The sequence below is a fragment of the Methyloversatilis universalis EHg5 genome (assembly GCF_000378945.1).
Classification (GTDB): Bacteria; Pseudomonadota; Gammaproteobacteria; order Burkholderiales; family Rhodocyclaceae; genus Methyloversatilis; species Methyloversatilis universalis_A.
This window is the reverse complement of record NZ_KB900539.1, coordinates 3,908,406-3,963,085: the sequence shown is the minus strand read 5'-3', so window position 1 is coordinate 3,963,085 and position 54,680 is coordinate 3,908,406. Positions and strand designations below refer to the sequence as shown.

At 67.9% G+C, this 54,680-nt stretch carries 51 protein-coding genes and 2 tRNA genes (2 of these 53 cut by a window edge); 38 read left to right on the top strand and 15 right to left on the bottom strand.

Features of this window, described 5'->3' with window-relative positions; all coding sequences use genetic code 11:
* Positions 1-1,151, top strand: partial view of a phosphate regulon sensor histidine kinase PhoR gene (phoR, locus tag METUNV2_RS0118065; protein ID WP_018230882.1) — the 3' portion only. The gene continues 151 nt to the left of window position 1, outside the view; the window shows 1,151 of its 1,302 coding nt (coding positions 152-1,302); its start codon lies off the left edge, out of view; it ends in the stop codon at positions 1,149-1,151.
* 45 nt (positions 1,152-1,196) lie between these two features.
* Here the strand turns inward: phoR and METUNV2_RS0118060 are convergent, their stop codons facing one another.
* Together METUNV2_RS0118060 and METUNV2_RS0118055 are read right to left on the bottom strand one after the other, a co-directional pair.
* Positions 1,197-2,801, bottom strand: coding sequence for a hypothetical protein (locus METUNV2_RS0118060; protein ID WP_018230881.1), 1,605 nt, complete (start codon positions 2,799-2,801; stop codon positions 1,197-1,199).
* Positions 2,798-4,336 carry a hypothetical protein gene (locus METUNV2_RS0118055; protein WP_026188272.1) on the bottom strand — a complete coding sequence of 513 codons (1,539 nt, stop codon included), beginning with the start codon at positions 4,334-4,336 and terminating at the stop codon, positions 2,798-2,800. The genes METUNV2_RS0118060 and METUNV2_RS0118055 overlap by 4 nt, the downstream gene beginning before the upstream one ends.
* Before the next feature lie 197 nt (positions 4,337-4,533).
* Here METUNV2_RS0118055 and METUNV2_RS0118050 point away from each other — a divergent pair, with 197 nt between their 5' ends.
* The 3 genes from METUNV2_RS0118050 to METUNV2_RS0118040 are packed head-to-tail and all read left to right on the top strand — an operon-like array spanning position 4,534 to position 6,266.
* The gene (locus tag METUNV2_RS0118050) at positions 4,534-4,944 is read left to right on the top strand and encodes a COG4315 family predicted lipoprotein (RefSeq protein WP_026188271.1); all 411 of its coding nucleotides are present in this window, start codon (positions 4,534-4,536) and stop codon (positions 4,942-4,944) included.
* A 36-nt stretch (positions 4,945-4,980) separates the two neighbouring features.
* On the top strand, positions 4,981-5,538 hold the full coding sequence (locus tag METUNV2_RS0118045; RefSeq protein ID WP_018230878.1) for a sigma-70 family RNA polymerase sigma factor: 558 nt from the start codon (positions 4,981-4,983) through the stop codon (positions 5,536-5,538).
* A complete protein-coding gene (locus METUNV2_RS0118040; RefSeq protein WP_018230877.1) occupies positions 5,535-6,266 on the top strand; it encodes an anti-sigma factor in 732 nt (243 codons plus the stop codon). Before METUNV2_RS0118045 ends, METUNV2_RS0118040 begins: the two co-directional genes overlap by 4 nt.
* An 18-nt stretch (positions 6,267-6,284) precedes the next feature.
* On the opposite strand, the gene METUNV2_RS0118035 is transcribed toward METUNV2_RS0118040, so the two are convergent.
* Both METUNV2_RS0118035 and METUNV2_RS0118030 read right to left on the bottom strand, forming a co-directional pair.
* The gene (locus METUNV2_RS0118035) at positions 6,285-7,136 is read right to left on the bottom strand and encodes a DUF3293 domain-containing protein (RefSeq protein WP_018230876.1); all 852 of its coding nucleotides are present in this window, start codon (positions 7,134-7,136) and stop codon (positions 6,285-6,287) included.
* Between the two features lie 310 nt (positions 7,137-7,446).
* A complete protein-coding gene (locus METUNV2_RS0118030; RefSeq protein WP_018230875.1) occupies positions 7,447-9,069 on the bottom strand; it encodes an ABC-F family ATPase in 1,623 nt (540 codons plus the stop codon).
* Positions 9,070-9,201: 132 nt separating this feature from the next.
* Here METUNV2_RS0118030 and gshA point away from each other — a divergent pair, with 132 nt between their 5' ends.
* From gshA to METUNV2_RS0117950, 16 genes are all read left to right on the top strand, one after another.
* A complete protein-coding gene (gshA, locus tag METUNV2_RS0118025) occupies positions 9,202-10,524 on the top strand; it encodes a glutamate--cysteine ligase (RefSeq protein WP_018230874.1) in 1,323 nt (440 codons plus the stop codon).
* Positions 10,521-11,471, top strand: a complete 951-nt coding sequence (gene gshB, locus METUNV2_RS0118020; protein ID WP_018230873.1) for a glutathione synthase — start codon at positions 10,521-10,523, stop codon at positions 11,469-11,471. The genes gshA and gshB overlap by 4 nt, the downstream gene beginning before the upstream one ends.
* Positions 11,443-12,495, top strand: a complete 1,053-nt coding sequence (locus METUNV2_RS0118015; protein ID WP_018230872.1) for an FAD:protein FMN transferase — start codon at positions 11,443-11,445, stop codon at positions 12,493-12,495. The genes gshB and METUNV2_RS0118015 overlap by 29 nt, the downstream gene beginning before the upstream one ends.
* A 73-nt stretch (positions 12,496-12,568) precedes the next feature.
* A complete protein-coding gene (locus tag METUNV2_RS19720) occupies positions 12,569-12,742 on the top strand; it encodes a DUF2256 domain-containing protein (RefSeq protein WP_081618559.1) in 174 nt (57 codons plus the stop codon).
* Positions 12,735-14,288 carry a cryptochrome/photolyase family protein gene (locus tag METUNV2_RS0118005; RefSeq protein WP_026188270.1) on the top strand — a complete coding sequence of 518 codons (1,554 nt, stop codon included), beginning with the start codon at positions 12,735-12,737 and terminating at the stop codon, positions 14,286-14,288. Before METUNV2_RS19720 ends, METUNV2_RS0118005 begins: the two co-directional genes overlap by 8 nt.
* Before the next feature lie 89 nt (positions 14,289-14,377).
* Positions 14,378-14,824 carry a tol-pal system-associated acyl-CoA thioesterase gene (gene ybgC, locus METUNV2_RS0118000; RefSeq protein ID WP_018230869.1) on the top strand — a complete coding sequence of 149 codons (447 nt, stop codon included), beginning with the start codon at positions 14,378-14,380 and terminating at the stop codon, positions 14,822-14,824.
* Entirely contained in the window at positions 14,821-15,498 is a 678-nt protein-coding gene (tolQ, locus tag METUNV2_RS0117995) for a protein TolQ (protein WP_018230868.1), read from the top strand. Before ybgC ends, tolQ begins: the two co-directional genes overlap by 4 nt.
* A gap of 24 nt (positions 15,499-15,522) precedes the next feature.
* Positions 15,523-15,939 carry an ExbD/TolR family protein gene (locus tag METUNV2_RS0117990; RefSeq protein WP_018230867.1) on the top strand — a complete coding sequence of 139 codons (417 nt, stop codon included), beginning with the start codon at positions 15,523-15,525 and terminating at the stop codon, positions 15,937-15,939.
* Positions 15,939-16,793 carry an energy transducer TonB gene (locus METUNV2_RS0117985; protein ID WP_018230866.1) on the top strand — a complete coding sequence of 285 codons (855 nt, stop codon included), beginning with the start codon at positions 15,939-15,941 and terminating at the stop codon, positions 16,791-16,793. The genes METUNV2_RS0117990 and METUNV2_RS0117985 overlap by 1 nt, the downstream gene beginning before the upstream one ends.
* 35 nt (positions 16,794-16,828) lie before the next feature.
* Positions 16,829-18,103 carry a Tol-Pal system beta propeller repeat protein TolB gene (gene tolB, locus METUNV2_RS0117980; protein ID WP_018230865.1) on the top strand — a complete coding sequence of 425 codons (1,275 nt, stop codon included), beginning with the start codon at positions 16,829-16,831 and terminating at the stop codon, positions 18,101-18,103.
* Positions 18,104-18,158: 55 nt separating this feature from the next.
* A complete protein-coding gene (gene pal / locus METUNV2_RS0117975; RefSeq protein ID WP_018230864.1) occupies positions 18,159-18,725 on the top strand; it encodes a peptidoglycan-associated lipoprotein Pal in 567 nt (188 codons plus the stop codon).
* A complete protein-coding gene (gene ybgF, locus METUNV2_RS0117970) occupies positions 18,725-19,486 on the top strand; it encodes a tol-pal system protein YbgF (RefSeq protein ID WP_018230863.1) in 762 nt (253 codons plus the stop codon). The genes pal and ybgF overlap by 1 nt, the downstream gene beginning before the upstream one ends.
* Positions 19,483-20,175 (top strand): 7-cyano-7-deazaguanine synthase QueC, encoded by a 693-nt coding sequence (gene queC, locus METUNV2_RS0117965; protein ID WP_026188269.1) that lies wholly within the window; start codon positions 19,483-19,485, stop codon positions 20,173-20,175. The genes ybgF and queC overlap by 4 nt, the downstream gene beginning before the upstream one ends.
* A 45-nt stretch (positions 20,176-20,220) precedes the next feature.
* Positions 20,221-21,336 (top strand): YeeE/YedE family protein, encoded by a 1,116-nt coding sequence (locus tag METUNV2_RS0117960; RefSeq protein ID WP_018230861.1) that lies wholly within the window; start codon positions 20,221-20,223, stop codon positions 21,334-21,336.
* 64 nt (positions 21,337-21,400) lie between these two features.
* Positions 21,401-21,476: transfer RNA gene (locus tag METUNV2_RS0117955), tRNA-Lys, on the top strand.
* Positions 21,477-21,512: 36 nt separating this feature from the next.
* Positions 21,513-21,588: transfer RNA gene (locus METUNV2_RS0117950), tRNA-Lys, on the top strand.
* Positions 21,589-21,656: 68 nt separating this feature from the next.
* Here the strand turns inward: METUNV2_RS0117950 and METUNV2_RS0117945 are convergent.
* Entirely contained in the window at positions 21,657-21,938 is a 282-nt protein-coding gene (locus METUNV2_RS0117945) for a hypothetical protein (protein ID WP_018230860.1), read from the bottom strand.
* A 312-nt stretch (positions 21,939-22,250) separates the two neighbouring features.
* Between METUNV2_RS0117945 and METUNV2_RS0117940 the strand changes: the two genes are divergently transcribed.
* The 3 genes from METUNV2_RS0117940 to METUNV2_RS0117930 all read left to right on the top strand — a co-directional run bounded on the left by METUNV2_RS0117940 (position 22,251) and on the right by METUNV2_RS0117930 (position 26,020).
* Entirely contained in the window at positions 22,251-23,897 is a 1,647-nt protein-coding gene (locus METUNV2_RS0117940) for a flavin-containing monooxygenase (RefSeq protein WP_018230859.1), read from the top strand.
* An 82-nt stretch (positions 23,898-23,979) separates the two neighbouring features.
* Entirely contained in the window at positions 23,980-25,035 is a 1,056-nt protein-coding gene (locus METUNV2_RS0117935; protein WP_018230858.1) for an alpha/beta fold hydrolase, read from the top strand.
* 91 nt (positions 25,036-25,126) lie between these two features.
* The gene (locus METUNV2_RS0117930) at positions 25,127-26,020 is read left to right on the top strand and encodes a helix-turn-helix domain-containing protein (RefSeq protein ID WP_018230857.1); all 894 of its coding nucleotides are present in this window, start codon (positions 25,127-25,129) and stop codon (positions 26,018-26,020) included.
* 4 nt (positions 26,021-26,024) lie between these two features.
* On the opposite strand, the gene METUNV2_RS0117925 is transcribed toward METUNV2_RS0117930, so the two are convergent.
* Positions 26,025-26,873: an EamA family transporter gene (locus METUNV2_RS0117925; RefSeq protein WP_018230856.1), complete on the bottom strand. Its 849-nt coding sequence runs from the start codon at positions 26,871-26,873 to the stop codon at positions 26,025-26,027.
* A 49-nt stretch (positions 26,874-26,922) separates the two neighbouring features.
* Positions 26,923-27,141 (bottom strand): hypothetical protein, encoded by a 219-nt coding sequence (locus tag METUNV2_RS0117920; protein WP_018230855.1) that lies wholly within the window; start codon positions 27,139-27,141, stop codon positions 26,923-26,925.
* A 134-nt stretch (positions 27,142-27,275) separates the two neighbouring features.
* On the opposite strand from METUNV2_RS0117920, the gene METUNV2_RS0117915 reads away from it, so the two are divergent.
* Positions 27,276-28,208 (top strand): asparaginase, encoded by a 933-nt coding sequence (locus tag METUNV2_RS0117915; RefSeq protein ID WP_018230854.1) that lies wholly within the window; start codon positions 27,276-27,278, stop codon positions 28,206-28,208.
* 125 nt (positions 28,209-28,333) lie between these two features.
* The gene (locus tag METUNV2_RS0117910; protein WP_018230853.1) at positions 28,334-29,884 is read left to right on the top strand and encodes an EAL domain-containing protein; all 1,551 of its coding nucleotides are present in this window, start codon (positions 28,334-28,336) and stop codon (positions 29,882-29,884) included.
* A 16-nt stretch (positions 29,885-29,900) separates the two neighbouring features.
* Here METUNV2_RS0117910 and METUNV2_RS0117905 read toward each other — a convergent pair whose 3' ends face one another.
* Complete coding sequence (locus METUNV2_RS0117905) at positions 29,901-30,626, bottom strand: SDR family oxidoreductase (protein WP_018230852.1); 726 nt, start codon at positions 30,624-30,626, stop codon at positions 29,901-29,903.
* A gap of 194 nt (positions 30,627-30,820) precedes the next feature.
* On the opposite strand from METUNV2_RS0117905, the gene METUNV2_RS0117900 reads away from it, so the two are divergent.
* The 3 genes from METUNV2_RS0117900 to METUNV2_RS0117890 are packed head-to-tail and all read left to right on the top strand — an operon-like array spanning position 30,821 to position 40,952.
* The gene (locus METUNV2_RS0117900) at positions 30,821-31,972 is read left to right on the top strand and encodes an HD-GYP domain-containing protein (protein WP_036271226.1); all 1,152 of its coding nucleotides are present in this window, start codon (positions 30,821-30,823) and stop codon (positions 31,970-31,972) included.
* 12 nt (positions 31,973-31,984) lie between these two features.
* Complete coding sequence (locus METUNV2_RS19275) at positions 31,985-36,772, top strand: PAS domain S-box protein (RefSeq protein ID WP_232415715.1); 4,788 nt, start codon at positions 31,985-31,987, stop codon at positions 36,770-36,772.
* 1 nt (position 36,773) lies between these two features.
* Positions 36,774-40,952 (top strand): response regulator, encoded by a 4,179-nt coding sequence (locus METUNV2_RS0117890; RefSeq protein ID WP_018230849.1) that lies wholly within the window; start codon positions 36,774-36,776, stop codon positions 40,950-40,952.
* Here the strand turns inward: METUNV2_RS0117890 and lipA are convergent.
* The 4 genes from lipA to METUNV2_RS0117870 are packed head-to-tail and all read right to left on the bottom strand — an operon-like array spanning position 40,949 to position 43,986.
* Entirely contained in the window at positions 40,949-41,908 is a 960-nt protein-coding gene (lipA, locus tag METUNV2_RS0117885; RefSeq protein WP_018230848.1) for a lipoyl synthase, read from the bottom strand. The genes METUNV2_RS0117890 and lipA overlap by 4 nt on opposite strands.
* A 13-nt stretch (positions 41,909-41,921) precedes the next feature.
* Positions 41,922-42,542, bottom strand: a complete 621-nt coding sequence (gene lipB / locus METUNV2_RS0117880) for a lipoyl(octanoyl) transferase LipB (protein ID WP_018230847.1) — start codon at positions 42,540-42,542, stop codon at positions 41,922-41,924.
* A complete protein-coding gene (locus METUNV2_RS0117875) occupies positions 42,539-42,826 on the bottom strand; it encodes a YbeD family protein (RefSeq protein ID WP_018230846.1) in 288 nt (95 codons plus the stop codon). The genes lipB and METUNV2_RS0117875 overlap by 4 nt, the downstream gene beginning before the upstream one ends.
* 23 nt (positions 42,827-42,849) lie before the next feature.
* Positions 42,850-43,986: a D-alanyl-D-alanine carboxypeptidase family protein gene (locus tag METUNV2_RS0117870; protein ID WP_018230845.1), complete on the bottom strand. Its 1,137-nt coding sequence runs from the start codon at positions 43,984-43,986 to the stop codon at positions 42,850-42,852.
* A gap of 217 nt (positions 43,987-44,203) precedes the next feature.
* Here METUNV2_RS0117870 and METUNV2_RS0117865 point away from each other — a divergent pair, with 217 nt between their 5' ends.
* From METUNV2_RS0117865 to METUNV2_RS0117845, 5 genes are all read left to right on the top strand, one after another.
* The gene (locus METUNV2_RS0117865) at positions 44,204-44,527 is read left to right on the top strand and encodes a hypothetical protein (RefSeq protein ID WP_036271225.1); all 324 of its coding nucleotides are present in this window, start codon (positions 44,204-44,206) and stop codon (positions 44,525-44,527) included.
* 118 nt (positions 44,528-44,645) lie between these two features.
* A complete protein-coding gene (locus METUNV2_RS0117860; protein WP_232415713.1) occupies positions 44,646-45,869 on the top strand; it encodes a TolC family protein in 1,224 nt (407 codons plus the stop codon).
* Positions 45,870-45,912: 43 nt separating this feature from the next.
* Positions 45,913-47,070 (top strand): efflux RND transporter periplasmic adaptor subunit, encoded by a 1,158-nt coding sequence (locus METUNV2_RS0117855; RefSeq protein WP_018230842.1) that lies wholly within the window; start codon positions 45,913-45,915, stop codon positions 47,068-47,070.
* 39 nt (positions 47,071-47,109) lie between these two features.
* Complete coding sequence (locus tag METUNV2_RS0117850) at positions 47,110-50,211, top strand: efflux RND transporter permease subunit (protein ID WP_018230841.1); 3,102 nt, start codon at positions 47,110-47,112, stop codon at positions 50,209-50,211.
* Between the two features lie 28 nt (positions 50,212-50,239).
* A complete protein-coding gene (locus tag METUNV2_RS0117845; RefSeq protein WP_018230840.1) occupies positions 50,240-50,578 on the top strand; it encodes a P-II family nitrogen regulator in 339 nt (112 codons plus the stop codon).
* Positions 50,579-50,649: 71 nt separating this feature from the next.
* Here the strand turns inward: METUNV2_RS0117845 and METUNV2_RS0117840 are convergent, their stop codons facing one another.
* The 3 genes from METUNV2_RS0117840 to METUNV2_RS0117830 form a co-directional block, all read right to left on the bottom strand.
* On the bottom strand, positions 50,650-50,832 hold the full coding sequence (locus METUNV2_RS0117840) for an oxidoreductase-like domain-containing protein (RefSeq protein WP_018230839.1): 183 nt from the start codon (positions 50,830-50,832) through the stop codon (positions 50,650-50,652).
* Entirely contained in the window at positions 50,829-51,215 is a 387-nt protein-coding gene (locus METUNV2_RS0117835) for an Hpt domain-containing protein (protein WP_018230838.1), read from the bottom strand. Before METUNV2_RS0117835 ends, METUNV2_RS0117840 begins: the two co-directional genes overlap by 4 nt.
* Positions 51,216-51,310: 95 nt before the next feature.
* Positions 51,311-51,679 (bottom strand): DUF1840 domain-containing protein, encoded by a 369-nt coding sequence (locus tag METUNV2_RS0117830; protein ID WP_232415711.1) that lies wholly within the window; start codon positions 51,677-51,679, stop codon positions 51,311-51,313.
* Between the two features lie 27 nt (positions 51,680-51,706).
* Here METUNV2_RS0117830 and METUNV2_RS0117825 point away from each other — a divergent pair, with 27 nt between their 5' ends.
* The 5 genes from METUNV2_RS0117825 to METUNV2_RS0117805 all read left to right on the top strand — a co-directional run.
* Entirely contained in the window at positions 51,707-52,597 is an 891-nt protein-coding gene (locus tag METUNV2_RS0117825) for an ROK family protein (RefSeq protein WP_018230836.1), read from the top strand.
* Positions 52,598-52,691: 94 nt separating this feature from the next.
* Entirely contained in the window at positions 52,692-52,958 is a 267-nt protein-coding gene (locus tag METUNV2_RS0117820; protein ID WP_018230835.1) for a BufA1 family periplasmic bufferin-type metallophore, read from the top strand.
* Positions 52,959-52,975: 17 nt separating this feature from the next.
* Positions 52,976-53,818 (top strand): MNIO family bufferin maturase, encoded by an 843-nt coding sequence (bufB, locus tag METUNV2_RS0117815; protein ID WP_018230834.1) that lies wholly within the window; start codon positions 52,976-52,978, stop codon positions 53,816-53,818.
* Positions 53,802-54,584 carry an HvfC/BufC N-terminal domain-containing protein gene (locus METUNV2_RS0117810; protein ID WP_026188267.1) on the top strand — a complete coding sequence of 261 codons (783 nt, stop codon included), beginning with the start codon at positions 53,802-53,804 and terminating at the stop codon, positions 54,582-54,584. The genes bufB and METUNV2_RS0117810 overlap by 17 nt, the downstream gene beginning before the upstream one ends.
* Positions 54,584-54,680: the beginning of a DoxX family protein gene (locus tag METUNV2_RS0117805; RefSeq protein ID WP_018230832.1), read on the top strand. It continues 368 nt past the right edge of the window; only the first 97 of its 465 coding nucleotides appear in the window; it begins with the start codon at positions 54,584-54,586; the stop codon falls past the right edge of the window. Before METUNV2_RS0117810 ends, METUNV2_RS0117805 begins: the two co-directional genes overlap by 1 nt.

The following is a 54,680-nucleotide window of genomic DNA, read 5'->3' as shown; positions in this document are numbered from 1 at the left end:
GCCGCTTCGACCGCTGGCTCAATTCGACCGGTGAGGCCGAGCTGCCGGAAGGCGGCGGCCAGTGGGAATTCCTGTTCGCCAAGCTGGCCCGGCGCGAGCGTAACGCCCGTCACCAGCGCGAGGATCTGCGCAGCCGGCTCGAACGCATGCGCGAGGCCAGCCGTGCGATGCCGGACGGCACGCTCATCATGTCGCGCGACGAACTGATCGAGTGGCTGAACCCGATGGCCGAAGAGCACCTCGGTCTGGACGGCCGGCGCGACATCGCGATGCCCATCCTGAATCTGGTCCGTCAGCCCGAATTTGCCGAATACCTGCAGTCCGGCGAGTACGGCGAGCCGCTGTCCATGCCGTCACCGCGTCAGCCCGGCCGCACGCTGCAGCTGCGCGTGGTGCCCTTCGGCGATGACCAGAAGCTGCTGCTCACCCGCGACATCACCCAGCTGGAAAAGCTGGAAACCATGCGCCGCGATTTCGTCGCCAACGTGTCGCATGAAATGAAGACGCCGCTCACCGTCATCCACGGCTTCCTGGAAACGCTGGAGGACGCGCTGCCCGATCTGCCGCAGGAACAGGCGCTGTCCTTCATCCGCATGGCGCAGCAGCAGTCGGTGCGCATGCAGCGGCTGGTGGATGACCTGCTCACGCTGTCGGCGCTGGAAACCGATACGCCGACGCCGGAAGAGCAGGTCGACATGCGCAATCTGCTGGACATCGTGCTGGTCGAAACACGGGCGCTGTCGTCCGGCCGGCACACGGTGTCGCTCACTGTCGACGGCGCGCCGGGCGCGCTGCTCGGCTGTGCGCGAGACCTGCGCAGCGCGCTTGGCAATCTGGCCAGCAATGCGGTGCGCTACACGCCGGACGGCGGCACGCTGAAGCTGGACTGGCGGGTGGTCGATGGCGGCGGCGAGTTTTCGGTCACCGACAACGGCATCGGCATCGACGCCGCCCACATTCCGCGGCTGACCGAACGTTTCTACCGGGTCGATCGCGGCCGTTCGCGCGAAACCGGTGGTACCGGTCTCGGGCTGGCCATCGTGAAGCACGTGCTGGAACGCCACCAGGCCACGCTGCAGATCGACAGCGAACCCGGTCGCGGCAGCCGCTTCACCGTGCGCTTCCCGGCACGGCGCACGCTGACCTGCTGAGCAGGCGGGCGCTACGGCTCTCCGCCGGAATCCGCGCCCGGCAGATCAGCCGGCCGAGCCCAGCTCGATGAAAGCCACCCGCTCGTAATTGACCCCGAAGCTGTTCAGCCGCACCAGCTGCACGCTGCGCAGCAGTTCGGCAACATAGACCTCGATCTTCCGGTCCGGCTGGAACCAGCCGCGTGGCAGCACCAGCGTGGCTTCCTCGCCCATCACCTGTACCGCCGGCAGCAGGAAGGCGCGGATGAAGCGCTCGGCCGGCTGGCCCTCTTCCGCCTGCGGCCGTACCGACAGCGCGCGCGGCGTGCCCGGCAGTACGTGCAGACCGTTCAGCAGGCTGCCATCCGACTCGTACATGAGCCAGGACACCCGGGCCAGCCGCCAGTGTTCGGAATCCGGTCCGAACACCGCGATCAGCTGCGCATATTCCACCGGCGTCGTGTCGCGCGGCGCGCGCAGCCGGTAGCCCATCACGCTGTGGTCCAGCATGGCCCAGTGCTGTGACGGGTACTGCGCACGCGCACTGGCCTGGCGTACCGCCAGCTGCCCGGTGTCGGCGGCCCGTTCGCCGAAGGTGGCGATGTCGACGAAGTCGCTGTGGCTGTAGATGCGGGCCGGCGGTGGCTGCACGAAATCGTGGCCGGCGATGAAGAAGTGCATGGAGTCGGGGCTCAGCGCGACCTCGATGTCGCCTTCGCCCGCCCGGCGCTGGAAGCGGCGCGGGTTGGCGGCGTGGCACCAGGGTTTGTACAGCTGCAGCAGCAACCGGCCGGCCGACACCGGGTGGCAGTCGGCGCCCAGGCCCAGCACCTCCGGTGACTGGCCCTGGCGCAGTCCGGCCACGGCGCGTTCGATTTCGCTGGCCAGTCGCGCCGAACCGAGCCGGCGCAGATGGGGCGAGCGGGCGAACACCTCCAGCGGCCGCGCGCCGCTGTCCTGGTTCAGATCAACCGCATAGGTCTTGGCGTCGGTGCCGCCGAATACCGGCATGATTTCGGTCAGGCCTGCGTACTGTTCGGCCCAGCGGCACACCCAGTCGAATTCGCGTGGGCTGCGGCCATAGGGGTTGGACAGGTCGACCAGCAGCACGCCGCAGTAGGACTCGGCCGCGCTCTGCGGGTGGCCGCCTTCCTTCAGGCCGTCGGGCACCGGCTGGGTGGCAAAGCCCCATTCCTCGGCGGTGCTGTAGTAGCCGTGCAGTTCCAGCCACAGGCCGCGCGGTACGGTGCGCCGGGCGCGGAAATACTCCAGCACCGCCCGTCCGGCGTACAGCACGCAGCGCTGGCACACCTGGGCCAGCCGGCCGTCGCCGAGCGGGTTCACGCCGGCATTCTCGGCGGCCTGCGCGTAGGCCTGGGCCATCGCCAGCCACAGCGCCACCACCTGACGCAGCACGCCGTCGTCCGCACTGCCCGGTGCCACCGGGCGACTGCTGTAGCGCTTGCCCAGGCTTTCCTGCAGGAAGTGCAGCGGCGGGCGCATCGCCTCCAGCACCGCGAGGTAGTCGGCGCTGCGCGGCGGGGTCTGCCGCAGGCCGTACAGCATGCGGGTGAGCGTGTCGCGCACGCGTGGGACATTGGTCAGCGGCAGCTCGGCGATCAGCGTCATGCACTGGGTCGCGTCGCGGTAATTGAGCGTGGGCGCGTTCATGCCACCGGCTCGATGCGGGCCAGGTCGAAGTCGGCGCCGCGTTCCATCGATTCGACCAGGCGCACCCGGCGCGGGCCGTCTTCGTCGCCCAGCGTGATGTCGCGCGCCTTGCGGTACCAGCCGGCGGGCAGGGCGACGCATTCCGGCTGGCCGATGCGGGACACCTCGGGCATCAGCACGCCTCGTGCGGCATGCTCTCCGCTGCCGTCCGGCGCGCGGCTCAGTTCCACCAGGCGCGGTGTGCCGGCCAGCATCCGTATGCCGATCTGCAGTTCGCCGTCGCTCATCATGACCCAGCACACATGAGCCAGCATGAACTGGGTGGCGTTCTCCGGCCGGACCGCCAGCAGCATGCCGTTGGCGACCCGCGCGCCGTCGCCGGTGGCGCGCCGGCCCAGGCGCAGGCCGGCCGGGCTGTCGTCGAGGATGCGCCAGTCTTCCACCAGGTAGCCGGCTTCCATCGTGCGGGTGCCGAAGGTGTCGATCGCGTCGTCACCGCCGCCGAGGAACTGCTGCACCGCGGCCATGCCGATGACCGCCGCGGCGTTCTGCTGCAGCGGTCGGCGCGCTTCGGCGCGGGTGAGGCCGCCGCGGCAGCAGTGGCCGTGCAGATGGCGCAGCAGGCGTTCCGCCTGAGCCGGACTCAGTTCGTCGCCCAGTCGCAGCGCCAGCGGCGTTTCGCCCTGGGCGAGCAGTGCCAGACGCTTGCGCACGCTGTGCGAGAACTCGTCCAGCACCAGCCAGCGCAGCCGGCTGCCGGCCTGCGGCATGCGGGCCACCGGCGCGTCTGCGCTCAGGTCCAGCATCAGCGGCGGCAGCGCGCTGTGGGTGACCGGCGCGTCGAACACCGCCACCTTGCCCGACCACTTGCCCAGCCAGCGGTGCAGCACCCTGAGCTGGCGGTGGGTCAGGCCGAACGGGCTGGCGCCGTGCAGCAGCACGCACAGCACATAGGCGGCGCGCACCGTGGTCGGGCGTTCGTCGTGAATGATGTCGTCGCGGATCTTGCGCTCTGCTGCGCCCAGCCGCTCGGCGGCGTCGAAACAGGCATGCACCCGTCGCCAGTACCCGGGCGCGGGCGTGTGCGCGGTGCGCAGCGCGTCGAGCTGCATCAGCGCCAGCGCACTCAGCGCGCGATGGGCGATCAGGCCGGTCTGGCCGACCACGGCGCCGTCGCCGTCCAGTGCGGCCGCCAGACAGTGCAGATAGGCGGTGGCCAGCGTGTCCCACATGCCCTGGTTGGCATCGAAGGCGGCGCGCTCGCCAGCCGACAGCGGCAGCGGGCGGCCGACGAAGCGATTGGAGGTCGAGGCCTGAATCGCCAGCACGGTGTCGCGCAGCTCTTCGGCCACGCGCAGCCGCTCGCCCGCGGCCAGCGTGCAGCGGTTCAGCAGGTTGAGCTGGCCGAGCAGACGCGCCTGGGTCGCCAGCGGCTGATTGCCGTCGGTGCCGTCCAGCCACTCGCGCGCGGTGCGGGCATCGCGGAACTCCGGCAAGTGGGTGCTGCTGGTGGCTGGGAGAGCAAACAGGTGCATGAAAGACTGTCGTTGTAACCTGATGTAAGCAATTCTATGTGCTGGCGCGGTTTTCCGCGCGGAAGGGCGCCACGCAGGGCACTCTTTTTGACACCGCTTTCGCGTCTTTTGTGCGGTGGCTGCCTCCGATTCCGTGCAGCGGCCGTAGACCCGGACAGGTGCGCAGCCTTGCGTGCCCCGACCTGAGGAGTGCTCCGATGAAGAAAACCCTGTCCCTTATGTCCCTGTTCGCGCTGACCCTGAGTGCCGGGCCCCTGCACGCCCAGCCGGTGACCGGCAAGGCCGGCCTGCTTACCGATGCCGCAGGCCGGGTGCTCTACGTGTTCGACAAGGACAGCGAGGGCAAGAGCGTGTGCTACGACCAGTGCGCCGCGCTGTGGCCACCCTTCGTTGCGGCGGCGGATGCGAAGCCGGTGGGTGACTACGGGCTGGTGACCCGCAGCGACGGCAGCCGCCAGTGGGCCGTGCGCGGGCGGCCGCTGTATTTCTATGCCGGCGACAGCGGGCCGGGGCAGGCCACCGGTGACGGCGTGAAGGGTGTGTGGCACGTGGTGCGTGACACGCCGATGACCGGTGATGCCGGCAGCTACCGCCCGAAAGAGTATTGATGCCGGTGAGCGCGATGTGCATGGCATCATGCGCCGATGCATGATCCTGCCGGTCTCGACGGGCTGCTTGCCCGGGTTGCGCTGCGCGACCGCGCGGCCTTCCGCCAGCTGTACGACGCCTGTGCGCCGCAGCTGCTGGGGGTTGCGTTGCGCCTGCTGCGCCGGCGCGATCTGGCCGAAGACGTGCTGCAGGAAGCCTTTGCCGGCGTGTGGCAGCGCGCCGCAGCTTACCGCGCAGACGCTGGTACGCCGATGGCCTGGCTGACCGCGCTGGTGCGCAACCGCGCGCTCGACCTGCTGCGCGCCGAGCGGGTGCGCGCGACCGAATCGCTCGATCCGGCCGACGCCGAACGCCGTGCCGATGAGCGGCCGGATCCGCTGGGTCTGCTCGAACAGGCGGCGGATGCCCTTCACCTGCGTCGCTGCATCGACGACATCGAAGGCCCGCAGCGCCAGTGTCTGGCGCTGGCCTATTACCACGGGCTTTCGCACAGCGAACTGGCGGCCCATCTCGGCTCGCCGGTCGGCAGCGTGAAAGCCTGGCTCAGACGCGGTGTCGAGCGCCTGCGCCGCTGCCTGGAGCACCTGGAATGAACGGGGCCGAACATCCGGCCGGTCGCTACGGCAACCCGGAACTGCTGGACCGGCTGGCTGCCGCCTATGTGTTGGGCACCCTGGGCCGCCTGCCGCGCCGCCGCTTCGAGCGGCTGGTGCGCAGCCGCGAGTCTGCGGCGCGCGCCCTGAAGAAGTGGGAAAGCCATGGCGCCGCGCTGGCCGCGGTGGTGCCGCCGGTACAGCCGTCGTCCGCCGTGTGGCGCGGCATAGAACGCCGCACCGGGCTCGGTGCCCCCGCGTCGCGCCAGTGGGCGGGCTGGCTGCGGCCTGCGCTGGGCTTTGCCTGCGGCCTGCTGCTGACGGTGGGGGTGGTGCGTCTGCAGCCGGACTGGATCGTGTCGGCCGATCTGCCGCCGCAGGCGGTGCTGCCGGCCAGCTATGTCGGCCTGCTGACCGACGCCGAAGGCCGCCCTGCCGCGCTGGCGTCATCGCGCCGGCGCGGCATGGACCTCAGCGTGAAGCTGCTGCAGCCGCTGGCGGTGCCGGCCGGTCAGGTGGCGGTGCTGTGGGCGCTGCCGAAAGGCCGGGCGCCTTTCCGTCTTGGCGCGCTGCAGGCGGCGCCAAAGCAGATGCTGAAGATGTCAGACAGTTCGGAGGCGCTGCTGTCCGAGGTGGACGAACTGGGCGTGTCCCTCGAACCTTCAGCCGACTCGTCCCGCCCGTCGGCCGCCTTCGTGCTGCGCGGTCACTGCGTCAAGCTGTGGTGAAAGCGCGGCAGACGGGCTTCAGTCGTCCTGCCGGCGCACGCACCAGCGCAGCCGTGCCGGCTGACCTGCATCGCCGGTGAGCACCGCGTTCTGGCCGAAGGCGGCGCCGATGCGCAGCGCCTCTTCGCCGCTCAGGCCGGCGCACAGCAGCGACGTTTCGGTCCAGCCTGCGTCGGCGCTGCGGTTCTGGGCATCGAGCACGGCCAGACCGCGCTGGGTCAGCAGGGCGCGCAGCGCGGCATGGGCTGCGCGGTTGCTGTCTTCGTCGCAGTGCGACGACCACGGATTGACCGCCGAGATCAGCGCCCACTGAGCCTGGCCCTGGGCCGCCAGCCAGCGGTCCAGCGCCGGTGACGGGGCGCCCACGTTCAGCACCGCTTCGCCATCGGGCAGCGCCACCGCGTAGTCACTGCCTTCGTAGGCGCCGGCCAGCGCATCGCTGACCTGAACGGTCGGCAGACCGAGCCGGGCCAGCAGCGTGGCGCGCCACAGCGCCGACGGCAGACGCGGACGGGGTGCGGATTCGCGCTGTTTCGCGCCCCACACCGAACCGGGAAAGTGGGCGTCGTCCGGCCAGCGGCCGATCACGTGCCAGTGCAGGTGCGGCACCATGTTGCCGAGGCTGCCGAGATTCATCTTCTCCGGCTGGGCCACGTCGCGCACGCAGCGTTCGACCTGCCACACCACATTCATCAGGTGGTCGCGGTCGGCATCGACAAGGTCGGTCATTTCCCGCACGTGACCGTTCCAGATCACGCGCAGGAAGGCCGGGTGGTCAGGGTCGCGCGCGTCGATCACGCGCAGCCGGTCGTCGCGCCACAGCCAGTGATGGCCGGGCGTGTCGTCACAGATCGGGCAATTGTCGGACATTTCAGTCGTTCAGATAGGTGCTGCGCAACCGGCCGGCTGTGCAAAGCCAGCCCTGTGCGAATGCAGTGAGCGTGGGGGCCTCCGCGCCGCCCGCAGGGCCGCCCCAAGGGCGAGCGCAGCCCCCTCGGCGGGGGTGAGGCAGGGGTTTCGCGGCGCATGCGCCGTGCCTGCCGAACGGGCCGGCTGTGCAAAGCCGGCCCTGTGCGAACGCAGTGAGCGTGGGGGCCTCCGCGCCGCCCGCAGGGCCGCCCCAAGGGCGAGCGCAGCCCCCTCGGGGGGCAGCGAACGCAGTGAGCGTGGGGGCCTCATTTCAGTCGTCGATGCCCTGGCTGGCGAGGTAGTCCTCGTAGCCACCGCGGTAGTCGATGATCTGGCCGTCGGCGCGGATTTCGAGCACGCGGGTGGCCAGCGTGGATACGAATTCGCGGTCGTGCGACACGAAGAACAGCGTGCCGTCGAAGGCGTCGAGGCCGCCGTTCAGCGACTCGATCGATTCCATGTCCATGTGGTTGGTCGGTTCGTCGAGCAGCAGCACATTGTTCCGCTGCAGCATCAGACGGCCGAACATCATGCGGCCCTGTTCGCCGCCGGACAGCACGCGCACCGCCTTCTTCACGTCGTCGCCGCCGAACAGCAGCCGGCCCAGCGTGCCGCGGATCAGCGTGATCGCGTCGTCGCCTTCGTAGCCGCCTTCGCGCACATAGCCGCTGATCCAGTCGGTCAGGTTCTCGTTGCTGGCGAAATCGGCCGAATGATCCTGCGCGAAATAGCCGAGGCGGGCCTTTTCCGCCCACTTGATCGAACCGTGCTGCGGCGTCAGTTCGCCGACCAGCAGCTTCAGGAAGGTGGTCTTGCCGACGCCGTTCTCGCCGATGATGGCCACGCGGTCGCCGCCGTCGAAGGTGGCGGTGAAGCCCTTCAGGATCTGCGGGCCGCCGTCATAGCCGAACACCACGTTGTCCAGTTCGACCGCCTGCCGGTGCAGCTTTTCCTTCGGGTCGTAGTCGAAGCGTATCCACGGGTACTGGCGCGAGCTGGGCTTGAATTCCTCGATCTTGATCTTGTCGATCATCTTCAGGCGCGAAGTGGCCTGCTTGGACTTGGACTTGTTGGCCGAGAAGCGGCGCACGAAGCTCTGCAGTTCGGCCACCCGCTCCTTGGCCTTGGCGTTGGCCGCCGACGCGCGTTCGCGCGCCTGGGTCGAGGCCTCGATGTAGTCGTCCCAGGTGCCCGGATACAGCCGGATGGTGGCGTAGTCCAGGTCGGCCATGTGGGTGCACACCTGGTTCAGGAAGTGGCGGTCGTGGCTGATGATCACCATCGTGCTGTTGCGCTCGTTCAGCGTGTGTTCGAGCCAGCGGATGGTGTTGATGTCCAGGTTGTTGGTCGGTTCGTCCAGCAGCAGGATGTCCGGATTGGCGAACAGCGCCTGGCACAGCAGCACCCGCAGCTTCCAGCCGGGGGCGACCTGGCTCATCGGGCCGTCGTGCTGTTCCGACGGAATGCCCACGCCCAGCAGCAGTTCGCCGGCACGCGCTTCGGCGGTGTAGCCGTCGTACTCGGCGAACTGGCCTTCCAGTTCGGCGGCACGCATGTAGTCGTCCTCGGTCGCCTCCGGGTTGGCGTAGATCGCGTCCTTTTCCTTCATGCAGGCCCACATTTCGGCGTGGCCCATCATGACCACGTCGAGCACGCGCACGTCTTCGTAGGCGAACTGGTCCTGGCGCAGGAAGGCCATGCGCTCGTGCGCGTCGATCGCCACGTTGCCGGCGGTCGGTTCGAGCACGCCGGCAAGGATTTTCATGAAGGTCGACTTGCCGGCACCGTTGGCGCCGATCAGGCCGTAGCGGTAGCCGTCGCCGAACTTGATGCTGACGTTGTCGAAAAGCGGCTTGGCGCCGAACTGCATGGTGATGTTGGAAGCGGACAGCATGGGGAACTCACAAGGCGGGATCGTGCAGACGCGCACGAAAGGCGGGATTGTACCGGAGCGGGAGAGGGCGCCGACCGCGGGTGTAGAATCCGCGCGCCTGACTTTCAATGCGGATCGCGCCCGCCCACGCCCATGGTGCCTCATCTGACCACCGCGCTCACCGGCCCGCTGCTCGCGCTGGAGAGCCGCTTCCTTGAACGCCAGACCGACATCGAACAGTGGTTCCGTTCGCAGTGGCTGGAACACAGTCCGCCCTTCTACGCCTCGGTCGACCTGCGCAACGCCGGCTTCAAGCTGGCGCCGGTCGATACCAATCTGTTTCCCGGTGGCTTCAACAACCTGAATGCCGAATTCCTGCCGCTGTGCGTGCAGGCGACCATGACCGCGGTCGAAAAGCTGTGTCCGGAAGCGCGCAACCTGCTGCTGGTGCCGGAAAACCACACGCGCAACCAGTTCTATCTGCGCAATGTCGCCCGGCTGGCGCAGATCCTGAAACTGGCCGGCCTCAATGTGCGCATCGGCAGCCTGATTCCCGACCTGACCGGCCCCACCGTGCTCGACCTCGGCGACGGCCAGAGCCTGACGCTGGAACCGCTCATCCGTCTGCCCGGCGGCCGCCGCATCGGCGTCGAGGGCTTCGACCCCTGCGCCATCCTGCTCAACAACGACCTGTCGGCTGGTGTGCCCGAACTGCTGCAGAACGTGAATGAGCAGACCTTCATTCCGCCGCTGCACGCCGGCTGGACCACGCGCCGCAAGTCGCAGCACTTCGACGCCTACAGCGAAGTTGCGCGCAGCTTCTCGTCGGTCATGGACATCGACCCCTGGCTGCTCGACCCGCTGTACGACGTGTGCAACGACATCAACTTCCAGGAGCGCAGCGGCGAGGAATGCCTGGCCACGCGCGTCGGCGCGCTGCTGGCGCGCATCCGCGAGAAGTACGCGCAGCACGGCGTGGACCACGAACCTTTCGTCATCGTGAAGGCCGATGCCGGCACCTACGGCATGGGCATCATGACGGTACGCGACCCGTCCGAAGTGGTCGGCCTGAACCGCAAGCAGCGCAACAAGATGGCGGTGGTGAAGGAAGGGCTGGAAGTCAGTTCGGTGCTGATCCAGGAAGGCGTGCCCACCTTCGAAAGCGTCGATGGCGGCGCGGCCGAACCGGTGGTGTACATGATGGACCGCTACGTCGTCGGCGGTTTCTACCGCGTGCATGGTGAGCGCGGCATCGACGAAAACCTGAACGCGCCGGGCATGCACTTCAAGCCGCTGGCTTTCGAGTCCTGCTGCTCGATGCCGGACCCCGGCTGCGCACCCGATGCTGCGCCCAACCGCTTCTATGCGTACGGCGTGGTGGCGCGTCTGGCGCTGCTGGCCGCCAGCCTGGAACTGGAGCGCGGCGCGCCGCTCGACGCCACGGCGGAAGCGCTGGAAGCGGAGCTGCGCGGATGACGCTGCGCATCGCCTTCATCGTCGACCCGCTCGACAAGCTCAAGCCGGCCAAGGATTCCAGCATCGCGATGATGCGTGAGGCGGCGCGCCGCGGTCACGACATCTGGACCGTACAGCGCGAAGCACTCAGCCTGCACGGCAGCGAAGTGATGGCCGAGGCAGTGCGCATCGTGCCGCAGCGCACCGATGCGCCGTGGTATCTGGCGCAGGAGGGGGCGACCCGCGCGCTGCGCGAGTTCGACGCGGTGCTGATGCGCCAGGACCCGCCCTTCGATTTCGAATACATCGCCGCGACCTGGATGCTGGAGCGGGCAGCTGCTGCCGGCGTGCGGGTGTTCAACCATCCGCGCGCCATCCGTGACCACTCGGAGAAGGTGTCGATCTGCGAGTTTCCGGACCTGATCGCGCCCACGCTGGTGTCGCGCGACACGGTGGCGATCAATGCCTTCATCGACCGCCACGGCGACTGCATCCTGAAGCCGCTGGACGGGATGGGCGGTTCGCGCATCTTCCGCGTGCGCGCCGACGACGCCAACCGCAACGTCATCATCGAAACGCTGACCGAGGACGGCGCGCGCACGCTGATGGCGCAGCGCTACATTCCGGAAATCACCGAAGGCGACAAGCGGGTGCTGCTGATCGCCGGCGAGCCGGTGCCCTACTGTCTGGCGCGCATCCCGAAAGCCGGCGAAACCCGCGGCAATCTGGCGGCCGGCGGCCGCGGTGTCGCCCAACCGCTGTCGGAATCCGATCTCGCCATCGCCCGCCGCCTGGGGCCGGTACTGGCCGCACGCGGCCTGCTGCTGGTCGGTCTGGACGTGATCGGCGACCGGCTGACCGAGATCAACGTCACCAGCCCGACCTGCTTCGTCGAAATCACCGAACAGACCGGCTTCGACGTGGCCGCCATGTTCGTCGATGCACTGGAACGCGCGGCGCATCGCTGAGCGGACTTTCCTGCGGCTGCTGGCCGCGTGCGCCTGCGCACTGCTGCTCGCCGGCTGCGGTGCGCGCGATGCGGTCGAGCGGCAGGAAGCCTTCGTGTTCGGCACCCGGGTCGAGGTGGTCGTGTACGGCCTCGACCGCGGTCAGGCGCGCGCAGCGCTGGCCGAGGTGCTGCAGGAATTCGACCGTCTTCACCGCCGGCTGCACGCCTGGCAGCCGTCGGAACTGACCCGTCTGAACGCCGCCTTCGCGGCTGGCCAGACGGCGATGGTCGACGCCGACATGGCCGCGCTGCTGGGCGCGGTGCAGACCGCAGCGGTGCGCGGCGAGGACCTGTTCAATCCGGCCGCCGGCGCGCTGATCGCCGCCTGGGGCTTCCATGCCGACGAATTCGTGCCGCGCCGTCCGGACCCCGCGCTGCGCGACGCGCTGGTCACCGCCCGGCCGCGCATGGCGGACATCGACATCGTGCCGCAGCCGGATGACGGCGCCGCGGTGTCCAGCCGCAACCCGGCGGTGCAGCTCGACCTCGGCGGCTATGCCAAGGGCTACGCGCTGGACCGCGCCGCCGCGCTGCTGCGCGCCCGCGGCGTGTGCTGCGCGCTGATCAACATCGGCGGCAACGTGATGGCGCTGGGCAGCAAGGGCGGTCAGCCCTGGCGCATCGGCATCCAGCATCCGCGCAAGCCGGAAACGCTGGCCGCGGTCGATCTGCACGACGGCGAGGCGATCGGCACCTCCGGCGACTACCAGCGCTATTTCGAACTGGACGGCGAGCGGCTGTGCCACCTTATCGATCCGCGCAGCGGCGAGCCGGTGCGTCACACCCAGTCGCTCACCGTGCTGATGCCGGCCGGGCCGGACGCCGGCGCCCGCTCCGATGCCGACAGCAAGCCGCTGTTCATCGCCGGTCGCGACCAGTGGCAGGCGCTGGCGCAGCGCATGGGCGTGAGCCAGGCGCTGCGGGTCGATGCCGACGGCAGCATGGACATGACCGCCGCCATGCGGGCCCGGCTGCGCGACTGAAGCGGCGGCGGAAACCTCCCGCCGCTTTTCCGGTCTGCCGCACGACTTCGCCCACCTTCCTGCAGGCACCGCCATGCCACCCGTCCGCAAAGCCAGCACTCACAAGGGCAACAAGTCCTTCCTGCCGACCAAACCCTGCGTCGCCTGCGGCCGGCCGATGAGCTGGCGGCGCGCCTGGCGCAACACCTGGGACAGCGTGAAGTACTGTTCCGACGCCTGCCGTCGCAAGGGGGCGTCCCATGCCTGAGGCGACAGCGGCGGTGCGGCATCTGGTGCTGGTGCTCGGCGACCAGCTCGACCTCGACTCGGCGGCGTTCGAGGGCTTCGACCCGGCCCGCGACCGGGTGCTCATGATCGAGGCGGAGGGCGAATCGACCGCGGTGTGGAGCCACAGGGCGCGCAGCGTGCTGTTCCTGTCGGCCATGCGGCACTTCGCCGAAACCCTGCGCCAGCGCGGCTGGCCGGTCGACTACCGGCGGCTGGGCGAAGGCGCTGACCGGGATCTGTGCGCGCTGCTGGCTGCACGGCTGGAACGCGACCGGCCGGCGCGGCTGGTTCTGGTCGAGCCGGGCGAATGGCGGCTGGAGCAGGGCGTGCGCGCGGCGTGCGAGCGGCTGGGCGTGGCGCTCGACCTGCGCGACGACCTGCACTTCATGATTTCGCGCACCGGCTTTGCCGACTGGGCGAAGAAGTACCGCCAGCCGCGTATGGAGTTCTTCTACCGCATGATGCGCGAGCGCCACGGCGTGCTGATGGAGGGCGGCGAGCCGGCCGGCGGGCGCTGGAATTTCGACGCCGAGAACCGCAGCGGCTTCGGCCGCAAGGGCCCGGGTCTGGTGCCGCCGCCGCTGCGCTTCGAGCCGGATGCGATCACGCGCGAGGTGATGGCCGAGGTCGACGCCCGCTTCGCCGATCACCCGGGCTCGACCGCCGCCTTCGACTGGCCGGTCAGCCGCGAGCAGGCGCTGGCCGCGCTGGCCGATTTCGTCGAGCACCGGCTGGAACTGTTCGGCCATCACCAGGACGCGATGTGGACCGGCCAGCCCTGGCTGTGGCATGCCCGCATCAGCGCCGCGATGAATCTCAAGCTCATTTCACCGCGCGAGGTGATCGCCGCGGCGGTGAACGCATGGCGCGAACGCGGTCTGCCGCTGCAGTCGGTCGAGGGCTTCGTGCGGCAGGTGATCGGCTGGCGCGAATTCATCCGCGGCATGTACTGGCTGGACATGCCGGGCCTGCGCGCGGCCAACCACTACGGCCACCGGCGCGCGCTGCCGCGCTGGTACTGGAGCGGCGACACGCAGATGGCCTGCATGCGCGGGGTGGTCGGGCAGACGATGAAGCACGGCTACGCCCACCACATCCAGCGCCTGATGGTGACCGGCCAGTTCGCGCTGCTGGCGGAGATCGAGCCGCAGCAGGTCGAGGACTGGTATCTGGCGGTGTATGTGGATGCGGTGGAGTGGGTGGAGTTGCCCAATGTGGCGGGCATGACGCTGTACGCCAACGGCGGGCGCTTCACCAGCAAGCCCTATGTGGCGAGCGGCGCCTACATCCAGCGCATGAGCAACTACTGCGACGGCTGCCGCTACAGCCCTTCGGTGCGCAGCGGCGACGCGGCCTGTCCGGTCACCGTGCTGTACTGGCACTTCCTCGACCGGCACGAAGCCGACTTCGCGGCCAATCCGCGCACCGCGCTGATGGCGAAGAATCTGGCGAAGCTGTCGCCGGACGAGCGGGCGGCGATCCGGGCGCGGGCGGCGCAGATGCTGGCCGGGCTGGATGCGCTGTAGCCGGCTCCCGGGTCTGTTACATCCGTTTTCCAAGCGATTTTGCTGCCCTGCGCAAAGGCGGACGCCGGCGTCGGGTAAAATCCCGCGCCATGACTTCACCAGCGCAGCACGTTGCCGGCTTTTCGTGGCCGGTACGCGTCTACTACGAAGATACCGACAGCTTCGGCGTGGTGTACTACGCGAACTACTTCCGCTTCCTCGAACGCGCGCGCACCGAATGGCTGCGTGCGCTCGGCTTCGACCAGGTCGACATGGCAGCCGGCGGCGTCGGTTTCGTGGTGCGTTCGGTACAGGGTGAATACCTGAAGCCGGCGCGCTTCAACGACGCGCTGGAAGTGCGCAGCCAGATCGCGGCCGTGAGCCGGGCTGCGGTCGATTTCGCGCAGCGCCTTTATCGCGGCGATGAACTGCTGTTCGACGGCACGGTCAGGGTGGTGGCGATCGACATGGTGAAGAACCGCCCGGTATCGCTGCCGCCTGCATTGCGTGCGCGCCTGTCTCCCTCCATTCCGTCTTCTTCCGCCCTGCCGACATGACCCCTACCGAAGACCTTTCGATCATTTCGCTCGTGATGCACGCCAGCCTGCTGGTCAAGCTGGTGATGGCGCTGCTGGTCGGCGTTTCCTTCATGAGCTGGTACTGGATCTTCCGCAAATCCTTTGCCATCCGCGCGGCGCGCCTCAGTTCCGACAAGTTCGAGCTGGAGTTCTGGTCCGGCGGCGATCTGAACGCGCTGTTCCAGAGCGCGGCCAACGACCGCCACAACGCCGGCGGCATGGAACGCATATTCGAAGCCGGTTACCGCGAATTCACCAAGCTGCGCGCGCGTCCGAACATGGACACCGCGACTGTGGTCGATGGCGCCCGGCGCGCGATGCGCGCCACCTACCAGCGCGAACTGGACGAACTGGAATCGCACACCGCCTTCCTCGCCTCGACCGGTTCGGTCAGCCCGTATATCGGCCTGTTCGGTACGGTGTGGGGGATCATGAACGCCTTCCGCGGCCTGTCCAATGTCGGTCAGGCCACGCTGGCCCAGGTCGCGCCCGGCATTGCCGAAGCGCTGGTGGCGACCGCGATCGGCCTGTTCGCGGCGATTCCGGCGGTGGTGGCCTACAACCGCTTCGCGCACGACATCGACCGCATTTCCATCCGCTGGGAGAGCTTCATGGAAGAGTTCTCCAACATCCTGCAGCGCCAGACCCGGTAAGCGGCGATGAGAAGACAGCGCCGCATGATGAACCAGATCAACGTCGTGCCTTACATCGACGTGATGCTGGTACTGCTGGTCATCTTCATGGTGGCCCCGCAGGCCACGCCCACCGGCAGCATCGAACTGCCCAGCGTCGGCCAGGCCTCGCAGACGCCCGCCCATCCGATCGAGGTGATCGTGAAGGCGGACGGCAAGCTGGCGCTGCGTGACCGTGCCGCCGCCAGCCTGAAGGAAACCGCGGTCACCCGCGACACGCTGATCGGCGCGGTGCGCGACCTGCAGGCGGGCGATGCCAGCCGGCCGCTGGTGGTGGCCGGTGACAAGGCGGTGCGCTACGAAGAGATCACCAAGGTGGTCGGCGCGCTGCAGAACAATGGCTTCACCCGCATCGGCCTGCTGGTGGAGCAGGGCGGCCAGAGCGCCCGCCCGGAGCGCTGATGCACGCACCGGCGCACGATTTCGCCTTCAAGCGGCCGCAGCCGGGCAAGTGGCCGTCGGTCGCGCTGGCCGCCGGCATGCATCTGCTGCTCGGGCTGTTCCTGTTCTACAGCGTGAGCTGGCAGACCAGCAAGCCGGCGGCGGTGCAGGTCGAACTGGTGGGCAGCCTGCCGCCGCTCGAAGCGCCGGTGCGACCGGTGCCGCCGCCCGAGCCGGTGGTCGAGAAGCAGCCGGAGCCGGTGGTCGAGCCGCCGCCCCCGCCACCTCCGCCCAAGCCGGATATCGCGATCAAGGAACCGCCGAAGCCGAAGACACCGCCGAAGCCGGAGCCCAGGCCCGAACCGCCCAAGCCCAAGCCGGTAGAAAAGAAACCGGAACCGAAGCCGGAGCCCAAGGTCGAGAAGAAGCCGGAACCCAAGGTGCCGCCCAAGCCTGACAACCGGCTGGAGCAGGAACTGCAGGACAAGCTGCTGAAGGAATCGCTGCAGCGGGAAAGTGCCGAACAGATGCGCCGGCAGGCCGCGCAGGAAGCCGACCTGATGGCCAAGGTGGCGGCGGATGGTGCGCGCATCAAGGCGAAGGAATCGTGGGCCGGCCGCATCAGCGCCAAGGTGAAGCCGAATATCGCCGTGCCGCCGGGAGCCTCAGGCAATCCGCTCGCCGTGGTGATGATCTCGCTGCTGCCGGATGGCACGGTGTCCGGCGAGCCCACAATGAGACAGTCGACCGGCAATCGGGCGCTGGATGAGGCGATACTGCGCGCCATCGTGAAGTCGTCGCCGCTGCCCAAGCCGGAAGACCCGGCTGCCTTCGAGCGCAACCTGGAACTGAAATTCCGCCCGCTGGCCGAGTAAGGCCGCGGCTGCAGACACTTTACGGAAAGGATCCGATGATCAAGTTCTTCAGACTGATGACCGCGGTGCTGGGTCTTGTCGCGACCGCTGCGCACGCCCAGCTCACGGTGGAAATCACCGGTGCCGGTGCCAACCGCATTCCGGTGGCGATCGCCAATTTCGCCGGTGAGGGCCTGCTGCCGCAGGCGCTGACCGGTGTCGTGCGCGCCGATCTGGAGCGCAGCGGCGCGTTCAAGATGATCGACCCGGGCCCGGCCCAGGTGCCGGAGAACGCGGCGATCGACCTGAACCAGTGGAAAGACCGCGGTGCCGACGCGCTGGCGCTGGCCAGCATCCTGCCGGTGCCCGGTGGCCGCTACGAAGTGCGCATGCGGCTGTACGACATCGCCCGCCAGAACAAGCCGGACGGCATGATTTTCGTGTTCGCCCCGGCCACCATGCGAGAAACCGGCCACCGCATCGCTGACTTCATCTACGAAAAGATGACCGGCGAGAAGGGCGTGTTCTCGACCCGCATCGCCTACGTGAGCAAGACTGCCGGCCGTTTCGAACTGAAGGTGGATGACGCCGACGGCCAGAACCCGCGCACCGCGCTGCGTTCGACCGAGCCCATCATTTCGCCGGCCTGGTCGCCGGACGGCTCGCGCCTGGCCTATGTGTCCTTCCAGGCCAAGAAGCCCATCATCTACGTGCATTCGCTGGCGACCGGCGCGCAGACCGTGGTGGCCAACTTCAAGGGCTCGAATTCGGCGCCGGCCTGGGCACCGGACGGCAAGCGCCTGGCCATCGTGCTGACCAAGGACGGTTCGTCGCAGATCTACACCATCAATGTCGATGGCAGCGGTCTGAACCGTATCGTGAGTTCGAGCGCGATCGATACCGAACCGCAGTTCTCGCCCGACGGCCAGTTCATCTACTTCACCTCCGACCGTGGCGGCAGCCCGCAGATCTACCGCGTGGCGGCCGGCGGCGGCAATCCGGAACGGGTCACCTTCGAAGGCAGCTACAACGTGACGCCGCGCCTGTCGCCGGACGGCAAGTCGCTGGCCTACGTGACCCGCAACGGCGGCCGCTTCCAGATCGCGTCGATGGATCTGGCCAGCCGCCAGGTGCAGATCCTGACCGACTCGTCGCGCGACGAATCGCCGTCGTTCGCGCCCAACGGCCGCATGATCATCTACGCCTCCGAGATCGGTGGCCGCGGCGTGCTGTCGGCGGTGTCCGCCGACGGCCGCGTCCGGCAGAAGCTGTCCGGTCAGGCCGGTGGCGATGTCCGCGAGCCGGCCTGGGGCCCGTTCAACCAGCCGTAATCCCGTCTTCCCGTCAGCACCCAACACAACACCCGCACACAGAGAGGCCTCCACCATGCGCACCCCCACCAAGATCACCCTCGCAGCCCTGACGCTGGCCGTGCTGGCCGGTTGCTCGTCGACCGGCCCCGAACAGCCGGCCGCACCGACCGAGGACAAGAAGCCCGCCACGCCGTCCACCGGCGGTGCCACCGGCGCGCCGGTCACCCAGCCGCAGGTCGGCACCAAGCAGATGACGCCGGAAGAGGCGCTGCTGGCCCAGCTGAAGGACCCGAACAGCCCGCTGTCCAAGCGCATCGTGTACTTCGACTACGACAGCTACGCGATCAAGGACAGCTACGCCTCCATCATTTCGGCGCACGCCAAGTTCCTGATCGCCAATCCGAAGTTCCGCATGCTCATCCAGGGCAATACCGACGAACGCGGTTCGCGCGAGTACAACCTGGCGCTGGGCCAGAAGCGTGCCGAAGCGGTCAAGCGCGCGCTGATGCTGCTGGGCGTGAACGAAGCGCAGATCGAATCGGTCAGCCTGGGCGAAGAGAAGCCGCGCATGACCGGCGCAGACGAAGCGTCGTACGCCGAGAACCGCCGTTCGGAAATCCTCTACTCGGGTGAGTACTGATGCAGGCCCGCCACGGGGTCGCGGCGGCGCTCGCCGCGCTGTTCCTGATCGCGGCTCCGGCGCGGGCTGCGCTGTTCGATGACGACATCGCCCGCCAGCGCATCGAGGATCTGCGCGCCGACACCAAGGCGCGCGTCGATGCGCTGACCCAGAAGCTGGAACAGTCGCAGCGCATGCAGGGCGATCTGGGCAACCAGATCGAAAGCCTGCGCGGCGAGATCGCCAAGCTGCGCGGCCAGGTCGAAGTGCTGACCTATGAGCTGGAAGCGGCCACCAAGCGCCAGAAGGACTTCTACCTCGACCTCGACAACCGGCTGCGCGTGCTGGAAACCCAGCCCGCCAAGCCGGCGGCCGCAGCCGAGCCGACCGTCGATCCGGCGGCTGAGCCGCGCGACTACGAGGCGGCGCTGAACCTGCTGAAGGGCGGCAAGTACCCGGAAGCCCAGGTGGCGTTCGAGAACTTCATCAAGGCCTGGCCGAAGAGCAATTTCCAGCCGGCAGCCCACTACTGGGCCGCCAGCGCGGCTTTCCAGACCAAGGCCTATGCGCGCGCGGCCGAGCTGTACCAGCAGCTGTACGCGCAGTGGCCGGCCGACGTGCGCGCACCCGAGGCGCTGATCGGGCTGGCCAATACCCAGCAGGTGCAGGGGGATGCCAAGGGCGCGAAGAAGACGCTGGAAACCGTGGTGGCCCAGTATCCGGGCACCTCGTCCGCCGACACCGCGCGCCAGCGGCTCAAGCAGATGGCGTCGAAGAAGTGAGCGCATCGCCGGCAAGCCGCAGGCCGGCGGTGGTGCTGCTGTCCGGCGGCCTGGATTCGGCCACCGTGCTCGCCATGGCGCGCGCGCAGGGCTTCGACGCCTACTGCCTGTCGCTCGACTACGGCCAGCGCCACCGCGCCGAACTGGTGGCGGCCGAACGGGTGGCGCAGGCGCTGGGCGCGGCCGGCCATCGCACCATATCGCTCGATCTGCGCGCCTTCGGCGGCTCGGCGCTGACCGACAGCGCGATAGCCGTGCCGACCGGCGGCGTGGCCGAAGGCATACCGGTCACCTATGTGCCGGCACGCAACACCATCATGCTGTCGCTGTCGCTCGCCTGGGCTGAAGTGCTCGGTGCGAACGCCATCTTCTGCGGCGTGAATGCAGTCGATTACTCGGGCTACCCGGATTGCCGGCCCGAATACATCCGCGCCTTCGAGACGATGGCCAATCTCGCCACCAAGGCAGCGGTCGAGGGCGCGAAGCTTACGGTGCACGCGCCGCTGATCGACCTGAGCAAGGCGGGTATCATCCGGGCCGGCACGCAGCTGGGCGTGGATTACGCGCTCACCGTGTCCTGCTACCAGGCCGATGACGAGGGCCGGGCCTGTGGCGTGTGCGACTCCTGCCGGCTGCGCCGCGAAGGTTTTGCCGCCGCCGGCGTGCCCGACCCCACCCGCTACCGCTGATCCACTGTTCGGAGGCCCGGGCGGTGCCACCGCTCCGGAACGACGATGGAACTGAACATCCACACCGAAACCCTGCTCGCCGTGTTCGCGCTGTCGGTCGCGCTCGGCGCGCTTGCCGCGCGCACCGGCTTCTGCACCATGGGCGCGGTGTCCGACTGGATCAATATCGGCGACCTCGGCCGCATGCGGTCGTGGATGCTGGCGATCGCGGTGGCGCTGGCCGGTGTGGCGGCCATGGAATCGGCCGGCGTGGTCGATCTGAGCGCCACCTTCCCGCCCTACCGCACGCCGCAGTTCGCCTGGCTGCGCCATCTGCTGGGCGGCCTCATGTTCGGCGTCGGCATGACGCTGGCCAGCGGCTGCGGCAACAAGACCCTGGTGCGCATCGGCGGTGGCAACCTGAAGTCGCTGTTCGTACTGGCGGTGGCCGCGGTCACCGCCTACCGGATGATCTACACCGACAGCTATCAGGCGCTGTTCGGCTGGACCCAGTCCTTCACGGTCGCGCTCGACGCGCACGGCATTCCATCGCAGTCCATCGGCGCACTGGTGGCGGCGGTCAGCGGTGGCGACGCCGCCGCGCTGAATGCCGGGCTGTCGTGGGCGCTGGCGGCTGCGCTGGCGATCTGGGCATTCGCGTCCGCCGACTTCCGCCGCAATCCGGACCATCTGCTGGGCGGCATCGGTTTCGGTCTGGCGGTGCTCGCCGGCTGGTGGCTCACCGCCGGCCCGCGTGCAGCCGCGTGGAAAGAATGGGCCGAGTTCGCCGACGTCGTGCCCAGCCGGGTCGAAGCGCAGTCCTACACCTTCGTCAGCCCGATGGCCGACGGCCTGCGCTGGCTGATGGACCCGACCAATGGCGCGCTGCTCAATTTCGGCACCATGGCGCTGGCCGGCGTGGTGCTCGGCGCCTTCATCTACGCGCTGCTTGCGCGGCGCTTCCGCATCGAATGGTTCCGCAGCAAGGCCGATCTGGTGCGGCATGCGCTCGGCGCGGTGCTCATGTCCTGCGGCGGCGTGCTGGCCTCCGGCTGCAGCGTGGGACAGGGCATCACCGGCCTCGCCACGCTGGCGCTGGGCGCCTTGCTCACGCTGCTGGCGGTGATCGCCGGTTCCGCACTGACCATGAAAGCCACTTCGTGGTGGCTGATGCGCGACTGAAATCGCAGAAAAAGGTTGACGGGAAGTCTCCGCTTGCCTATAGTCTGCGGTCTTCGCAAGGCGAGGGTCGGTAGCTCAGTCGGTAGAGCAGCGGACTTTTAATCCGTTGGTCGCGAGTTCGAGTCTCGCCCGACCCACCACAAGGTGGGCCGTAGCAGCAGGCGAAGCCGTTTTCCGGGTTGTTAGCTCAGTTGGTAGAGCAGCGGACTCTTAATCCGTAGGTCGAGTGTTCGAGCCACTCACAACCCACCAGTCAAAAAGGCCAGTCCCCCGGGACTGGCCTTTTTCATTTCCGCTCCGGCATCGCGTTCTGACGTCGATCAGCCGACCTCACCAATCAGTCGTGTCATGAGCTGGAAGGACTCGGGCAGGGGCCCGGGCTTCAAGGTCATGTCGAGTGGAGCGATGTCTACCGCAACGCAGCGTTGCTGTTGAATGGCCTCGAAAAGTTGCCTTCCGTCCGTGCACAAGAAAACCTCCTTGCCGCATTCGTTGCAGTAGCGGACGGTTTCCACCGCGGTCGGCGTCAGATCTCCCCATCTGGCGTGGCACTTGAACCGGAAATGACAGTGTCTGATCGGTAGTGCGGATATGTCGGTCATGGTGTCACTCCTCTGGCTGGAGGCGGCATGCGGGTCTGCCCTCTGCCGCCATTGCGCCGGCCTTTCGGCCGTGCAACGACTTCAACACAGAAGCATAGGCCGAGCCGGCCGGTGGCGCCAGAAAACGAGCGCTCGATGGCGTCATGGATACGTTTGCCGGCCCGGCACGTCGCGCATACCGGATCGTTCAAACATTCGCCCGGATTGTTCAAGCCCGTCCCCTCCGTCCGTCCCTAAAGTCAGCGCCAGATGGTCCCGCCCTGCGCGGGGCCATTCCGGGTTCTGCATACAGCCAAAAAAACGGAGGGGATGATGGGCGAAGCAAAGGCGGCCGCCGCAGCGGCGGGGACGGACGAGGGCGGAAAGACCTTCGACGCAATCGTGATCGGGGCCGGTGTGGCCGGGCTGTATCAGGTCTATCGGCTGCGCGAACTGGGCTTTTCGGTGCGGGGCATCGAGGCGGCATCCGGCGTGGGCGGCACCTGGTACTGGAACCGCTATCCGGGGGCGCGCTTCGATTCCGAAGCCGAGATCTACCAGTACTGGTTCGACGAGGCCATGTTCAAGAACTGGCAGCCGAGCGAACGCTACCCGGCACAGCCGGAAACCGAGCGCTGGCTGAACTATGTGGCCGACCGGGCAGACCTGCGCAAGCACTTCCTGTTCGACACCCGGGTGACCGCGGCGCGCTATGACGAGGCCGCCCAGCTGTGGGCGGTGGACACCGACCGCGGCGAACGTCTGCAGGCGCGCTTCCTGATCAGCTGCACCGGCATGCTGTCGGCGCCGCTGAACGAGGTGTTTCCGGGCCAGGCGTCGTTCCGCGGGCAGATCCATCACACCGCGCGCTGGCCCAAGGAGCGGGTGGAATTCGTCGGCAAGCGGGTGGGCGTGGTGGGCACCGGCGCCACCGGCATCCAGGTCATCCAGACCATCGCGCCGCAGGTGGGTCATTTGACGGTGTTCCTGCGCACGCCGCAGTACGTCATCCCGATGCGCAACCCGAAATACACCCCGGCGGACTGGGCGAAGCAGGGCGCGCGTTTCGCGGAAATCCGCGATCGCATCCAGCGCACCTTCTCCGGCTTCGAATACGACTTCAGCAACGGTGCCTGGGCCGACCTGACGCCGGCGCAGCGCACCGAAGTGCTGGAGCGGCTGTGGGCCGACGGTTCGCTGGCGCTGTGGCTGGCGTCGTTCTCGGAAATGTTCTTCGACGAACAGGTGAACGAGGCGGTGTCCGAATTCGTGCGCCAGAAGATGCGCGAGCGGCTGAAGGACCCGGCGCTGTGCGACAAGCTCATCCCGACCACCTACGGCTTCGGCACCCACCGGGTGCCGCTGGAAAGCCAGTACCTGGAGGTGTATCACCAGCCCAATGTCGACATCGTCGATGTGAAGGCGTCGCCGATCGAGCGCATCGTGCCCGAGGGCGTGATGACTGCCGACGGCACGGTGCATGAGCTGGACATCCTCATTCTCGCCACCGGTTTCGACGCCGGCTCCGGCGCGCTTACCCGCATCGACATCCGTGGTCGCGGCGGCCGGTCGCTGAAGGAGGACTGGAGCCGCGAAATCCGCACCAGCATGGGTCTGCAGGTGCATGGCTACCCCAACCTGTTCACCACCGGCGCGCCGCTCGCGCCGTCGGCCGCGCTGTGCAACATGACCACCTGCCTGCAGCAGCAGGTGGACTGGATCACCGACTGCATCCGCTCGATGCGCGAGCAGGGCCGGCGCGAGATCGAACCGTCCAAGGCCTTCGAGGACGCCTGGGTGGCGCATCACGACGAAACCGCCAACCGCACGCTCGTGGTGAAGACCCACTCCTGGTACATGGGCTCCAACGTCGAGGGCAAGCCGCGTCGCCTGCTGTCCTACATCGGCGGGGTCGGCACCTACCGCCAGAAGTGCGACGAGGTCGCGACCAGCGGCTATCGCGGCTTCACGTTCGCCTGACAGGCGATGCACCCGGCCGGCATGCGCCGGCCGGGCCCGGACACTGCGCCGCACGGTGACGGCGCCGACGGAGGAGAAGGCAATGATCCAGAACGACTACTACAGCCAGGCCGTGCACGGTCCCTTCCAGCTCATCAGCATCGGTGCGCTGGAGCTGGAAGAGGGCGGCACGATTCCCGACTGCCGGCTGGCGGTGGCCACCCACGGCACGCTCAATGCCCGCAAGGACAACGCCATCCTGGTGCCCACCTGGTACTCGGGCACCAGCAAGATCATCGAGCAGGTATACATCGGGCCAGGCCACGCGCTCGACCCGGACAGGTATTTCATCGTCCAGATCAACCAGATCGGCAGCGGGCTGTCGAGCTCTCCGCACAACAGCGGCGGCGACATCGCGATGGCGCGTTTCCCGCATGTGCGCATCGGAGACGACGTGCGTGCGCAGCAGCGCCTGCTTGCGCAGCACTTCGGCATCGAACGGCTGGCGCTGGTGGTCGGCGGCTCGATGGGGGCGCAGCAGACCTGGGAATGGGCGGTGCGCTTTCCCGACCGCGTGAAGCGCGCGGCACCGATCGCCGGCACCGCGAAGAACACCGAGCATGACTATCTGTTCGCCGAAACGCTGATCGAGGCCATCACCACCGATCCGGCCTTCCGCGACGGCCGCTATGCCGACTCCGCCGACGTGATCGCCGGGCTGCGCCGGCACGCCAGGCTGTGGACCGTCATGGGCTGGAGCGTGGATTTCTTCCGTGAAGGCCGGCACCGCGCGCTCGGCTTCGAGTCAGTGGCCGACTTCACCGAGCGCTTCATGATCGGCTACTTTGGCCCGATGGACCCGAACGACCTGCTGTGCATGGCCTGGAAGTGGCAGCGCGGCGACGTGAGCCGCCACGCCGGCGGCGACCTCGCGGCCGCACTCGGCCGCATCCGCGCAAAGATGACCGTGATGCCGATCAGCCACGACATGTTCTTCCCGCCGGAAGACTGCCGCCGCGAACAGCAGATGGTGGCCGGAAGCGAGCTGCGCGTGCTGGACAGCATCGATGGCCACTTCGCACTGCTCGGTACCGACCCGGCGATGGTGGCCCAGGTTGATGAGCACCTGAAGGCGCTGCTCGCCGCGCCGGTGGACTGAGCCGGCGGCCGGCCTGTGCACGCTGCGCCGCAAAAACCGGCGCGCGTGCGCTCTGCTACGCTGCGGAGGGCCGTTCCGTCGGGAGCACGACATGCCGAACATCATCACGCCGAAAGAGTTGCCGCAGTGGGTGCCGGGCAGGGTGCTTTCGTCCAGCGACGGACTGGGCTGGAAGGGCGTGGCCCACCGCTCCTACCGCTATGCCGGTCTCGACGTGCCGATTCCGCCGCTCGACCACTTCATGGTGGTGCGCTACAGCGCCGGCAGCACGCCGATGGACCGCTGTTTCGACGCGCGCTGGTCGCGTGCCGACTGCCGGCCGGGCGACGCCTCGCTGCTGTCGATGTCGGAGCCGTCGCACTGGCACTGGACGCGGCAGATCGACGTGTCGCACGTCTATCTGTCGAACGGCCTCATGTCGCGGGTGGCGGGCGAGATGATGGAAAGGCCGGTGTCCGGGGTCAGGCTGCACGACGTGCTGTGCACCCGCGATCCGACGCTGCTGGCGATCACCGACGCCATCACCGGCGAGGCGGTGCAGCCGGAACTGGGCGGCGCGCTGTATGCCGAGTCGCTGGCCACCCAGCTCGCGGTGCACCTGCTGCGCAAGTACGCCGAAGTATCCTTCCGTGCCCCGATCGCCGGTAGCCGGCTGTCGCCGGCGCAGATGCGCCGGGTGCTGGATCTGATCGAGGCCCGCATGCACGAAGCGCTGAGCCTGGAAGACCTGGCCGAAGCGGCCGGCCTCGGCGTGTGCACCTTCCATCGCCGCTTCCGCGCCACCCAGGGCCGCGCGCCGCATGCCTTCGTGATCGACCAGCGGGTGAAGCGCGCCCAGCAGCTGCTGGTGGCCGGTGATCAGGCGGTGAAGGAAGTGGCGGCCAGCTGCGGTTTTTCCGATCAGGCCCACATGACCCGCGTACTGCGCGCCCGGCTCGGCGTCACCCCGGCCCAGCTGCGCGGCAGCCGGCGCCGGCAGCCCTGATCGTTCACGCCGGCGCCAGCCGCAGCGCGACCGCTCCGGCCGCCACGGTCAGGATGGCGGCCACGCGTACCCGGGTGACTGGCTCCTTCAGCACGCAGGTGGCGATCAGCAGGCCGAACACCACCGACGTTTCGCGCAGCGCCGCGACCAGCGCCACCGGTGCGCGCGTCATCGCCCACAGCGCCAGCGCATAGGACCCGAGCGTGCCGGCACCGCCCAGCAGCAGACGGCGGCCGCCCGAGCGCAGCAGCGCAGGCAGGGCGGGCCGGCGCAGCCGCCACAGCAGCGCGGAGAGCAGTGCGGCGGTGCCGACGAACATCCAGCCGGTGTAGGCGAACGCACTGCCGGACAGCCGCACGCCCTGACCATCGACCAGCGTGTACAGCGCGACTACACCGCCGTTGCACAGCGCGGTGCGCAGCACGCCGGGTGCGGCGAGCCCGCGCTGGCACGCCTCCAGTCCGAGCAGCAGAATGCCGGCGGCGATCAGCAGCGTGGCCATCCAGCCACCGGGCGGCAGCGTTTCACCCAGCAGCGCGCTGGCGGCCAGTGCGGTCATCAGCGGCGCCGAGCCGCGCATCAGCGGATAGGCCAGCGCCAGTTCGCCGTGCCGGTAGGCGCGCGCCACCAGCAGGAAGTAGGCGACGTGTATCGCGATCGACGCGGCCAGCCAGGGCAGGCTGGCGGCCGCCGGGGCGGGCAGCGCCGGCAGCAGGCAGAGCGCCCACAGACCCGCACCGGCGACGATGAGCACGGTGTCGCGCAGCGTGTCCTGCGAACTGCGTACCAGTGCATTCCAGCCGGCGTGCAGCAGCGCCGCGCACAGCACCACCGCCATCACGTCGGGAGCCATCGGCGGCGCTCGCTCAGTGGCTCGCTCGGCTATTCGCTGAGCTGCCGGCTCAGTCCTGCTGAGCCGAACCCGCGGCATGCACGCCGCGGATGACCCGGATCAGGCAGAACAGGAAGCCGCCGGCGCCGACCGCGGCCATCGGCAGCGACTGCCACAGCGGCCAGCCGCCGGTCTGGCTGTCGTCGATCAGGTTGAGCAGGCTCAGCGTCACGCCGGACATGCCGAGGATGGCGAAGCCGAGGGCGGCGAAGAAGAACAGCAGGCGCATGGTGGGTATCCGGTGAACATCGGCGGGTCGGCCCGCATTGTGTCCGAACGTGCGGTCCGCTGTGAAGCCGCGCCGCGCTTGCGCCGCGGTCGCACGCTCCGCGAGAATGCGGCGAGCCCACAGCAAGGTATGCCATGAAGCGCATCGTCATTCTCGGCACCGGCGGCACCATCGCCGGTCAGGCCCGTCGCGGCGACAGCCATGTCGGCTATACCGCGGCGCAGATTTCGGTCGACGACCTGGTGGCCGGCGTGCCGGCGCTGGCCGGTCTGCCGCTGGAGGCGGAACAGGTGGCCCAGGTCGACAGCAAGGACATGTCCTTTGCCATCTGGCGGGCGCTGGCGGCGCGCGTCGCCCATCACCTGGCGCGCGACGAGGTGGCGGGCGTGGTGATCACCCACGGCACCGACACGCTGGAAGAGACCGCCTACTTCCTGCAGCGGGTGCTGGCGCCGGCGAAGCCGGTGGTGCTGACCGCGGCGATGCGGCCGGCCACCGCACCGTCGGCCGACGGGCCGCAGAACCTGCTCGATGCGGTGCGCGTGGCCGCGCTGCCCGGCGCGCGCGGCGTGCTGGCCTGCATCGCCGGCGCGGTGCATGCCGGGGATCAGGTGCGCAAGATCCATCCCTATCGTGTCGACGCCTTCGATTCCGGCGACGCCGGCCCGCTCGGCTACATCGAGGAGGGCCGCCTGCGCCGCGTGCGCGACTGGCCAGCCGGCGAGGCCATCGGCCTGGCGCCGGTGCTGCGTGAGGACTGGCCGCGGGTGGACATCGTGACCAGCGCCGCCGGTGCCGACGGTGCGCTGGTGGAGGCCCTGTGTGCGCTGGGCGCGCGCGGCATCGTCGCCGCCTGCACCGGCAACGGCACGCTGGCCGCGGCGCTGGAAGCCGCGCTGCTTCAGGCGCAGGCCGGCGGTGTCGAGGTGCTGCGCGCCGGCCGCATCGGCCGCGGCGCGCTGGTCGAGGCGGATGACGCGGTGCCGGCGCTGCCATCTGCCGGTGCGTTGACCCCGGTGCAGGCACGGGTGGAACTGATACTGAAGCTGCTGCAGCACGCGTCGTGACAAAAAGTCCCGAAGATTGCGTGCGAGGACCGCATCGCAGTCCTCGCGAACGCTTACACTCCGGGACTCGTGCACTCCGATAAGAAGACCGTCCGAACGGTCGCGATCAACGAAGAACAGCTCAGATGCGACGTCGCGCACTGACCTCGCTGCTCACCCTGGCAGCGCTGCTGGCCGGCCTTTTGCCGGTCGCGGCCGGCCTGTACTTTTCATGGGTGTATACGCTGCGGGTCGAAACCCAGCACCTTGATGCGCTCGCGCAGCAGGCGCTCGCGCGCGCCGAGCAGGTGTTCGACGAAGCGCAGTCCGAACTGTCCGGCCTGGACAGCTTTCCGCAGCCCGCCTGTTCTGTCGGGCACATCCAACGCCTGCGCCAGATCGCCTACTGCACGCCCTTCGTGCGCGAGATCGCCTACGTCGAGAACGGTCGCATCGCCTGCAGCAGCATGGGCGAAGCCGATCACGGCCGGGTGCTGCCCGCGGCCGACTGGTCCGACGGCAACGGCCGCCAGATCTGGTTCCGCGTCACCCATACGCTGGATGACGTGCGGCCCTCGGTGGCCATCGGCCGCGGCGCCCACATCGCCCTGATCCACGCCAGTCACTTCCAGGCACGCCCGGTCGGCGACACCCGGCTGGCGGTGCTGAGCACCACCGACTGGCTGCCGCTGGCCCATGTCGACGAACCGCTGCTGCCCAGCATGATCGATACCGCGGTGACCGGCCGCGAGCGCATACAGGGCGACCGGCTGTATGCGGTGGCCCAGTCCGAACGGCTGCCCATCGTGGCGGTCGGCGCGCAGACCCGCGCCCAGCTGATGGCGGCGTGGACCCAGCCGCTGGTCATGATGACCCTGCTCGGCGTGCTGTTGAGTACGCTGCTGATGTGGGCGGTGCGCCGCTTCGCACGCGACTATTTCTCGCCGGCCACCGCGCTGCTGGCCGCCATCCGCCGCGGTGAGCTGCGCGTGGCCTATCACCCGCAGATACGGCTGAGCGATGGCCGCTGCGTCGGTGCCGAACTGCTGGTGCGCTGGCCCGACCAGAACGAACCGGTCATGAGTACCGACGATCTGGTGCATCTGGCCGAGCACTCCGGCTTCGAGCACGAAATCACGGCCCGCGTGCTGCGCACCGCCATCGCCGAGATCGGCGATCTGCTGCAGCGGCGGCCGGAACTGACGGTGTCGCTGAATCTGGCGTCGCACGATCTGGAACGCGGCGACATCGTCGGCCTGCTGACCGAAGTGATCGAGGGCAGCGGCATCCGGCGCAGCCAGATCGAACTGGAACTGACCGAACGCAACCTGATACAGGCCGGTCCGGCCGCCGATGCGCTGGCCCAGCTGCGCGAGGCCGGCCACATCGTGCTGCTGGACGATTTCGGTACCGGCTATTCCAGCCTGTCCTATCTGCACGATCTGCCGGTCGATGCGCTGAAGATAGACCGCGCCTTCGTCGGCACCATAGGCGCCGACACGCCGCATGCGCCGCTGGTGCCGCACATCGTCGAGATTGCCCGCAGCCGCAAGCTGCACATGGTGGCCGAAGGCGTGGAGACCGAACAGCAGGCCAGCTATCTGCGCGAACAGGGGGTCGAGGTCGCGCAGGGCTATCTGTATGCGCGGCCGATGGACGCGGGCGAGTTCCGCCAGTTCCTGGCCACCCGCAGCTGAGCGCTCCCTGCGGCGGCTAGCGTGCGGCGTACAGCATGCGCAGGTCTACCACCGCCTCATCGCCGAACTGCGGCGACAGCAGGTGATCGACAAAGCGTGCCGCGGCGTCGGCCGGCGACCACAGGCTGCCGTCGCGCTGCAGCGTCTCGAAGCGGGCGCGGTTCGGAAAGTCGCTGTCCGGTGTCGCGCGGATCTGCGCCTGCATCGCGGTGTCGATCACGCCCGGAGCCACGCTGACGATGCGACAGCCGGCCGGTGCGTCGAGCGCGGCTGCCCGCGCATGCTGGTCGAGCGCCGCCTTGGTCGCGCAATACACCGACCAGCCGGCATAGGGCGTGCGCGCAGCACCGCTGGACACATGCGCGATCCGCCGGTCATGCGCCGCCGGACTGGCGGCGATCAGCGCATCGGCCAGCATCAGCGGCGCCGCCACGTTCAGTGCTACCGCCTGCGCCAGCGCGGGTGCGGACTGCCGGCCCGGGGGCTTCACCGGCCCCAGCGTGCCGGCATTGTTGATCAGCATCACCTGTCCGGCGCCGGCCAGGAATTCTGACAGCGTATCGCCGGCCAGCCAGGTTGCCAGCGCGGCGCTGTCCGCCAGGTCCAGCGCGACCTGCTGCAGCGCGGCGCGCTCCGGCGCCCGTCCGCGCGACAGCCCGAGTACCCGGACCTCGCGTGCGAGCAGGGCGTCGGCCAGGGCGGCGCCCAGCCCGTGGGTGTGTCCGGTCAGCAGGGCCTTCATCGGAACGTCTTCCTTTCTCGTGCGCGGGTGCAGGCCGTCGCGCGCTGCTGGAATGGCGTGGCGACGGGCTTCCTGCACATTGTTTATACATTTGCTTCAGGTCGCCGGAGTAAGATGGATCCCATGCACGCTGTGTGGTACGTCGATGGACGAACCCATCGTTCATGCCCTGGCATGATCTGGAGAAAACTGTTGTGAACGCTTTGCAAGGCGATGCCGAGACCCCGCAGAAAACCTTGCTTCTGGTCGATGACACGCCCGAGAACCTGACGGTGCTCGGCGAGATACTGATGCCGCATTACCGCGTGCGTGTGGCCAGTTCCGGCCTGCGCGCGCTGGCTGCGGCGATATCGGATCCGCGCCCCGACCTGATGCTGCTCGACGTGATGATGCCGGAGATGGATGGCTACGAGGTCATCCGCCGTCTGCGTGATGACCCGGTCACCCGTGAGCTTCCGGTCATCTTCGTGACCGCGCTCGACAGCACCGAAGACGAGGCGCACGGCCTTGAACTGGGTGCGGTGGATTACATCACCAAGCCCGTACGCCCGGCCATCGTGCTGGCGCGGGTGCGCGGTCAGCTCGAACTGAAGGACGCTCGTGACCGCATGCGCGGCCAGAACGACTGGCTCGAAGGCGAGATCGCGCGGCGCATGAGGCAGAACCAGGTGGTGCAGGACGTGAGCATGCGTGCGCTGGCCAGTCTGGCCGAGGCGCGCGACGACGAGACCGGCAATCACATCCTGCGCACCCAGTCGTATGTGAACGTGCTGGCGCGTGCGCTGTCCGTACTGCCGCGTCATGCCGACCTGCTTACGCCGGCGCGCATCGAAACCTACACCAAGGCTGCGCCGCTGCACGACATCGGCAAGGTGGCCATTCCCGATCACATCCTGCACAAGCCGGGCAAGCACACGCCGGACGAGTGGGAAATCATGAAAACCCACGCCCGGCAGGGGGCCGATGCCATCTGGCGCGCGATCTGTGATCAGGACGAGCGCGAGGCGCTCGACTTCCTGTACATCGCGATGGATATCGCACGCTATCACCACGAGAAGTGGGACGGCAGCGGCTACCCCGAAGGGCTGGCCGGCGAGGCCATACCGCTGCCGGCACGGCTGATGGCGCTGGCCGACGTATTTGACGCGCTCATTTCCAAGCGTTCGTACAAGCCGGCCTTTCCGATCGAGAAGGCGACCGAAATCATCGTGCAGGGCCGTGGCCAGCACTTCGATCCTGAGGTGGTCGACGCCTATCTGGCGAACATCGGCGAGTTCATCGCGATCGCGGCGCGGCATGCCGACCAGACCGAACAGGGCGTGGCGGAGGAAACCGGTCCGGCCTGATCCGCAATGAAGATGTCCGTCCTTCATCCTGCCCTGTCACGCGTGATGCGTGGCCTGCTTGCGTCGTGCCTGAGCTTCGGCGCGGCCGGCGTCTTCGCGCAAGGGCTGCGCGAAGGCGAAACTGGCGAACTGTGGATCGACCACACGAACGTGGTGCTCGGTCTGGGTGGCAGCCTGCTTCTGGTATGCGTGCTGGCTTTCGCGCAGTTCGTCTACGTGCGCCGCCTGCGCCGTGCCCGTGCGCATGCCGACGCCCAGGCTGCCGCGCTGGACGAGGAGCGCAACCGGCTCCGCATGCTGCTCAACGCGATGCCCGATCTGGTGTGGCTGAAGGACGCGGACGGCATCTATCGCTTCTGCAATCCGCGTTTCGAGCGTCTCTACGGTCAGCAGGAGGGTGAGCTGATCGGCCACTCCGACTATGAGTTCGTGGACCGGGAGCTGGCCGATTTCTTCCGCCGGCACGACCGTGCGGCCGCTGCGGCAGGGCGGCCGCTGATCAACGAGGAATGGCTTACCTTCAAGGACGGCGGTTACCGCGGGCTGTTCCAGACCACCAAGACACCGGTCACCGACGCGACAGGCAGGCTGGTCGGTGTGCTCGGCATGGCGCGCGACGTCACCTCGATCCGCGCAGCCGAGATCGCGCTGGCCGAGCGGGTGAAGGAAATGCGTTGCCTGTATTCGGTGTTCCGCTGCACCGAGGAGTGGGACCGGTTGCTCGAGGGCATGCTGCAGGAAGTGGCGGCGCTGCTGCCTGAAGGATGGATGCACCCCGCACAGGCGGCCGCCTGCATCGAGCTGGATGGCCGGCTGTACCCGACACCCGGCTTCGATCGCGTGGTCCGGCGCATGGAAGAGCCGCTGCGAGTGAAAGGCAAGGTGCGTGGCCAGGTGGTGGTCGGCTACCTGGGCGAAATGCCGGCACAGGCCGAAGGTCCCTTTCTGATCGAGGAAAGACAGTTGCTGGAGGCCGTGGCCGACCGGCTGGCCAGCGTGGTGCAGCGGCGCGAAGACGAGGCGCGGGCCGATCAGCGCGAGGAGGTCAATCGCGCCATCGTGTCGCAGGCCTCCGATTCGATCACGCTGATCGATGCCGAAACGCTGGCCTTCGTCGAATTCAATGACGCGGCCTGTTCCGGCCTGGGCTACACGCGCGAGGAGTTCTCCCGGCTCACGCTGGCAGACATCAATCCGCAGTACGACCGGGCTGCGGTGTTCGCGCGCATCCGTGAAATCATCCGGGACGGCGGCCTGCAGTTCGATACCCAGCGCCGGCGCAAGGACGGCGCGCTCACCGATGTGCGGGTCAGCGCCAAGCCGATCCGGCTGCAGGGACGCACCTTCGTTTCCAACATCTGGTGGGACATTACCGAGCGGTCCACGATGCAGGCCCAGCTTGATCGCGAGCGCCAGCGTCTGCAGGACATCATCGACGGCACCCGCGCCGGTACCTGGGAGTGGAATCTGCAGACCGGAGAAGCAGCGTTCAACGAACGCTGGGCCGACATGTTCGGTCACCGGCTGGTCGAGCTCGAACCCTTCACCACCGACACCTGGGCGCGCTTCGTGCATCCGGACGATCTGCGCCGCGCCAACGCCGCGCTGAAGCGCCATCTCGATGGCGAGACCGAGTACTACGAATGCGACGTGCGCATGCGTCACAAGGACGGGCACTGGGTGTGGATCGCCGATCGCGGCCGGGTTACCCGGCGTACGCCGGACGGGCGGCCGCTCATCGTCAGCGGCACCCATATCGACATGACCGAGCGCCGCCAGGCCGAAGACCGGCTGCGCGAGAGCGAGGTGCGTTTCCGCAAGCTGTTCGAGGACAGCCGGCAGGCGGTGGTGCTGCTCGAGGACGGGCATTTCGTCGATGCCAACCGTGCCGCACTCGAACTGCTCTGCATGACGGACCCGGCCGAATTGATCGGTCGCACGCCCGCCGACGTGTCTCCGCCGGTGCAGGCTGATGGCACGCCATCGGACGCCGCTTTCGAACAGACGCTGCATGCGCTGCTCGTGGGCGGATCGATGCAGTTCGAATGGCTGCTGCGTCGCACCGACGGCCGCATACTCGCCATCGAGGTGCTGGGTACCACCATACAGCACGAAGGGCGAGACATCCTGCATGTGGTCTGGCGCGACGTGACCGACCGTCGCGAGGCTGAACGTCGCCTGCGCGAGAGCGAGGAACAGCACCGGCTGCTGTCGGAAAATGCCAGCGACGTGATCTGGCTTTACGACCTGCGCGCCGAATGTTTCGTGTTCGTCAGTCAGGCGGTCGAGCGCATGCTCGGCTACCGGGTCGACGAAGTGATCGGTCGCAGCCTGCGCGAACTGATGATGCCGGATATCTACGAGCGGCTGCATGCGCCCTTCGTCGCTCGCATGGAGGCATTCCGGGCTGGCGACACAAGCATGCGCATCCGTACCGTGGACATCGAACAGCCGTGCCGCGACGGCCGGATTCTGGATACCGAAGTGACCACCACGCTGCGTACCGACACCGAGGGGCGCGTCACCCATCTGCAGGGCGTGACCCGGGACATCACCGCCCGCAAGCGTGCCGAGGCCGACCTGCGCAAGCTCTGGCTGGCGGTCGAACAGAGCCCGAACAGCATCGTCATCACCAATACCGACACCGAGATCGAGTACGTGAACCAGCGCTTCAGCGACATCACCGGCTATGGCCGCGACGAGGCGCTGGGCCAGAACCTGCGGGCGCTGCGTTCCGAACTGACCGATATCGGCATCTACGATGCGATGTGGGACGCGCTCGGGCGCGGCGAATCGTGGTCCGGAGAGCTGGTGAACCGTCGCAAGGGCGGCACGCTCTATACCGAGTCGGCCCAGGTTGCACCGGTCCGCCAGCCGGACGGCCGCATTACCCACTACCTGGTGATGGAAGAGGACATCACCGAGAAGAAGGCGGCGGCGGAAGAGCTCGACGCCCATCGCTACCACCTGGAAGAACTGGTGCGCAGCCGTACCGCCGAACTGGAGCGGGCGCGCATCGACGCCGAGGCGGCCAGCCGCTCCAAGAGCACCTTCCTGGCCAATATGAGCCACGAAATCCGCACGCCGATGAACGCCATCATCGGCTTCACCCATCTGCTGAGGCGCGAACTCAAGGTGCCGGCGCAGGTGGACAAGCTGGAAAAGATCACCGGTTCGGCCAAGCACCTGCTGGGCATCATCAACGACGTGCTCGACCTGTCCAAGATCGAGGCCGACCGCCTGCAGCTGGAGGAAGTGCCGTTCAGCGTGCTCACCACGCTGGACCACGTGCGCAGCATGATGGCCGACCGCATCGCTTCGCGTCATCTCGAGCTGCGCGAAGAGATCGATCCGCGACTGCAGGGACTCACGCTGATCGGTGACCCGCTGCGGGTCGGCCAGATCCTCATCAACTACCTCAGCAACGCGGTCAAGTTCACCGAGCATGGACACATCACGATGCGTGCGCAGATGCTGCTCGAACAGGACAGCGCCGTAGTGCTCAGGTTCGAGGTGAGCGATACCGGCATCGGCATCGCGCCGGAACAGCAGGCGCGCCTGTTCGAGGCGTTTGAACAGGCGGAGGCCGCCACCACCCGCAAGTATGGCGGCACCGGCCTGGGTCTGGTGATCAGCCGCCGGCTGGCGCGCCTGATGGGCGGCGAGGTCGGCGTGCAGAGCGAGCCGGGGCTTGGCAGCACCTTTTCGTTCTCGGCCCGTTTCGCGCGTGGCAACGCCGACCAGCTGCCGCATCCGGTGACGCTGGCGCGGCGGGTACGTACCGGCGCCCATGTGCTGCTGGTCGAGGACAATCCGATCAATCAGGAAGTCGCGCGCGAACTGCTGGAGCGCGCCGGCCTGGCGGTCGAGGTCGCTGCCAACGGTGCCGAAGCCGTGCAGAAGGTGGATGCGGGCCGGTTCGAGGTGGTGCTGATGGACATGCAGATGCCGGTGATGGACGGCCTCGAAGCCACCCGGCGCATCCGCGCGCTGCACGATGCGCACGAGCTGCCGATACTGGCGATGACCGCGAACGCTTTCGAGGAAGACCGGCGGCGTTGCGAAGAGGCGGGCATGAATGGCCACCTGGTGAAACCGGTCGATCCGGATCGGCTGTTTTCGGCGTTGGCTCAGTGGATACCGGAGCACGACGATGCCGACGAGGCGGCGCCGGCTCTGCCGTCGCGGGCGGCCAGCCGGCCGCTGCCGCAGCAGGGCGTTGCGATCGACCAGCTGGCCGGCGTACAGGCGCTGGACGGCGATGTGGACAGCTATCGTCAGGTGCTGCACATGTTCGTTGACCACCACGCCGGCGATGTTTCCCGTCTGCGCCAGGCCGTGCTGGACGGCGATCTGCTGATCGGCGAGCGCATCGCGCACACGCTGAAGGGCGTGGCTGGCACCGTCGGTGCGTTCGCGCTGCGCGACTGTGCGGCCACGATCGAACACGCGCTGCGCGAAGGACGCACCGAATCCATCCTCGACCAGGTTGCCGATTGCGAAGCCTGCATGGATGCCGCCTGCGACGAAATCCGCGCGCTGCCGCGGGAGTCCGCTCCGGTGGTCGCGGTGTCACTGGATGCGGTGCGCCCGCTGCTTGCACAGCTCGAACTGCTGCTCGACCATGACGACATGAAATCCGGGGCGGTCTGGCGCGAGCTCAAGCCGGCGCTGGAGGCACATCTGGGCGAACGCGCGGTGCATCCGCTGGCGCGCCTGATCGAAGCTTTCGAATTCCCGGAAGCGCTTGTGGTACTGCGTGCGCTGGCGCTGGCGCATCCGGAACTGAAGGGCGGATGACATGAAGCTGCTTCCCGGCGTCGACGTCAGCTTCATCCGCGCGACCGATGTGCTGGACCGCGCCTTCCACAGCAGCTACGACTACCGGCTGGTGCTGCTGTCGCTGCTGATCGCGGTCTTCTCCTCCTTTGCCGCGCTCGAGATCGTGCGCCGCATGATCGGCTCGGACCATCGCCGGCTCTGGGCGACGCTGGCCGCGATGATGTTCGGCCTCGGCGTATGGGCCATGCATTTCATCGGCATGCTGGCTTTCAGGCTCGACTGCGCGGTGTCCTACGATCCGTGGATGACCGCCCTGTCCATGCTGCCGGCCATCGTTGCGGCCATGGTGGCCCTGCATCTGATCGCTCGTGACGAGCCGGGTACCGGGCTGCTGCTGTGCGGCGGCGTGGTGATCGGCTGCGGTATCGGTCTGATGCACTACAGCGGCATGTCGGCCATCCGGCTCGAGGGCGTGCTGCATTACGACCCGGCGCTGTTCGCGCTGTCCCTGGTCGCCGCCATCGTGCTCGCGGTCGCGGCGCTGCAGCTGCGTGCCTTCATCGCACGCGGCGTGCACCCGCACCGCGGCTGGCTGTCCTCGCTGCTGGGCGGCACCGTACTCGGGCTGGCCATCGCCAGCATGCATTACATCGCGATCGAGGCAGCGGTCTTCCTGCCGGCCGACATGCCCGGCGAGGTGAGTGCGGTCAGTCCGACCACGCTGGCGCTGGGCGTCGGCGTCGTGACCTGCGTCATCATTGCCGGCGCCCTGCTGTTCATGCGTTCGGGCGAACGCATTGCCCGCGAGCGCCGTCGTTCCGACGCCATCCTGGCCACCACCCGACAGGGTTTCGTCGTGATCGACGCCGGGGGGCTCATCGTCGACAGCAATGCGGCGATGAGCCGGCTCACCGGCCTGACCAGCGGCGAACTGGCCGGTCGCGCGCTGCGTGACCTGATCGCGGCCGGCACGTTGCCGCCGCACGGCGATTTCAGCATGGAGCTTTCACTGCGCCGTCCGGACGGCAGCTCCGTGCCCTGCCTGGTCGATGGCAGTACGGCCAGCGAAGCCGGAACCGCATTCACCTTCGCGCTGTTTTCCGACATCAGCCGCCGGGTCGAGGCCGAAGCCGGCGTGCGGACGCGCGAACAGCAGTTCCATGCCCTGCTCGATTCGACGCCGGATCCGATGGTGATTACCGACGCGAAGGGCGTCATCGTCATGGTGAATCTCCAGGCCGAGCGTTTCTTCGGCTACGCCCGGGGCGACATGCTGGGCAGGACGGTGGAAATGCTGATTCCGCACACGCATCGTGCCGCTCACCCGGCGATGCGCGAGGGCTTCGTACGCGACGCGCGCATGCGTTTCATGGGCGATGGTGCCGGCGTGCTGCGTGCCCTTACGGCCGACGGCCGCGAGGTGCCAGTGGAAATCAGCCTCAGCCCCATCCAGACCGAAGGCGGCATGCTGATCGCCAGCGCGCTGCGCGACATCACCGATCGCATCGACGCGCAGAAGGCGCTGGCGCGCCAGCTGGATCTGCAGAAGATCGCGCAGGACACGCTGCGTGTGGCGCACGAGGAACAGCGCGCCATCCTCGATTCCGCAACCTCGGGCATCGTGCTGGTGCGCGACCGTACGCAGCAGCGCTGCAACCGCAGGCTGCACGAAATCTTCGGCTATCCGGATGGCGAATTGATCGGCCAGCCGACCCGGGTGTGGTATCCCGACGACGAGAGCTGGGCCGCCACCGGTCGCGCCGCCTACGGCCCGATCTGGCGTGGCGAGACGATGCGGCACGAACTGCAGCTGGTGCGGCGCGACGGCCGGCTGTTCTGGGCGCGCATCACCGGCCACGCGATCGATCCGGCGGACCCGGACAAGGGCTCGGTCTGGATGGTGGACGACATCACCGCCGAGCGCGAAGCCGAAGCGGCGCTGAAGCGCGCCAAAGAGCTTGCGGAAGATGCGACCCGCATGAAGTCTGATTTCCTGGCCAATATGAGCCATGAAATCCGCACGCCGATGAACGCCATCATCGGCATGTCGCATCTGGTGATGAAGACCGAGCTGACGCCCCGTCAGCGCGACTTCATGAAGAAGATTCAGCTGTCCAGCCAGCACCTGCTCGGCGTGATCAACGACATCCTCGATTTCTCGAAGATCGAGGCCGGCAAGATGACGGTCGAGCACATCGAATTTGAGCTGGAGAAGGTGCTCGACAACGTGGCCGCGCTGGTGATCGAGAAGAGCGCGGCCAAGGGGCTGGAGCTGATGTTCGACATCGACCCGGCCGCGCCCGATTTCCTGGTCGGCGATCCGGTGCGGCTGGGTCAGATCCTGATCAACTACACCAACAATGCGGTCAAGTTCACCGAGCGCGGCGAAATCGTGCTCAAGCTGCGCATGGTCGAGGAAAGGGATGATGCGGTGCGGCTGCGCTTCGAGGTGCGCGACACCGGCATCGGCCTGACGGCAGACCAGAGCGCCCGCCTGTTCGAAAGCTTCCAGCAGGCCGACAGTTCGACCACCCGCAAGTACGGCGGCACCGGCCTGGGGCTGGCCATCTGCCGCAAGCTGGCCGAGCTGATGCAGGGCGAAGTGGGGGTCGACAGCGTGCCCGGCCAGGGTTCGACCTTCTGGTTCACCGCCCGTCTCGGCCGCAGCGCGCGGCAGAAGCGGGAGCTGCTGCCCCATCCTGACCTGCGCGGCCGCCGCGTGCTCATCGTCGACGACAACGACTATGCGCGAGAGGTGATCGGCAATCTGCTGCGCAGCATGTCTTTCTTCACCGAAGACCGGGTCAATGCCTGGAGCGCGGTCGAGGAGGTGCGGCGCGCGGCCACCGAAGGCCGCCCGTACGACGTGGTCTATCTCGACTGGCAGATGCCCATCATGGACGGCATCGAAGCAGCCCGGCAGATCCGCGCGCTCGGCCTCGCCCATCCGCCGCGGCTGGTCATGGTCACTGCCTTCGGCCGTGAAGACCTGCTGCTGCAGGCGCGAGCGGTCGGCATTGACGACGTGCTGATCAAGCCGGTCAATGCATCGGTGCTGTTCGACACCACGATGCGGGTGCTGGCCGGCGACGAAGGCCGGCCGGCCGGCGCCGGTGCGTCCGACCTGCCGGCGGAAATGGCCACGCTGGCCGGTGCGCGCGTGCTGCTGGTGGAGGACAACGAACTGAACCGCGAGGTCGCGCGTGAGCTGCTGAGCGAATCCGGGCTGGTGATCGACGTCGCCGAAGATGGTTCGGTGGCGCTGGCTACGGTGGCGGAGGGGCACTACGACATCGTGCTGATGGACATGCAGATGCCGGTGATGGACGGCCTCACCGCGACCCGGCGCATGCGCGACATGCCCGAACTGGCCGGCCTGCCCATCGTCGCCATGACCGCCAATGCCATGCGGGAAGATGTTGAGGCCTGCCTCGATGCCGGCATGAACGACCATATCGCCAAACCGATCGATCCGCAGGATCTGTGGGCCAAGCTGCTGCGCTGGATACGGCCGCGCAATCCGGTTTTGGAGCGCGACCGCCGGGAAGAGCCGATGCTGCCCTCACGGGTGTCGCCGCAGATCGAACTGCCGCATATCGAAGGGCTGAACACCGAGGTCGGGCTCAAGCGTGTGCTCGGCAAGCCCGCGGTCTATCTCGGTCTGCTGCGTCGCTTCGTTGCCGGCGAACAGCATCTGGAAATGATGGTGGCCGCGCTGCAGGCGAACGATCTGGCCAGCGTCGAGCGCCAGGTGCATTCGCTCAAGAGCGTGGCCGGCAATATCGGTGCGGACGGGCTGCAGCAGGCGGCCGCGCTGCTCGAATCGGCGCTGCGTGGCCGTCGGCCCAACGACGAGCTGGCGGTGCTGCTGGACCGTGTGCGCGATCAGATGAAGCCGCTGATCGACGGGCTGAAGCAGGCGCTGCCACCGGTCGAGGAGGATTCCGCCATCGCCGGGCCGGAGGAGACCGGGGTGTCGCAGCAGGCGTCGTCCCGGGCGAATGTCGAACTGCTCGATCGTCTGGCTCGCCTGCTCGAACACGGTGATTACGCAGCGACCCGTCTGGTGGCCGAAGAGAGGGCCGGGCTGCTGCGCGCGCTTGGCGCCCAGCTGCCGGTGATCGAAAGCGCGATCGCCCAGTTCGATTTCGAAAGTGCACTGCGCCGCCTGGAGGCGGCGCGCGGGGAGGCGAACTAGTCGGTGGTCAGACCGGCGGCGTGTGCCTGCTGGTCGGCGTGGTAGCTGGAGCGCACCAGCGGGCCACAGGCGGCGTGGCTGAAACCCATCGCCGTCGCTTCGCGCTCGAACATCGCGAAGGTGTCCGGATGCACGTAGCGCAGCACCGGCAGATGGCCGCCGGAGGGCTGCAGGTACTGGCCCAGCGTGAGCATCTGCACGTTGTGCGCACGCATGTCGCGCATCACCTCGAGGATTTCCTCGTCGGTTTCACCCAGCCCCAGCATCAGGCCGCTCTTGGTCGGCACTTCCGGGTGGCGGGCGCCGAACTGGCGTAGCAGTTCCAGCGAATGCGCGTAATCGGAGCCCGGGCGCGCCATCTTGTACAGCCGTGGCACGGTTTCCAGATTGTGGTTCATCACGTCGGGCGGCGCGGCGTCGAGGATGGACAGCGCGATGTCCAGCCGGCCGCGAAAGTCCGGCACCAGCACCTCGATCTGCGTGCGCGGCGAATGTTCGCGCACCGCACGGATGCAGTCGACGAAGTGCTGTGCACCGCCGTCGCGCAGGTCGTCGCGGTCCACGCTGGTGATCACCACGTAGTTCAGCTTCAGCGCGCCGATGGTTTTCGCCAGCTTCAGCGGCTCTTCGGTGTCCAGCGGGTCAGGGCGGCCATGGCCCACGTCGCAGAAGGGGCAGCGGCGGGTGCACTTGTCGCCCATGATCATGAAGGTGGCGGTGCCGCCGCCGAAGCACTCGCCGATGTTCGGACAGCTGGCTTCTTCGCACACGGTGTGCAGGCCGCTGTCGCGCAGGATCTGCTTGATCTCGCCGAAGCGGCTGTCGTGGCGCGCGGCGCGCACCCGTATCCAGTCAGGCTTGCGCAGCGTTTCGGCCGGCACCACCTTGATCGGGATGCGGGCGGTCTTCAGCGAGCCTTTCTGCTTTTCGGTCGGGTCGTAGGCGGTGTCGCTCATGGCGGGTAGTTACCTATGCGTAGAGGGCGCGCTGTAGCGCGTCGGTCAGTTGCCGGCAGATCGCCTCCGGTGGGAGGTCAATGCCGAGATCGCGCGTCTGTGTGACGCGCAGCCCACTGTAACCGCAGGGGTTGATCGCGGTAAACGGTGTCAGGTCCATATCGACGTTCAGCGACACGCCGTGGTAGGTGCGGCCGTTGCGGATGCGCAGGCCGAGTGCGGAAATCTTGGCTTCGTCGTCGCCCTCGCCGACATAGACGCCGGGTGCACCGGCGCGCCGCTGCGAGGCAAGGCCGTGCGTGGCGAGCAGGTCGATCACGGCCTGTTCGATGCTGCTCACCATTTCGCGCACGCCGAGGCCGGCGCGCTTGAGATCCACCAGCGTGTAGATGACCACCTGGCCGGGGCCGTGATAGGTCACCTGACCGCCGCGGTCGCTGTCGACCACCGGCACGCCGACTTCGCGCAACAGGTGCTCGCGCTTGCCGGCCAGGCCGAGCGTGAACACTGGCGGGTGTTCGACCAGCCAGAACTCGTCCGGCGTGTCGGCGCCGCGGGCCGCGGTGAAGGCCTGCATGTCCTGCCAGACCGGCGTGTACTCCATCCGGCCCAGCGCGCGGACGACGGCGGTCACAGGACGACCTTCACCATCGGGTGGGCGCTCAGTTCCGTGTAGAGCGCATCCAGCTGCGCCTTCGACGTCGCGCGTATGGTGGCGGTGAGGCCGATGTAGCGGCCGCCGGACGAGGGGCGCATGCCCAGTGTGGCCGGGTCGAAATCCGGCGCGTGGCGCAGCACCACCTCGACCACCACCTGGGCGAAATCGTCATGCCGCTCGCCCATGATCTTGAGCGGGAAGTCGGTCGGGAATTCGAGCAGCGTGTCGGCGCGCGACGTCTGCTGCGGCTGATCGGCCATGGTGCTGTCCTCGGCGGCGGTGCTCAGAGACCCAGCCAGAGCCGGATCGTGTCCCAGATGCGGCGGAAGAAGCCGCCTTCCTCGACCGCCACCTTGGCCACCAGCGGGTATTCGCCCGCCGGCTTGCCGTCGATGGCCACTTTCAGCGTGCCCAGCTTCTGGCCGGCGGCGACCGGGGCGATGACCGGCTTGTCGACGACGATCTCGCGGGTGACCTTGCCGGCCTGGCCGCGCGGCACGGTCACGACGGCGTCGGCGGCGGGGCCGACCTGCACGCTGGCTGCCGCACCCTTGTAGACCGCAGGCGTTTCCAGCACTTCCTCGGCCAGCGCGAGGCGGGCGTTTTCCCAGGCGTTGTAGCCATAGTTCAGAAGCGCGGCCGACGACTCGATGCGGCCCTTCTCGTTCGGCGCACCCAGCAGCACCGATACGATGCGGCGGCCGTCGCGCTTGGCCGACGACACCAGGCACCAGCCGGCGGCGTCGGTGTGGCCGGTCTTCATGCCGTCCACGCTGCGGTCCATGGTCAGCAGCCGGTTGCGGTTGCCCTGCTTGATCCCGTTGTAGGTGTAATCCAGCGTCGAGTACAGCGGGTAGTACTCGGGGAAGTCATGAATCAGCGCGCGCGCCAGGATGGCGAGGTCGCGCGCGGTCGTGTAATGGCCGTCCTCGGTCAGGCCGGTCGAATTGCGGTACTGCGTGCCGGCCATGCCCAGGCGCTTCGCCTCGGCATTCATCATCTGCGCGAAGGCGGCTTCCGAACCGGCGATGGCTTCGGCCAGCGCGACGCAGGCGTCGTTGCCGGACTGGATGATCATGCCGCGGATCAGTTCATCGACCGTGACCGGCTTGTCCGGCGCGATGAACATCTTGGAGCCGCCGGTCTTCCAGGCCGCGACGCTGACCGGCACCGCCTGGTTGGGCTTGAGCTGGCCGTTCTTCAGCGATTTGAAGGTCAGGTAGGCGGTCATCAGCTTGGTCAGCGATGCCGGTTCGACCTTTTCGTCCGGACGCGCCTGCGCCAGCACGGCGCCGGATTCGTGGTCGATCAGCAGCCAGGCCCGGGCATCGGGCTGCGGCGGTGGAATCAGGTCGGCAGACGCGGTGAGCGGAATAAGGGCAGACACGAGAAGCGCGGTGCAGCGCAACAGCTTGAGCATGGGTTCGGGGCTTCGGTCGGACAAACGGAAAAGGCCCTGCCACAGGAGGCAGACGGTGAAGGCCGACAGTCTACCAAAGCGCGGCCGGCTGCCGGCATGGAAGCTGCTTCCGGATGTATCGAACAGCGGTTCCGGCCGGTTTCATCTTGCAGCGCAGCGTGGTTCGGTGTTTTCATTAACGGGAACTTAATTGTTGTGAGCCCCCTCCGACGGCCCGATGAGTATTGCGCGTATCGCCCTGTTGATCGGCACCCTGGTGCTGGCCCTGACCACGCTGTGGTCCGGGCAGGATGCGCTCGCGCATGCACCGGAACAGTGCGTGCGCTGTACCGTAGCCGAATCGCCGGACGACGTGCCGACCGACGCCTACGGTGCGCTCATGTACCGGCTGGATCTGGCGGGCGACCCGCCGGATTCATTCGTCGCCGAAGTGATCCGTTCGGCCGGGCGCGAAGCGCGGCCGGAACACTCTTCCCTGATTCCCTCCCTGCTCGAGCCGGAACCGGCACGGGTACCGCTCAGGCCGCCCAGGCCGGTCTGATTCCCCTGCCGGTCGTTTGCGCCGGCAGTCCGCAGTCCACACGCCGCTTCGTGGCACCGGTCTCGCAGCCGGTGCGCGCGCGTGCATGTTCCGTTCATCCCGTCAGGGCACAACACTCATGAAAAAAACAGCCATTGCCCTCATGGCCGCAATCGGCCTGTGTACGCACGCAGCAGGGGCTGCCGAGCGCTACACGCTGGACCAGCTCAAGTCGCTGGCCCTGCAATCCAATGCTTCGCTCGGCGCCGCCCGTGCCGACATCGACGTCAGCCGTGCCGACACGCTGACTGCGCGCGCCTATCCCAACCCCGAACTGGAAGTGAGCGGCGGCGACCGCAGCGCGCGCGGCCCCGGCCTTGAGCCCGGTTCGCTCGGCTCGGTCACCGTGACCCAGCGCTTCGACTATCCGTCGCAGCGAGACGCCCGTCTGCGCGTGGCGGAAGCCGGCGTGCTGTCCGCGCAGTCCGGCGCGCTGTCCTACGAAGTCGATCTGCTGGCCCGGCTCAAGCAGTCCTTTTACGCGGTCATCCGCCACCAGAGCGAACTGCGCGCTGCGCGCGAAGACCTGGAACTGGCGCGCGCCATCCGCAACCGGGTGGAAGTGCGGGTCAATACCGGCGAGGCGCCGCGCTATGAACTGATCAAGGCCGACACCGAACTGCTCAACGCGCAGAAGAACGCCGATTCGGCCGAACTGCGCATTGCCCAGGCCAAGGCCCGGCTGCGTGCGCTGACCGGCGGCGCGCTGCCGGCGGACTACGAGCTGGACGGCGTACTGGCCAGCGAAGTGGCGCTGCCGCCGCTGGCGCAGATGCGCGATGACATGCTGGCGCGCAACCCGGACATCGCCCGGCTGCGTGCCGAGATCGACCGTGCCGGCCAGCAGCTGGAACTGGAAAAGCTGCGCCGCATGCCCGACCTGTCGTTCAAGCTTGGCCGCGACCGCGATCCGGAATACGACGCCAACCGCATCGGCGTCGCGGTGACCGTGCCACTGTTCGATCGCCGCCAGGGCCCGATCGCCCAGGCCAGCGCCCAGGCGGAACGCAACCGGATGGCGCTCGAAGGCCGCGTGTTCGAACTGGAGCGGCAGCTGGACGCGGCCTACCGTCAGTACGAACTGTCGCGTACCCAGGTGGTGGCGCTGGAAACCGGCATCCTGCGCGAAGCGGAAGCGGCGCTGAGGGTGGCTGAAGCAGCCTACAAGTTCGGCGAGCGCGGCATCCTCGACTTCCTCGACGCGCAGCGCGTGTTCCGTGCCGCCCGCAACGAACTCATCAGCGCGCGCTACGAGCTGATCAACGCAGTCGCCGAGATCGAGCGACTGGGCGCCGTGCGCTGACGCCGGCGGCAAGCACATTCCCCCCATTCAGACAGTCCACATCATGAAACTGACCCAACGTCCCCTGCTGTGTGCCGGCCTGCTCGGCGCCGCCCTCGTGCTCACCGCCTGCTCCGGCGAGGCCGACAAGGCCGCGCCGGCCAAGGTCGAAGCGCCCGCCGACCCCAATCTGGTGAAGGCCGGCGACAACCTCGGCAACATCATCAAGCTTGGCACGGTTGCCAAGGTCGAACTGTCGGACACGCTGCGCGTGGCCGGCCAGGTCGATTTCGACGAACAGCGGGTCACCCGCATCGGCGCCACCGTGACCGGCCGCGTGACCGAACTGCAGGCCACGCTCGGCCAGCAGGTGAAGGTGGGCGACACGCTGGCCGTGCTGAACAGCACCGAACTGGGCGCGGCCCAGCTCACCTACATGAAGGCACGCGCACAGGCGCAGCTGAACGAACGCAACGTGGAGCGTGCGCAGCAGCTGTTCGCAGCCGACGTGATCGGCAGCGCCGAACTGCAGCGCCGCGAGAGCGAACTGTCGATTTCCCGCGCCGAACAGCGCGCCGCGGCCGACCAGCTGCGGGTGCTCGGCGTGTCGGCAAAGTCGCTGGAAAAACTGTCGTCCAACGGCACCATCAATTCGGTGTCGCCGGTGGTGGCCACCATGGCCGGCACCGTGGTCGAACGCCGGGTGACCCAGGGCCAGGTGGTGCAGCCCAGCGAAATCATGTTCTCGGTGGCCGATCTGTCGCGCGTCTGGGTGGTGGCGGAAGTGCCCGAACAGCAGGCGGCCGCGGTGCGTCCGGGCCAGAACATCCAGGTCGAGATTCCGGCGCTGGGCCAGCAGCTCACCGCCAAGCTCATCTTCATCGCCGACACCGTCAATCCGGCCACCCGCACGGTCATGGTGCGCAGCGAGCTCGACAACAGTGACCGCGCACTGAAGCCGGCCATGCTGGCCACGGTGCTGATCGAAGCCCGGCCCACCGCACGGCTGGTGGTGCCTGCCACCGCAGTGGTGCGCGAGAACAACAAGGACTACGTGTTCGTCGAGGTCGGTGCGCAGCAGTACAAGCTGACCGAGGTTGCGCTGGCTGCGGCCATCGGCGACATGCGTCCGGTGCTGGGGGGTGTGGCCGAAGGCACGAAGGTGGTGACCGATGGCGCCTTTCATCTGAACAACGAGCGCAAGCGCAAGGAACTCGAATGAGTGCCCTCGCCCTTGCCCAACGGATGAACTGGAGCCGCCATGATTGAATCCCTCGTGCGCGGGGCGCTCAAGCAGCGCCTCGTCCTCGTCGTCGTCGCGCTGTGTCTGCTGGCCTTCGGCCTGGACGCGGCGCGCAAGCTGTCGGTGGATGCCTTCCCCGACGTGACCAACGTTCAGGTGCAGATCGCCACCGACGCCACCGGCCGTTCGCCGGAAGAGGTGGAGCGCTTCATCACGGTGCCGGTCGAGATCGGCATGACCGGCCTGCCCGGGCTGGTCGAGATGCGTTCGCTGAACAAGCCGGGCCTGTCGCTGATCACGCTGGTGTTCACCGACAAGACCGACGTCTATTTCGCGCGCCAGCTGGTGATGGAGCGTCTGCTCGAAGTGCGCGACCGCATGCCGCAGGGCGTGGTGCCGGTGCTGGGGCCGGTGTCCACCGGCCTGGGCGAGGTCTACCAGTACACGCTGGTGCGGCCGGATGACGGCGAGCGCGAACTGACCCAGCAGGAGCTGACCGAGCGCCGCACCGTGCAGGACTGGGTGGTGCGCCCGCTGCTGCGTTCGACCACCGGCGTCGCCGAAATCAACTCGCAGGGCGGTTACCAGAAGCAGTACAAGGTGCTGGTCAATCCGGACCGCCTGCGCCACTACCACCTGACGGTGAAGGACGTGTACGAGGCGCTGGCGCGCAACAACGCCAATGCGGGCGGCGGCGTGCTGCCGCAGAACGCCGAGCAGTACCTGATACGCGGCGTCGGTCTGGTGAAGAACCTGGACGACATCCGCCTCATCGTGGTGAAGGAGGTCGACGGCACGCCGGTATTCATCCGTGACGTGGCCGAAGTGGCCTTCGGCCACGCGGTGCGGGTCGGTGCGGTGGTGAAGAACGGCAGCACCGAGGCAGTCGGCGGCGTGGTCATGATGATGGCCGGCGGCAATGCCAAGGCGGTGGTTTCGGACATCAAGAAGAAAGTGGCCGAAATCAACGACAACAACATGCTGCCCGGCGGCCTGAAGATCGAGGCCTACTACGACCGTTCCGAACTGGTCGACGCGGCGCTGGCCACCGTGATCAAGGTGCTGATCGAAGGTGTCATCTTCGTCGTCATCGTGCTCTACCTGTTCCTCGGCGACCTTCGATCCTCGGTCATCGTGATCGCCACGCTGGTGGTGACGCCGCTGGTCACCTTCATGGCGATGAACCAGTTGGGACTGTCGGCCAACCTGATGTCGCTGGGGGGTCTGGCGATCGCCATCGGTCTGATGGTGGACGGTTCGGTAGTGGTGGTCGAGAACGCCTTCGAACGCCTCGGCCACGCGAAGGAAGAAGGCGAAAGCCGCATCCGCGTCATTCTGTCCGCAGTGATGGAAGTGGCCACGCCGGTCATTTTCGGCATCGGCATCATCATTCTGGTGTTCCTGCCGCTGATGACGCTGCAGGGCATGGAAGGCAAGATGTTCGCGCCGCTGGCCTACACCATCGCCATCGCGCTGTTCGTGTCGCTGGTGCTGTCGCTCACGCTGACGCCGGTGCTGTCCAGCTATCTGCTCAAGGGCGGTGCCGACCACGACACCTGGCTCATCCGCATGCTGAAGAAGCCCTACGTGCCGATGCTTGAATGGGCGGTGCGCAACACCAAGAAAACGGTGCTGCTCGCGGTCGCTGCCTTCGTCGGCGCCATCATGCTGCTGCCGCTGCTCGGTACCGCCTTCATTCCGGAAATGAAGGAAGGGTCGGTGGTGCCGGCGATGGACCGCGTGCCCAACATTTCGCTGGCCGAATCGCTGCGCATGGAACGCGAGGCGATGCGACTGGTGATGGAAGTGCCGGGCGTGAAGTCTGCGGTGTCCGGTGTCGGTCGCGGCGAGTCGCCGGCTGACCCGCAGTCGCAGAACGAGTCCACGCCCATCGTTTCGCTGAAACCGCGCGACGAATGGCCGGAGGGCTGGACGCAGGAAACCATTCAGGAGGCGATGCGCGAGAAGCTGAACGCCCTGCCCGGCGTGAACATCATCATGGCGCAGCCGATTTCCGACCGCGTCGATGAAATGGTGACCGGGGTGCGTGCCGACGTTGCGGTGAAGATTTTCGGCGACGACCTCGATCTGCTGAAAGCCAAGGCGGACGAGATCGCGCGGGTTGCGCGCGCGGTGCCCGGCGCGAGCGAAATCAAGATCGAGCGGGTGACCGGCCAGCAGTACCTGACGGTGGAGATCGACCGCCCGACCATCGCGCGCTACGGCCTGAACGTGGGCGACGTGAACGACCTGATCGAAGCCGCGATCGGCGGTCGCCACGTGACCGACGTGTTCGAGGGCGAGCGCCGTTTTGCCGCGGTGGTGCGTCTGCCGGAACGCTTCCGCGACAATATCGAGTCCATCCGCAACATGCTGGTGCCGACCTCGGATGGCGCCGGCATTCCGCTGTCCAGTCTGGCCACCATCGATGTGCGCGACGGGCCGGCGCAGATTTCGCGCGAAACCGGCAAGCGTCGCATCGTGATCGGCATCAACGTGGCCAATCGCGACCTCGGTGGCTTCGTGGCCGAACTGCAGCAGAAGGTGAAGGCCCAGGTGCAGCTGCCCGAGGCCTACTACTTCGAGTGGGGCGGCCAGTTCCAGAACATGGAGCGCGCGCTCGGCCACCTGTCGGTCATCGTGCCGATCACCGTGGCAGCCATTTTCTTCCTGCTCTTCCTGCTGTTCGGCTCACTGCGCTTCGCCACGCTCATCATCACGGTGCTGCCGTTCGCGTCCATCGGCGGCGTGATCGGCCTGTTCATCAGCGGCGAATATCTGTCGGTGCCGGCGTCGGTGGGCTTCATCGCGCTGTGGGGTATCGCCACGCTGAATGGTGTGGTGCTGGTGTCCTACATCCGCGGCCTGCGCAACGAGGGCATGGAGCTGATGCAGGCAGTGGTGCAGGGCGCCAAGATGCGTTTCCGCCCGGTCATGATGACCGCCACCGTGGCGCTGCTGGGCCTGGTGCCCTTCCTGTTCGCGACCGGTCCGGGTTCGGAGGTGCAGAGGCCGCTGGCCATCGTGGTGATCGGCGGTCTGATCACCTGCACGCTGCTGACGCTGGTGGTGGTACCGGCGCTGTACACCTGGTTCGACGACAAGCCGTTCGAGGCCTGAGCGCCCAAGAGTTACTGGAGATCACGTCATGAAGGAAATCCGCGCCATCATCCGGCCCAACAAGCTGCCCAAGCTGCGCACCGTGCTGCGCGAAATGCAGGGCTTTCCCGGCATGAGCGTCGCCAAGGTCGAGGGCTTTGGCGCACCGAGCACGCACGCGCCGCACAACATCAAGGAAGAGCTGACCGACTATTCGGCCAAGGTGCGCATCGAAATCGTGTCGCCGGACGAACTGGTGGACGAAATTGTCCGCCGCATCATCAACGTGGCCTGCACCGGCCAGACCGGCGACGGTCTGGTGTGGGTGGTGCCGGTGGACCGGGCGGTGTTCATCAACAAGACGACGGTGGGTTCGCCGCACGGCTGAGGCCGGCGACGCATCGTCCCTGCAGCCCCGCAGCGCGTCCGTTCGGGCGGCTGCGGGGCTTTTTCATGGGGTCAGATCTTCGGCCGGGCGTCCGGATGGCGTTCCAGCCAGGCGGCGTACAGCCGCTCGTATTCCAGCTTGCTTTCCTGATACACGGTCCAGACGCAGCGTTCGCAGCCGGATTCGCAGCATTCGGATTCGGAGGGCATGTCGGGCGCGACGGGCGCCGGGTCGTCCAGCAGCAGTTCGGTCATCGATCCAGTCGTGTGCGAATGAAACCGGCGGCATTCTCGTACTCGGCATGCAACTGCGCCAGTGCAATCGATGCTGCGCTGCAGTCGGAGGGCTGATCGCGCAACCGGTGCTCGATATCGCGTGCCAGCGCCTGCAGGCGGAGTGCCCCCACATTGCTGCAGCTGCCTTTCAGTGCGTGCGCGGTGATGATGGCCTGTGCCGCGTCGCAACGGTCGCAGGCGGCCTGCAATGCGGCGATCAGCGCCGGTACGTCGACCAGCCAGGCGCGCAGCACCTCGGCCAGCGCCGACCCGAGCATGGATTTCAGCTCTTCCAGCCGGGCGCGATCGAAAACCGGTGCCGACGCGGCATCGAATGTGAGCGGTGTAGCGGAGGCGGTCATGGCGTTACCGGGAAGCGCCCGCAGGCGCACATGAGCCGGGTATACGGCCGGTGCCGCCGCCGCTTGAATGCCGGCCTGGTGCAGGTGGCTCCGGCTTACTGCCCCTGACTTTCCCAGGTGACCGGCTGGTTGGCGCGCAGCGAGCGCTCCATCTGTTCGATCAGCGGTACCGCGCGCTGGGCCAGTGACACCGGCATCACCATCGCCGGCGGGCGGTCTTCGGTGTCGGCGTCGTCGTCCGGTTGCGCGCGCTGCGCCACCCGGCTGTCTTCAGCCGCCCGTTTGAGCGCGTCAAGCGCAGCCGGCAGCTGTTCAGGCGTGATAATCCCCTGCGGCTCGAAAGGCTTGCCCATCAGTGCAAGCAGCTGGCGGGCGTTGTCGCCGAACATCAGGGTGTCGGCGGTGGCGCGTGACTTGAAGGTGACGATCATGGCGTGCGGAAGACGGAAGGGAATGCGGCGCATTGTCGCGCGGAAGCGGTGGGGTGCGCCATGCGCATAGGCGTGGATCTCGGCGGCACCAAGATCGAACTGATCGCGCTGGCCGACGACGGCACGGTGCGGCTGCGCCGTCGTGCGCCGACACCGGCTGGCGATTATCCGGGCACCGTGGCGCAGATCGCGGCCATGGTGGCGCAGGCCGAGGCGGAGCTGGGAACGCGTGCGTCGGTCGGCATCGGCACGCCCGGTTCGCGGTCGCCGGTCGATGGCCGGATGCGCAATGCCAATTCCACCTGCCTGAACGGCCAGCCCCTGAAGCAGGATCTTGAGGCGGCACTGGGCCGCGAAATCCGCATGGCGAACGACGCCAACTGCTTCGCGCTGTCCGAAGCGGTAGATGGCGCCGGGCAGGGGGGCGCGGTGGTGTTCGGCGTCATCCTCGGCACTGGTGTCGGCGGCGGTGTGGTGGTGAAGGGTCAGGTGCTGAACGGCGCCAACGGCATCGCCGGCGAGTGGGGCCACAACCCGCTGCCACCGGGCGAGGACAGCGCGGGTGTGGCGCCAGCCTGCTACTGCGGCCGCCGCGGTTGCGTCGAAACCTGGCTGTCCGGCCCGGCGCTGGCAGCCGATCACCTGCGCGTCGCGGGCGAGGCGGTCACGCCCGAAGCCATCGTCGGTCGTGCCGTGGCTGGCGACGCCGCCTGCGAAGCAACGCTGGTGCGCTACGAAACCCGGCTGGCGCGCGCGCTGGCCGGCGTGATCAATCTGCTCGATCCGGACGTGATCGTGCTCGGTGGCGGTTTGTCATCGCTCGACCGCCTGTACCGCAACGTCCCGCTGCGCTGGGTGCCGCACGTGTTTTCCGACGCCATCGCCACCCGGCTGCGGCCGCCGCTTCACGGCGATTCGTCCGGCGTGCGCGGCGCGGCCTGGCTGTGGTGAGCGGGCGCTGTAAGGAATCACCGCCCTGCCGGTCTACTGCGGTGCATGTCCCCTGGCCTCAGGGTTTTCCCTTCACGACTCAAGGAGTTTCCAGATGAACAAATCCGTCGCGCTGCACGCTGCCCTCGCTTCCGTCCTGGCCCTCGGCGTGGTCGCCAATCCGGTGCTGGCCGAAGACAAGGCCGCCAAGGAGAAGTGTTTTGGCGTCGCGAAAAAAGGCGCCAACGACTGCGCAACCGCCAACGGCAGCCACAGCTGCGCCGGCCAGGCCAAGGCCGACAACGATCCGAATGAATGGAAGCTCGTGCCGGCTGGCACCTGCGAAAAGATGGGCGGCAAGATGGCGGCCCCCGGCCGCTGAACGGCAGGGCTCGCGAGATGAACCTCGACCTGGCCACCGGCATCGGCCTGCGCCAGCCGCACTATGCGCAGCTGCTGGCCGAACGTCCGCCGCTCGGTTTCGTCGAGGTGCACAGCGAGAACTTCTTTCACGCGGGCGGCGCCTCGCTCGGCGTGCTCGAACGCGCGCGCGCGCACTACCCGGTCAGCCTGCATGGCGTCGGCCTGGCGCTGGCGTCGGCCGACGGGGGCGATGCCGCTCATGTCGACCGGCTGGCTGCGCTGGTCGAACGGATCGACCCGGCCCGGGTGTCGGAACATCTGTGCTGGGGACGCATCGACGGGCGCCATTTCAACGACCTGCTGCCCTTTCCCTATACCGCCGAGGCGCTGTCTCTGGTCGCGGCGCGGGTGTCGGCGGTGCAGGACAGGCTGAAGCGGCCGCTGCTGGTCGAGAACCTTTCGGCCTACGTACGCTTTCGCGACAGCGAAATGAGCGAAGCCGATTTCCTGTCTGAACTGGTGTGCCTGACCGGCTGCGGCCTGCTGCTGGATCTGAACAATCTGTACGTCAATGCCTGCAATTTCGGCGAGGACGCCTTCGATGCGCTGGCCCGGCTGCCGATGCATGCGGTCGGCGAAATCCATGTCGCCGGCCACGCGCAGACTGAATACGGGCTGATCGACACCCATGGCAGCCGGGTGTGCGACGCGGTGTGGGCCCTGCTGCGCGCGGTGCGTGCAGCCGGCGTGCGCGCGCCGGTGCTGGTCGAGTGGGACACCGATCTGCCGTCGCTCGACCTGTTGCTGGATGAGGCCACTCGCGCCGGCGATGCCGGCCGTGTGGCTGCGCGGGAGGCGGGCCATGTCCGCGCTGCGTGAGGTGCAGCGGCGCTTCGGCGCCGCACTGACCGACGCCGCCGGCGAGGCGGACGCGCTGCCGCTGCTGGCCGGCGACCCGGCGCGCAACCGGGCGCTGCTGTCGGTCTATCGCGCTACGGCGGTGGCCAACGCGATCGCCGCGGTGCGTCTGGCATTCCCGGTGTGCGCGCAGATCACCGGCGATGATTTTTTCGATGCGCTGGCCCGCCGCTTTCGCGACAGCAGTCCGTCCACCGAGGGCGACCTGAACCGCTACGGCGCCGGCTTTCCGGCCTTCCTCGATGGCTTCGAGCCGATACGCGCGCTGCCTTATCTGCCTGACGTCGCGCGTCTGGAGTGGGCTATCCATCAGGCGTCCACCGCTGCGGACGCCGAGCCGGCCGACGGCCGGCTGTTGGCCGGTCTCGATGCGGATGCGCTGGCACGGGCGCGTCTGCGCTTCGTGCCCGGCTTCGCGCTGATGTCGAGCGGATGGCCGGTGGCCGACATCTGGTTGCGCCATACCGAAGAAGCCGATGCGCTGGCCGGCATCGATCTGACACAGGCCCAGTGCGCAGTGGTGTGGCGCGAGGGCTGGCGGGTACGGGTGGCCGCACTGGCGCCGGCGGCGTGCGCGCTGTGGCAGGCGCTGTACGGGCGCACATCCGTTGCCGGAGCGTGGGCGACCGCCTGTGCCGTCGACCCCGCATTCGATCCGGGTCCGGCCTTCGCCCAGGCGCTGGACGCTGGCTGGCTGCATTCGATCGACCTTGAGGAGGATTTGTGATGAACGCCCTGTTCCGTCTGTACGACCTGTCGGCGCCACTGGTGCGCGCGGCCGACCTGCTGCGCCCGCTGCTGCTGCTCGCGCTGCGGCTTTACC

Excerpts from the sequence above, each read along its gene's own strand:
- METUNV2_RS0118040 (WP_018230877.1), top strand. The coding sequence starts at position 5,535 with ATGAACGGGGCCGAACATCCGGCCGGTCGCTACGGCAACCCGGAACTG.
- gshB (WP_018230873.1), top strand. The coding sequence starts at position 10,521 with ATGACGCTGCGCATCGCCTTCATCGTCGACCCGCTCGACAAGCTCAAG.
- ybgF (WP_018230863.1), top strand. The coding sequence starts at position 18,725 with ATGCAGGCCCGCCACGGGGTCGCGGCGGCGCTCGCCGCGCTGTTCCTG.
- METUNV2_RS0117845 (WP_018230840.1), top strand. The coding sequence starts at position 50,240 with ATGAAGGAAATCCGCGCCATCATCCGGCCCAACAAGCTGCCCAAGCTG.
- METUNV2_RS0117985 (WP_018230866.1), top strand. The coding sequence starts at position 15,939 with ATGCACGCACCGGCGCACGATTTCGCCTTCAAGCGGCCGCAGCCGGGC.
- METUNV2_RS0118035 (WP_018230876.1), bottom strand. The coding sequence starts at position 7,136 with ATGTCCGACAATTGCCCGATCTGTGACGACACGCCCGGCCATCACTGG.
- METUNV2_RS0117855 (WP_018230842.1), top strand. The coding sequence starts at position 45,913 with ATGAAACTGACCCAACGTCCCCTGCTGTGTGCCGGCCTGCTCGGCGCC.
- METUNV2_RS0117870 (WP_018230845.1), bottom strand. The coding sequence starts at position 43,986 with ATGCTCAAGCTGTTGCGCTGCACCGCGCTTCTCGTGTCTGCCCTTATT.
- METUNV2_RS0117915 (WP_018230854.1), top strand. The coding sequence starts at position 27,276 with ATGAAGCGCATCGTCATTCTCGGCACCGGCGGCACCATCGCCGGTCAG.
- gshA (WP_018230874.1), top strand. The coding sequence starts at position 9,202 with ATGGTGCCTCATCTGACCACCGCGCTCACCGGCCCGCTGCTCGCGCTG.
- METUNV2_RS0118060 (WP_018230881.1), bottom strand. The coding sequence starts at position 2,801 with ATGAACGCGCCCACGCTCAATTACCGCGACGCGACCCAGTGCATGACG.
- pal (WP_018230864.1), top strand. The coding sequence starts at position 18,159 with ATGCGCACCCCCACCAAGATCACCCTCGCAGCCCTGACGCTGGCCGTG.
- METUNV2_RS0117990 (WP_018230867.1), top strand. The coding sequence starts at position 15,523 with ATGATGAACCAGATCAACGTCGTGCCTTACATCGACGTGATGCTGGTA.
- METUNV2_RS0117940 (WP_018230859.1), top strand. The coding sequence starts at position 22,251 with ATGGGCGAAGCAAAGGCGGCCGCCGCAGCGGCGGGGACGGACGAGGGC.
- bufB (WP_018230834.1), top strand. The coding sequence starts at position 52,976 with ATGAACCTCGACCTGGCCACCGGCATCGGCCTGCGCCAGCCGCACTAT.
- METUNV2_RS0117835 (WP_018230838.1), bottom strand. The coding sequence starts at position 51,215 with ATGACCGCCTCCGCTACACCGCTCACATTCGATGCCGCGTCGGCACCG.
- METUNV2_RS0117905 (WP_018230852.1), bottom strand. The coding sequence starts at position 30,626 with ATGAAGGCCCTGCTGACCGGACACACCCACGGGCTGGGCGCCGCCCTG.
- METUNV2_RS0118055 (WP_026188272.1), bottom strand. The coding sequence starts at position 4,336 with ATGCACCTGTTTGCTCTCCCAGCCACCAGCAGCACCCACTTGCCGGAG.
- METUNV2_RS0117830 (WP_232415711.1), bottom strand. The coding sequence starts at position 51,679 with ATGCGCCGCATTCCCTTCCGTCTTCCGCACGCCATGATCGTCACCTTC.
- METUNV2_RS0118045 (WP_018230878.1), top strand. The coding sequence starts at position 4,981 with ATGCATGATCCTGCCGGTCTCGACGGGCTGCTTGCCCGGGTTGCGCTG.
- METUNV2_RS0117850 (WP_018230841.1), top strand. The coding sequence starts at position 47,110 with ATGATTGAATCCCTCGTGCGCGGGGCGCTCAAGCAGCGCCTCGTCCTC.
- METUNV2_RS0117825 (WP_018230836.1), top strand. The coding sequence starts at position 51,707 with ATGCGCATAGGCGTGGATCTCGGCGGCACCAAGATCGAACTGATCGCG.
- ybgC (WP_018230869.1), top strand. The coding sequence starts at position 14,378 with ATGACTTCACCAGCGCAGCACGTTGCCGGCTTTTCGTGGCCGGTACGC.
- METUNV2_RS0117930 (WP_018230857.1), top strand. The coding sequence starts at position 25,127 with ATGCCGAACATCATCACGCCGAAAGAGTTGCCGCAGTGGGTGCCGGGC.
- tolB (WP_018230865.1), top strand. The coding sequence starts at position 16,829 with ATGATCAAGTTCTTCAGACTGATGACCGCGGTGCTGGGTCTTGTCGCG.
- METUNV2_RS0117820 (WP_018230835.1), top strand. The coding sequence starts at position 52,692 with ATGAACAAATCCGTCGCGCTGCACGCTGCCCTCGCTTCCGTCCTGGCC.
- METUNV2_RS0117910 (WP_018230853.1), top strand. The coding sequence starts at position 28,334 with ATGCGACGTCGCGCACTGACCTCGCTGCTCACCCTGGCAGCGCTGCTG.
- METUNV2_RS0117920 (WP_018230855.1), bottom strand. The coding sequence starts at position 27,141 with ATGCGCCTGCTGTTCTTCTTCGCCGCCCTCGGCTTCGCCATCCTCGGC.
- METUNV2_RS0117865 (WP_036271225.1), top strand. The coding sequence starts at position 44,204 with ATGAGTATTGCGCGTATCGCCCTGTTGATCGGCACCCTGGTGCTGGCC.
- METUNV2_RS0118030 (WP_018230875.1), bottom strand. The coding sequence starts at position 9,069 with ATGCTGTCCGCTTCCAACATCACCATGCAGTTCGGCGCCAAGCCGCTT.
- METUNV2_RS0117875 (WP_018230846.1), bottom strand. The coding sequence starts at position 42,826 with ATGGCCGATCAGCCGCAGCAGACGTCGCGCGCCGACACGCTGCTCGAA.
- lipA (WP_018230848.1), bottom strand. The coding sequence starts at position 41,908 with ATGAGCGACACCGCCTACGACCCGACCGAAAAGCAGAAAGGCTCGCTG.
- METUNV2_RS0117935 (WP_018230858.1), top strand. The coding sequence starts at position 23,980 with ATGATCCAGAACGACTACTACAGCCAGGCCGTGCACGGTCCCTTCCAG.
- METUNV2_RS0117925 (WP_018230856.1), bottom strand. The coding sequence starts at position 26,873 with ATGGCTCCCGACGTGATGGCGGTGGTGCTGTGCGCGGCGCTGCTGCAC.
- METUNV2_RS0118005 (WP_026188270.1), top strand. The coding sequence starts at position 12,735 with ATGCCTGAGGCGACAGCGGCGGTGCGGCATCTGGTGCTGGTGCTCGGC.
- METUNV2_RS0117810 (WP_026188267.1), top strand. The coding sequence starts at position 53,802 with ATGTCCGCGCTGCGTGAGGTGCAGCGGCGCTTCGGCGCCGCACTGACC.
- tolQ (WP_018230868.1), top strand. The coding sequence starts at position 14,821 with ATGACCCCTACCGAAGACCTTTCGATCATTTCGCTCGTGATGCACGCC.
- METUNV2_RS0117890 (WP_018230849.1), top strand. The coding sequence starts at position 36,774 with ATGAAGCTGCTTCCCGGCGTCGACGTCAGCTTCATCCGCGCGACCGAT.
- METUNV2_RS19720 (WP_081618559.1), top strand. The coding sequence starts at position 12,569 with ATGCCACCCGTCCGCAAAGCCAGCACTCACAAGGGCAACAAGTCCTTC.
- METUNV2_RS0117860 (WP_232415713.1), top strand. The coding sequence starts at position 44,646 with ATGAAAAAAACAGCCATTGCCCTCATGGCCGCAATCGGCCTGTGTACG.
- METUNV2_RS0118050 (WP_026188271.1), top strand. The coding sequence starts at position 4,534 with ATGAAGAAAACCCTGTCCCTTATGTCCCTGTTCGCGCTGACCCTGAGT.
- METUNV2_RS0117840 (WP_018230839.1), bottom strand. The coding sequence starts at position 50,832 with ATGACCGAACTGCTGCTGGACGACCCGGCGCCCGTCGCGCCCGACATG.
- METUNV2_RS0117960 (WP_018230861.1), top strand. The coding sequence starts at position 20,221 with ATGGAACTGAACATCCACACCGAAACCCTGCTCGCCGTGTTCGCGCTG.
- METUNV2_RS0117945 (WP_018230860.1), bottom strand. The coding sequence starts at position 21,938 with ATGACCGACATATCCGCACTACCGATCAGACACTGTCATTTCCGGTTC.
- METUNV2_RS0118015 (WP_018230872.1), top strand. The coding sequence starts at position 11,443 with ATGCACTGGAACGCGCGGCGCATCGCTGAGCGGACTTTCCTGCGGCTG.
- METUNV2_RS19275 (WP_232415715.1), top strand. The coding sequence starts at position 31,985 with ATGTCCGTCCTTCATCCTGCCCTGTCACGCGTGATGCGTGGCCTGCTT.